Below are 57,671 nucleotides of genomic sequence, written 5' to 3'. Positions count from 1 at the left end.
GTTGGCAAGCAATAATCATTTCAGCGGCAATTACATTGCCAATGGGATGGACCACAGGTAAAGAATACGCAGAACTGGAATGGCCGATTGGTATCGCTATTGCAGTTGTATGGGTAGCCTATGCCATTGTCTTTTTCGGTACAATGATTAAAAGAAACACGTCGCACATTTATGTTGCGAACTGGTTCTTCGGTGCCTTCATTCTAACGGTAGCGGTACTTCACATTGTGAACAACCTTGCTATTCCAGTTTCAATAAGTAAGTCGTATTCGATTTACTCTGGCGCTGTGGATGCAATGATTCAGTGGTGGTACGGTCATAACGCTGTAGGCTTCCTGCTTACTGCGGGCTTCTTGGGTATGATGTATTACTTCGTACCAAAGCAAGCGGGTCGTCCTGTTTACTCGTATCGCTTATCTATCGTACACTTCTGGGCACTAATTTCTCTGTACATCTGGGCTGGTCCTCACCACCTTCATTACACAGCACTACCTGACTGGACTCAGTCGTTAGGTATGGTGATGTCGCTTGTTTTATTCGCACCTTCTTGGGGCGGGATGATCAACGGTATCATGACCTTATCTGGTGCGTGGCATAAACTTCGTTACGATCCGATTTTGCGTTTCCTTGTTGTTTCGTTGTCTTTCTACGGTATGTCTACCTTCGAAGGCCCAATGATGGCAATTAAAACAGTAAACGCCCTATCTCACTACACGGACTGGACCATTGGTCATGTTCACTCTGGTGCTTTAGGTTGGGTTGCGATGGTTTCTATCGGTTCTGTGTATCACCTAATCCCTAAACTGTTCGGCCAAGAGCGTATGTATTCGATCAAACTGATCAACGTTCACTTCTGGTTAGCAACAATTGGTACGGTACTATATATCGTAGCAATGTGGATTTCTGGTGTGATGCAAGGCCTGATGTGGCGTGCAGTAAATACCGACGGTACATTGACTTACAGCTTCGTTGAATCGCTGCAAGCCTCTTATCCGTTCTACTTTGTTCGCTTTGTTGGCGGGTTAATCTTCTTGTCTGGCATGTTCTTGCTTGCGTATAACGCATACAAAACAATTTCAGCACCAAAAGAAAGCCTAAAAGCAATTGAACAACCAGCATAAGGAGTTCGACAGATGAGTAATCGTCACGCAATAGTTGAAAAAAATGTCGGTCTTTTGGCAATCCTTATCATCATCGCTATTAGCTTTGGTGCGCTGGTTGAAATTACGCCGCTTATTTATCAAGAGCAAACTACTGAGCCAGTAGCTAACCTTCGCCCTTATACGGCATTAGAGATGGAAGGTCGTGATATTTACATTCGCGAAGGCTGTAACGTTTGTCACAGCCAAATGATTCGTCCATTCCGTTCTGAAACAGAGCGCTATGGTCACTATTCTGTCGCGGGTGAAAGTGTGTGGGAACACCCATTCTTATGGGGCTCAAAACGTACAGGTCCTGATTTGGCACGTGTTGGTCAACGTTATTCTGACGATTGGCACCGTGTGCACCTTCGTGATCCTCGCGCTGTTGTTCCTGAATCAAATATGCCTGGTTTCCCATGGCTGGAAGAGAATGTACTTGACGGTAAATTAACTTCTAAGAAACTTGCAATCTTTAAAGATAACTTCGGTGTTCCGTACACTGACGAGCAAGTTGCCAGCGCTGGTGATGACGTTAAAGGCAAGACTGAAATGGATGCAGTTATTGCTTACCTTCAGTCTCTTGGTCACGCGATGAAATAAGGAGATATCATGGATATTATAACTGTTCACAGCGTCTGGACTGTTGTGCTGTTCATTAGCTTTATTGGTATTATCCTTTGGGCTTATAGCAAGCGCCGCAAGTCTGAGTTCAGTGAAGCAGCAAACCTTGTGTTTGCTGATGAAGAACAAGATTTGGCCACGCGTGAGAAAGACAGGAGCTAGGAAGCATGAGTACGTTTTGGAGCCTATGGATCTCTATCATCACTATTGGCAGTTTAGTCGGTGTCGGTTGCCTACTTTTTTGGTGTAGCCGCGACAAGATGGGTGTCGAAGAAGGTGAAGATATGGGACACGAATACGATGGTATTCGTGAAATTAACAACCCACTGCCCAAGTGGTGGTCGTACATGTTTTGGGCCACAATTGCCTTTGCTGTACTTTACCTTTTCCTTTACCCAGGGTTAGGTAACTACAAAGGCTTTTTAGGCTGGACAAGTTCTGACCAAACTGTTCGTTCACTTGAAGAGTCAAAGGCATCACTTGCTAATGCTCAGCAGAACAAACAGTTGAATCAGTACGCAAGAGAATTGGATGAAGCCGAGGCTAGATACGGTGAAACATTCAAAACTCTAGCTTACGACACCTCAGGCAATACCCTACTTCCTATTACTGATATCGCCGCTAATTCAGAAGCGATTAAAGTAGGCCAGCGTCTGTTTATTCAGAACTGTTCACAATGTCATGGTTCAGATGCTCGTGGCCAAGCTGGATACCCTAGCTTGACTGACAATGCATGGTTATATGGTGGTGAAGCAGAAACTATCAAAACAACCATCATGGAAGGTCGTCAAGGTGTCATGCCTGCTTGGGGTGATGCACTCGGTGAAGATGGCGTTAAAGAAGTAACAAGTTATGTTCTTGGTCTATCGGGTCGTAAAGTGAATGCAAAAGAAGCAGCAGCGGGTAAAAGTCGTTTTGTTGTATGTGCTGCATGTCACGGTACGGATGGTAAAGGTAACCCTGCGTTTGGTGCACCTGACTTAACGGATAATATCTGGTTGTACGGTGGTTCTCGTCGTGCAGTTGAAGCTACTATTATGCATGGTCGTCATGGTGTAATGCCAGCATGGAAAGATGTGTTAGGTGAAGAGAAAATTCAGCTAATTTCTGCCTATGTTTGGAATCTAAGCGAAAAGACTGATAAGTAATATTACTCGTTAATAATCAGTTACATGTTTACTGATAGATTGTGAAATATTACAGAGACATAATACCTAGCCCCTGTTAACTTCAGGGGCTAATTTCATCTAAATATCAAAGGTTATCATCATGCAAAAAAAACCATGGTATAAGCAGTTTTGGCCTTGGTTTGTCATCGCTCTTCCTGCATCTTCTGTTGTTTATAGTTTAACGGCTGTTTATATATTCTCTCAAAACCAAGTCGACCTTGTTGCTGAAGATTATTACAAAAAAGGCAAAGCAATTAATGTCGATATTTCTCGCCTTCGCGTAGCAGATGCATTAAAGCTTCATGCAACAGTGGCAGTAGAAGAAAATCAAATTGCGGTTAAATTTGATAAAGGAGAGCTCAGAAGTAATCCTAATTTACGTGTTACTTTTACTCACCGTACGCTTGCTAATCAAGACTTTACTCAAATGGTTAGTGCGGATCTTAAAGGTACCTATCACTTTAACTCGCCAGAACCACTACAAGGCCCGTGGTTCATCGAAGTTGAAGCGTTTGATGGTGACTGGATGTTACAAGGTCGTGTAAACTTACCTACTTCCGATCCGATTGCGTTGTACGGGCAGAATAAGGGATGACAAAAGAAATCAGCAGAGATACCGACTGCTATCATTGCGGCGATCCTGTTCCTCAGGATTGCCACTATGAAGTAGATATTTTAGGTAAAGCACGAGACATGTGCTGCCCTGGATGTGAAGCTGTCGCGACAACCATTGTAGAAAGCGGCCTGACTTCTTATTATGAATATCGTACTGCCCCCGCAGAAAAAGCTGACTTAGTACCACAACAACTTAAATCGCTCTTACTTTATGATCATGAAGAAGTACAACAAGAATTTGTGCGTAATCTTGATGATTGTAAAGAAGTTTCACTTTCACTTGATGGCGTATCCTGTGCAGCATGTGCTTGGCTTATTGAAAAACAACTTTCGCGAGAAGCGGGATTAGTTTCAATTCAAGTTAATACGACCACTCACCGCGCCTTATTAAAGTGGGATCCTGAACAAACTAAACTCAGCACCCTACTTTCGGCAATTCATCGCCTTGGCTATAAAGCCGCCCCTTTTGAAGCTGATGCGCAAGAACAGCAATATCACAATACAATGAAACAATACCTGTATCGGTTGGGTATTGCAGGCATAGCCACTATGCAAGTGATGATGATTGCTGTGGCACTATATTTTGAAGTGTTTAGCGATCTAGACACTGAATTTAGAAATTACCTTCGCTGGGTTAGCTTAATTTTTGCTACCCCAGTACTACTGTATTCTGCACTCCCTTTTTACATGAATGCATGGCGAAACCTACGCGCTCGAACGCTTGGGATGGATGTACCCGTTTCAATCGCCCTGCTTTTCGCCTATGTTGCTAGCCTTTACGCGACAGTCGCTGAAAAAGGTGAAGTGTTCTTTGAATCCATTTCAATGTTTACTTTCTTCCTATTACTGGGTCGTTTCCTTGAAATGCGAGCCCGCCGGCATGCAGCAGCTGCCAGTGCAAACTTATTAAAGTTAGTTCCTGCGATGGCGACATTAGAAGATGGTACCCAAGTTGCGGCGAAAACATTAATCGTCGGTGACGTTGTCACTATTTTGCCGGGTGAAAGCTTGCCAGCAGACGGTGATATTATTCAGGGCGAAACCGCGGTTGATGAATCGATGTTAACGGGCGAACCAATGCCAATTGCTCGCTCAGCTGGTGAGCAAGTTTTTGCTGGTACGATTAATGGCGATGGTAATATCACGATTAAAGTCACCAAAGATCGTCAGAATTCATTGATTTCTAATATTGTGCGCCTTCAAGATGAAGCGCAAATGTCTAAACCCAAAGTAGCTGTACTTGCCGATATTGTGGCACGGTATTTTGTCGCAGGAATTTTGATTATTGCTGCGGGTACTTGGCTTTATTGGCATCAACAACAACCAGAAGATGCATTATGGATCACCTTAGCCGTATTAGTTGCAACCTGTCCTTGCGCGTTATCTTTGGCTACACCCACCGCACTCACTTGTTCTACCTCTAGTCTCGGTCGCTTAGGTATATTGCTTCGTAGAGGTCATGTATTAGAAACGCTTTGCAAGGTGAATCAATTAGTCATTGATAAAACAGGCACACTGACTGAAGGTAATATCCGTTTAATCAATACTCAGTTATTTACTCACGTGGCAGAGAACGATGCCTTATCTTATTCCGCAGAATTAGAACGTTTTGCCAATCACCCCATAGCTCGCGCATTTATACCGCATAGAGACCAAGCCTTTGCCTTTGACCACGTCGACAATGTAATTGGTTGTGGCCTTAAAGGTGTTAAAAATGGGCAAGAATGGCGTATCGGCCAGATTAAATTTGTACTAGAGGGTAATACGAACGCCGAATCTTTAGTGAATCAAGCAGATAATAGTTATCAAGTTTGGCTATCGTGTGACACTCAACTTGTCGCAGCATTCAAATTAGATGACCCTATCCGCGAAGACAGTGCTGAGTTAGTTCGACAATTCCAGCGTGCAGGTATTCAAGTCACGATGTTAACTGGCGACAATTCCGTTAACGCGCAGCTTGTTGCCGATAAACTGAATGTCGATAAGTTGGTATCAGGCGTTACACCAGAAGGTAAATTGGATTACTTACGCAGTTTAGATGACAAAGATGTGGCACTAATGATTGGTGATGGTGTGAATGATGCCCCGGTTCTAGCGGGTGCGCACCTTTCTGTTGCGATGGGTGGCGGTACAGACATTGCCAAATCTTCAGCTGATATGGTGTTATTGGGCGACCAATTAACCCGTATCTTACAAGCTCGCCGATTAGCATTGAAAACTAAAAAGATTATTCGCGAAAACCTTGCTTGGTCATTAGGGTATAATCTGATTATATTACCTCTTGCTGTTGCTGGGATGGTTGCGCCGTACATTGCCGTTGTTGGCATGTCTGCAAGTTCGATCATTGTTGTATCAAATTCTTTAAGGTTGTTAAAAGAAAATGGCTAGTCTTTACCTATTAATACCTATTGCCATTATTTTTGTATGCATCGCAGTTGCTATCTTTTTATGGGCAGTAAAGTCAGATCAATTCGAAGATCTTGAACGCCAAGGCTTCGATATTTTGTTTGATGAAACAGAATCTAAGTCAAAAAGTGTACCTTCTGCTGAAGAAATAGAGCCGACTACAAAGACGGTAGAAAATCAGAATACTGGCGATAAATCGTGAATATAGATTTCTATGCTGCTTTTGCTATCGGGCTGATGGGCGCAGGACACTGTATTGGTATGTGTGGTGGTGTAGCCGCCGCACTAACCTTAGGTATGCCGGGTCAAGAACGCAACAATCGTTGGTTTTACTTACTGGCCTATAATATAGGGCGCTTATTTTCTTATTCGATTGCTGGTGCCATTATAGGTGGTGCTTTCGCAGGTATGGCCGCTTACAGTGGTTATTCAAGTGCATTGATTTCATTGCGCTTATTTGCCGCTTTTATGATGATAGGCTTGGCGCTATACCTTGGTCAATGGTGGCAAGGTATCACAAAAATTGAGCGCCTCGGGCAATTTCTTTGGAAATACATATCCCCGACGGCGAAATCTTTTCTACCTTTGAAATCACCATTATCAGCGCTACCCTTTGGGATTCTCTGGGGCTGGTTACCTTGTGGTTTGGTGTATTCGACGCTTAGTTGGGCTGCAGTCTCTGGCAGTGCCATTGGTGGTGCTAGTGTGATGCTTGCTTTCGGTTTAGGCACACTGCCCGCGATGTTATTGATTGGTTCAGTTGCCGAACACGCAAAACAACTTTTAAAAAACCTCTACTTTAAACGCGCGAGTGCCTTGCTGTTATTGGCGTACGGCGTTCATACTGGTTACATCGCAATCAAACAAATGTTGTAGAGTTTTTATTACTCGTAATATTACTTCATAATATGTTAAAATATTGACCTACATCAAATTGGTTAGACAGGCTTATGATTTCAGACAAACTTACAACCAAACGTATTCAGTCAGGGGGATGTGCTATTCACTGTCAGGATTGCAGTATTAGTCAGTTATGTATTCCATTCACACTGAATGAGTCTGAACTTGATCAACTCGATCAAATTATCGAACGGAAAAAACCTATCCAGAAAGGACAAGAGCTTTTTAAAGCTGGCGATGAGCTCAAATCTCTTTTCGCTATCCGCTCTGGTACGATCAAGAGTTACACCATTACAGAACAAGGTGATGAGCAAATTACAGCTTTCCATCTTGCTGGTGATCTTGTTGGTTTCGATGCTATCAATGAAATGATGCACCCTAGCTTTGCACAGTCTCTTGAAACATCAATGGTATGTGAAATCCCATTTGAGATTCTTGATGACTTATCAGGCAGAATGCCAAAGCTACGTCAGCAAATCATGCGTTTGATGAGTCATGAAATCAAAGGTGACCAAGAAATGATTCTACTGCTTTCTAAAAAGAATGCAGAAGAACGCTTAGCGGCTTTCCTTTATAACTTATCACTGCGTTTTTCGCAGCGTGGTTTTTCACCTCGTGAATTTCGTCTAACAATGACACGTGGTGATATTGGTAACTACTTAGGTTTAACGGTTGAGACTATCAGTCGTTTATTGGGTCGCTTCCAAAAATCAGACATGCTAAGTGTTAAAGGTAAGTATATTACAATCCTTGATCACGACGAGCTAGCTCGCCTTGCTGGTGTTAGTAAAAAAAGCACCTAATAAATAACTATTTGTTTTCAGAAAAAGTGATACGACTATTGATGCGTATCACTTTTTTTATATTTATTGTTATATCCTCTCCCTTTAATACCTTCTATACGTTACAGTTAATGTACTAATCTGATTAGACACAGTTTTACCTGCTATCATTCAGAAAGGTATTTTGCCAGCACAGTTGTGTAAGGGGGCAGTTATGAAAAAATACAATAATATTCTTGTTGCTATTGATCCGGCTCAGGATCACCAACCTGCGTTATCGCGTGCCATTCATCTTGCCAACAAGTCTTCCGACGTAAAAATCACCATCTTTCTTGCCATTTATGATTTCTCATACGAAATGACATCTATGCTCTCGTCTGAAGAACGACACGCTATGCGCCGTGGTGTTGTGATGCAAAGAGAAGCATGGCTTAAAGATCTCATTCAGCCACATGCTGAAGACGGATTAGATATAGATATAAAGGTTGTTTGGCATAACCGTCCATATGAGGCAATTGTGGCCGAAGTATTTACAAGCCATATAGACCTGCTAGTTAAAGCAACGCATGCACACGATAAAATTGGTTCAGTTATCTTCACGCCAACAGATTGGCATTTATTACGTAAGTGCCCTTGCCCGGTTCTTATGGTTAAAGAGCATAGTTGGCCTGAAAATGGGAAAATTGTCGCATGTGTTAATTTAGCTGCAGATAGTGAAACACATGAGTCACTTAATAATGCCATTGTAAAAGAAGCGCAATGTCTAGCGGGTATTTTAGGGGCAGAAATCAACCTTGTGAACGCATACCCAGCAACACCCGTTAATATTACCATTGAGCTACCCGAGTTTGACCCCGCTTCTTATACCGATGCAGTGCGTGGGCATCACTTAACGTCAATGAAAGCACTACGACAGCAATATAGTATTTGTGAAGAGCAAACTCATGTTATCGAAGGGCTACCTGAAGACGTTATACCTAAAGTGGCAGAAGATTTAGACGCTGAACTTGTTATTTTAGGGACTACTGGGCGTACTGGTTTATCAGCCGTCTTTATCGGCAATACCGCAGAGCATACAATTGATAGTCTAAATTGTGACTTACTCGCGTTAAAACCCGATGGCTATGTAAGCCCTCTCGCACCTAACATTGATTAGAGTCGATTAAAATTACAATAGATAACGCAGTGATAAAAAAGCCTCTAATAACGAGGCTTTTTTATTATACCAATCAGGTTAAGTAAATCTTCTGGGATTTAATCAGCAAGAATGTGCAGAACCTTGTCTAAATTGGCATCAATAGTTAATTCGTTGCTGGCAAAGGAACAGGCTTTGTTGCATCTTCGGTTGTTTTTTTGTCTTTGTTTGCAACTAACCAGCTCGCCAAAGCAGAAATATAAAGTTGGTTAATTGTTTCTTCACAGTACTTACGACTTAAACCACGTCGACTCCATTCACTGGCTATCGCAAAGTGAGTCTGTGTGGTGCTTCTATCATACAAGTACGTCTCACAAAGTTCTAAATTAGACATTTGTTGCGATACTTTTGTCACGGTGCTACTTCGCATTCCTAGCTGTTGTGATTGCTTAGCTGAACATCCAGATATAGCGACTATCGCTACGCCAGCAATTAAACATTGATGCAATTTATCCATTACCATCCCTTTTACGTAAATATTGTTTACGTATTTATCATTGAGTAGGTCTATATGACCTTACTGCTAACTGCCAATTATGGCGTATACGGTACTTTTAATATCTTAATTCAAAAGCAGTTTTATTGTTAGCTTGGTTTTTGTTCAAATCTAACGCGTTGTTACACTTTATGGTATTAAGCACAAGAACACTTCCCTGAACGAGTAAAAAAGCATTATAATCCCCCGCTAATCCATCAGCTGTTCACTACTTCATTTACGGTAGTACGAGATTTGAGAATGAATCAACAAGATACGCACAAAGAAAACCTTGAATTTAATAAGCTTCAAAAGAAACTTCGACGCAATGTAGGTAATGCGATTACTGAATACAACATGATTGAAGAGTCAGATGTTGTAATGGCTTGTATCAGTGGTGGTAAAGATTCTTTTGCGATGCTTGATATTCTTTTGGGCTTGCAAAAATCAGCACCGATTAACTTTAAAGTGATCGCTGTAAATCTGGATCAGAAACAACCAGGTTTTCCAGAGCATATCTTGCCAAACTATTTTGAATCTCTGGGCATTCCTTATTACATCGTTGATAAAGACACCTACTCTGTCGTTAGAGAGAAAATACCTGAAGGTAAAACGACATGTGGCCTTTGTTCTCGCTTACGTCGCGGAACCTTATATTCTTTCGCAGAGAAGATTGGAGCGACTAAAATTGCGCTTGGTCATCACATGGACGATATGGTTGAGACAATGTTCTTGAACATGTTCTATGGCTCAAGATTGAAATCAATGCCGCCTAAATTACGCTCAGATGATCAAAGAAACGTTGTTATTCGCCCTCTTACTTACTGCCGTGAGAAAGACTTAATCGCTTACGCTGAATACCGCGAATACCCAATCATTCCTTGTAACTTATGTGGTTCACAAGAAAACCTTCAGCGTCAAAACATTAAAGCAATGCTGATTGATTGGGACACACAAACTCCAGGTCGTGTAGAAAGCATTTTTAAATCAACACAAAATATTAGCCCAAGTCAGCTAGCTGATAGAAATATTTTTGATTTTGAAAACCTACCACTAGATAGAAGTGGTAAAAGAGCTGAGTATGAATTTACTGAAGCAGAAGTATCGTCTTCAAATATCAATATTGATGAATCAATGTTCATCGATGTAACTAACATTTAAGACCACTATGGATAACTATGTGGTCAGTAGGCTGAGCAAATAGTTGTCTAAATTAGTATAAGCATGTTAGAAAAAACCCACCTTCTCTTGTACAGTGAAAGTGGGTTCAATTCTAAACCGATAATCGGATTCAGCCAGTTAAGCTAGTAATTACTTAAACAGGTTTGCAAAAAACATTTTAATATAATCAATTAAGCGACTAAAGATACCGCCTTCTTCAACAGTTTCTAAAGCGACTAACGGCACTTCTGCAACATCTTCACCATCAACTTGATAGAAGATTGAGCCAACATTGTCACCAATCGCAATTGGTGCCATTAAATCATGTGTTAATTTAACATTGGCTGTCACTTTCTTTGCATCATTACGTGACAGCGTCACGTAAGTATCGCTATTTACACCAAGACTAATCGTGTCGGTGTTGCCCATCCAAATACGCTCATTCAGCACCTCTTGCCCTTTTTTATGTGGCGAGATTGTACTAAAGAATCGGAATCCATAATTTAGCAGCTGCTTACTTTCGGCTTCACGGCTTTTTGTACTACTAGAGCCCATAACAACTGAAATTAAGCGCATGTTCCCCTGAGTTGCTGAGCTCGCTAAACTATAACCAGCACCGCCAGTGTAGCCCGTTTTCATACCATCAACATTAATACTTTTATCACCAAGTAACCCGTTACGGTTACGCTGTGTAATATTGTTGTAAGTAAAAGAACGTTCACTATATAGAGGGTAAAGATCAGGCAAATCTTTGATCAATGCTTGCCCTAACAAAGCTATATCGTAAGGGGTACTGAACAAATTAGGGTTATCAAGACCATGTGCATTCGCAAATTGGCTGTTATTCATGCCTAAATTTTTAGCCCATGAATTCATTAATCCAACAAATGCATCTTGAGAACCTGCAACATGCTCAGCAATAGCAACACTTGCATCATTACCCGATTGAATAATAAGGCCGCGGTACAAATCCATCATCGAGACTTCAGTACCCACTTCAATAAACATCTTAGATGAATCAGAAAAGTTTCTAGCCCATGCATTTCTACTTATTACAACAATATCATCTTGACTGATGTTACCGCGTTTCATCTCTTGCCCTGCTACATAGCTGGTCATTAGCTTTGTTAAACTGGCAGGGTTTAATTTTACATTTGCATTCTTTTCGACAAGAACTCGACCTGTATTGTAGTCCATCAATACATATCCCTTAGCGCCTAATATAGGTGCGTCAGGAATCACAGTTGGTACGGCTAGAGCAGGTAAAGATAACGAGAGAAAAAAAGTACCTGTTACTGCTGAAATTATTCTTGATGTCTTTTTCATTTTTGTATGAAAATTCCTAATTACGACTACTTTTGGCATTATATCCGACTATCAATTCAATGCGCGCGTACTTTACAAATTCTTACGAAAGTGTAAGTGTTTTGACACATTAGAGCTTATCACGCTTCATTTATCACACTACACAATATGACACTAATTACATATGTTTGCAGTGATTTTCTGAGAAACGTTTTTAGAAAATACGTTCTTAATTTCACAATGCCTTTTTAGCAGAAAAGACCAGTCAGATTCAACACTATTCATTTTTATACTGACAGTTTTGTGTCAATAAATAGTAATGTGCGTTTTATAGGATAATTAACCAGCGTATTACTCTGCAGTAGCTGATAAAATTCGGCAAATTCAACCGTAATAGCAAATAAATTGCCCAACTGCGGTAAAATACCCTGTTTGCTAGTTAAGGCATTCTTTATTCCGGTATTTATCGATATTCTTAGTAGTTAAAGCTACTAAGTCAACGCAAGGATTGATGATGACTTACTATGAAAAGTTAGTAAAACACTCAAAGAAAATTAACCGCTTATCACATCTTGGGGCTATCTGTGGCTGGGATCAGGCTGCAATGATGCCTGAAGGTGGTAACGATGCTCGTTCAGAAGCCATGGCTGAATTAGCCGTTATGTCTCATGAACTCTCCACAGCCTCTCATTTAGCTGATTGGTTCAATCAAGCAGAAGCAGAATCATTAACGGCTGAAGAAACCATCAGCCTGAAAGAGATGAAGCGTGTTTGGCAAATGAGCAATATTCTTCCTGCTGAACTTGTAGAAGAGCAATCGCTTGCAGGTTCTAAATGCGAACATGCTTGGCGAACTCAGCGCCAAACCAATAACTGGCATGATTTCAGTAAAAATTTAGAAACAGTTGTCGAGCTAGCACGAAAAGAAGCCGCTATACGCGCAGAAGCTACGGGCTTGAGTCGTTATGATGCATTGCTCGATATTTATGAACCAGGTATGACAACCGCAGAGCTTGATTCACTGTTTGCTGATGTTAAATCATGGTTACCTTCCCTTATCCAGCAAGTACGTGAAAAACAAAATACAGAAGCGGTTTTAACACCTAAAGGGCCTTTCTTTATTGATGACCAGAAATCCCTTAGTTTAGAAGTCATGAGCAAGCTGGGATTCGATTTTGACCATGGCCGTTTAGATGTCAGTACCCATCCATTCTGTGGTGGTGTGCCAAGCGATGTACGTATTACTACGCGTTACGATGAAGACGATTTCACTTCTGCATTAATGGGCGTTATTCATGAAACGGGCCATGCTCGTTATGAGCAAGGTTTACCTCAGCAACTCGCGGGATTACCCGTTGGCCAAGCGCGTTCTATGGGTATTCACGAATCTCAAAGCCTATTTTTTGAAATGCAGCTTTCTCGTAGCCCAGAATTTATTGCCTTACTTGCTCCTTCTGCACGGGAAGCATTTGAACGCGAGAACGATAAAGCATTAACGAACGAGAACCTTGCTCTATTTAATACGCGTGTTAAACCAGGGTACATTCGAGTAGATGCAGATGAAGTAACCTACCCTGCACACGTTATTCTTCGTTATGAAATCGAACGAGATTTGATCGAAGGCAACATTGAAGTGGTTGATATTCCAAGACTTTGGGATAAGAAGATGAATGAGTATCTTGGGCTTTCAACCAAAGGTAATTATACCGATGGCTGTATGCAAGATATTCATTGGACAGATGGCAGCTTCGGCTATTTCCCTTCTTATACATTAGGTGCAATGTACGCAGCCCAGTTTATGTCTGCTATGCGTACTGAAATGAATATTGAAAACCTTATTCGTGAACGTAACCTAACGCCGATATTTAATTGGTTAGATCGCCATGTTTGGAAGAAAGCGAGTACGCTCTCGACAGATCAGATCCTAATTAATGCAACAGGTGAGCGTCTGAATGCTCAATACTTCAGAACACACCTAATTGATCGCTATCTGAAATAATCTCGCCTTAATCATAATGTGAAGGTTGTTAATCAACCTTCACTTAGTTTTTACACAATTAACTTGCGGATTTAGATCAGGCGACAACTATGCTGACACAGGGGGTTGATGCGCAGACACAACAACCAGTTGGTGCTTATCTCGACGAAAAGACTGGTGACGTTGTTATCGTTGGCGAAAGTAAGTGAACACCAGAAACACGCTAAATGCCGAATAAACCCAACCACCTTATATTATACTAATCATATATTGAAGACATGTACAAAGCACCGCATAAGCTTTTAATTTCGTTTCGCAAAAAAAATCAAATAAGCATTTATGTACATGACCGGCATATTATTATTAATACATATAATATGATGCAGAAATAACTTTTAATCGCCCTAACCATTTCTAATCATTTCTAATAACGTTTGTTTTTACTCAAAATCCCATCAAGCATAGCATACACCCCGTCGAATAAATCGCAGTAAGCGAATGTGTGAAATTCTAATTTTGAAAGAAAGTAGAATAATATTTCTCACTGAAAGTCGCTTGCACCTTGAACCGAAATTTAATATTCAACACTGTCAACGGAATACAAAACCTTGCGATGGATTGCTTGATAGAAAAAGCAGATAGGGTTTAAAAATGAAAAAGACTATTTTAGCAGCAACTCTAGTTTCACTATTCTCTGGCGCGGCTCTGGCTAATACAACTTATGAAATTTCACATGATGGTGACCAAGAAACCACAGCAAAATTTGATTCAGAATTGATTGGAGGCTTACATGGCGGCATTGAGTTTGTCGCCATGGATAACCTTAAATACCACAAAGAAACTACTTTCTCACTGGATTACAAGTTTGACATCACTGATGCTTGGTATATTGAACCTCAGTTCGATTTGACAATTCCATCTCACCATGTTGGTCGTGCTTCTTATTATGGCAATATTGACGGTAGTGCAATGATGCCGGGGGGAGATGAGGTAAATGCTAGCTATAAATCTAGCAACACTGCTAAATTTGGTATCGAAACTGGCTATGACTTCGGTAATGGCTTTTATACTAGTGCTCGTTACCGTTATGAAGTTCGTGACGGCAAATTAAATGCTAAGTTCTTATCTGTAAACGATGGAGTTGACGCCACGCTTTCTTCTAAAGAGAAAGAGAAGCTACATCGCTTTGATCTTACTGCTGGTTATGTAGTTGGCGATATGGTTGATTTATCAGCAAACTATATTATTAAAACGGGTAAGTTAGATATAGATAGCGAAGTGCCAAAACACCAACTCACAAGTTCACTAGATGCAGACTTCAGTCAAGCAGAACTTGAGCTAAAAGCACAATATGCAGGGTTTGATAACTTCAAACCATACTTCGAATACACGGTTAAGAGTGATACTAACTTTGACGGTGGTCTTAACGGTAAGTTGAAGAATGACAACGTTTGGAAAATCGGTGCGCAATTTAGCTTCTAACTAAGTATGTATAAGAGGCAGTCATAGACTGCCTCTTTATTGGTGATTTTATGAAAAAAACTATTGTTCTGACTCTTCTTTCTACTTTCGCTATGTTTGGCTGTGAAGCAATCAACATGACGCGTGCCGCTGGTCTAATGTTGGACTACAACCTTCTTGCAAGTGGTGCTTCTGTATTTAATTCGCAGGACGGTAGTCAATACCTTATCCCACCGGCGCATGATAGCAACAAAGACCTAATGCTTGTATGTTACACCAATAGTGGCCTTTTTAGTGACACTGAAGAACAACCTCTTCGTGATGCTGCAAACGAATGGCTGTCACAAAACAAAGATGGCATGGTAGCTACTGCAAGCAAAAACCGTTCTGGTGTTTGGGAATCTCGAACTTGTTATGAGTTTCAATATGAAAACAAAGAGCTAATGGCACAAATCAGTCGAGCTTCTGGTGCTTACATACACGATTATGAAACGAAGACAGAGAAAGAGCAGCCAATTGGTGCTTATCTAGATGAAGAAACGGGTGATGTTGTAATAGTGGGAGAAACAAACTCAAATTAAGTAATGAAGGAGAACTAAAGTTCTCCTTTTTACTATATCTAATACTGCTCTTTTTCAGTTAACACTCCTTAGTTATTTACTATACAGCCTGAAAGCAGAGTATATTCCAGACAAACTAAATACCGTACTTTAAAAAATATACTGTCCTGCTAATACAACAAGAAGGTTAAGCTTGTCTTTATATATACGTAATCTATTTCAACTAATCACTATTGATCACCCTACTACCTTTAAAAGCCCCGCATATTTATCATTCCCCCCACAATCAATGATAATGCGGTAAATATTAATTTCATCTATATAAATTGGTTGCGTTTCTAATCATAGAAATACTATCCATTGCCCATACATAAACAAAAAATGAGAAAATTATCATGAAGAAATCAATTTTAGCAGTATTACTATTACCATTTTCAGCTATTTCTAATGCTGCTGACACTCCGCCAGACCCAAGTGACTTAACTCAAGTTAACTCTTTTGTTTATGGCACGGTTGATAATGATGGAACACTAAAAGGCATAGCTGGTCTCGCCGGTCAGTATACAGAAGGTAATAGCTTCCTTGGCTTGATTGAGCACTCAAGCGCGACAAAGGCTAACACTATCGGTAAAAAAGACCAGAATACTCGTCTCCGTTACTTTCAAGTATTAGATACTGGTATTGATAGCCTTCCTCAAGCAGGCTTCTCAATCGACTACATGAAAGGCTGGAAGAAAACTAATGGTGTTGGTAGCGATATTGTAGCGCTTGGTACAATAGCTAAAGTCACTACACCTTGGGAAAGCTTTACTATTTTCCCTAATGTTGCTTATGTAACAGGCAAAGCTGAAGCTAATGGCCTTGGTAGCCTTAGTAGCCTTAGTAGCCTTAGTAGCCTTAGTATCAAAGGATATCAAACTAACTTATTTGGTTCCTTATCATTTGGTGAAGCTGGTCAGTATATGGTGTTCCAACCACAATGGATGGATACTAACGTTGGTAGCAAGTTTGAAATGCGGACCGCATATGGTCAACCAGTGAGCTCAGACGCTAAATGGTGGGTTGAAGTTGCGCACTCTTATACTCGTATAACTGGTGATAGCAAACTCAAAGGCCTTGGTACTAGCAATGATAACAAGTTCACATTAGGAGTCTCTTATTATTTCTGAATAGAAGTCAGTCCACAGGGCAAGGATGCCCACTTCTAAATCCCAAATAGTATTTCTAATTACATCTAATAACCCCCCAAATTACTTGAAATAAGTGTTGCTCTACTATTCCCCCATCAAATGAAAACACTTTCTAATATCTCTGATAAAGAAGGTGAAAATTAAAAAATTTACGAAAAAACACATAAATCAAATGGTTATAACATTGAGATTAATATCATGAGAAAATCAGTCATTGTTACATTGCTTGCAGTTTCAGCTTTTGGTGCAAAAGCCGAGCTTATCCAACACACTGACCAAATTGCTGAGGTTAAATTCACGGGTTCATCTTATGAACTTGGTAAACATGTTGGTGCTGTTGCCAAAAACCAAATTCTTGATGCTATCAAACGCTTTGATAGCACATTAGATGTAATGCTTCCTGGTTTAAGCATTTCAAAACTGTCAACTTCATTTAAAGAAAAGAATGTTTATGGCAAATTGCAAAAAGCATCTCCTGACGCGGCAGCCTATATTGAAGGTTTGGCAGAAAGCCTCGACAAAGATCCTGACTTGCTTCTAGCTGTTGGTATGTCAGATGAAGCAATTCTTGAATCTCAACGCAATGGTGGTATGGGCTTTCTTCAGACTGAGAAAGCCGGTCATGATCCAAAAGCTCCTGCTAAATGTACTGTAATGGGGGTAAGTGATGGTAAAGGTAAAGCTTGGGGTCAAGCAAACTTTGACTACATGGGTATTAATTACAAAGGGTTGATTGTGTTAAATCATACTGACATAGATGGTAAAACACGTGTTATTCAAACCTGGGCAGGCCTAATCCCTTATGGTGGTGTTAGCAAAGGGGGCCAAGCAATGCTGATGAACACAATGGCCGATGAAGGCACAGCACGACAAAATGCTAATAGTGATATTTTGTCTGAAACGGCTACCCCATCATACTACTTGAGCTGGGATGCTTATAATGCTGAAAGCTACCGGGATGTGATCGATATGTATAAAGCATACCCTGAATATACAGCGTTCTTCACTTACACTGTAGTAGATGCAAACAGAAAAATAATGAACATCGAAAATAATTATGGTGGTGATGTTTCTTACAGCATTTCTAACAAACAAGCTCATGCTAACCACTCAATTTTCCATTCGAAGGACTTTGTAAACCATGAATTTGCTGCGCACTCTCTTGATCGTCAAAAAGCAGCTGAAAGATTCATTCAATCTGCGACAGTGAATACTACTAAGGCAGAAACCCAATCTTTTGCAGAGACTAAACCATTATGGAAAGGCCGTGGCGAATTGATGGGTACAGTCACATCAACTCGCTTTGAAGTAGACAAAAAGAAAGTTGATATGTATATCAAGACAGATGCTGAACATCCAGAAGTTCATATTAAGAATTATTAATCAATCAGTCTATAGAGGAGAGAATAACCTCTCCTTTTGTTCACTATGAAATTTCATTCAACATTAAAATATTCTATTTCATTTGTATTGATTCTAGTTTTTCTTTGGTATCACACTACTGATGATGGCCGTATTAGCAGCATATCCATCTATTGGTTATGTAAGTGCTTTCTATTTCTTATCACTTGCAACTTCTGCTGGTATGCCTAGTTCTACTGCTTATGCGATTTGGTGTTGTTCTCATTAACTTAGATGGTAATGTATTACACTAATTTGGAAAACACCGAAAGTATAGTTTTCTATAAGTCATTGATATTGTGTAAGTGTTGATGTCAACAATATGCTACAGTTTAAAGCTCAATTCCATATCGGATAAGATGAATTCTCAAGTGAGCACAATTATGGATGAAAAATCGCGTTCCCAACTTGGACTTCTACTAACAGACCAAGACAAACTTCTAGATATATTAGCTCAAAATCCATCAGCTCTTGAAGACTATCCAGAACTTCAAACCCATATCTTAGAGAAGAATAAAAAATCAGTTGAATATCGACGTGCTATAAGAAACAAAGAAATCACAAAAGATGAGTACATTGAAGCTATCTTAGATCGCATAGACTGGATAGGGTTTGAATTGTGCATGACATTGAATCTTGATTTCTTGGTAAACAAAGTAGCTTCGCAAGTTGGTTCAGATATCGAAGCAATCAAATCTCTAGAAATCAAAGAATTTGGTAATGATACTTTATCTAAACTTTTACACCTTATGGGTAATGCAATATATGCGACACAGGACAATAAACCATCATATCCATGGTTAAGTGTAAGAGGCCATGCAAATCCTGCATTTTGGCGTAAAGCACATCTTGCTTATGATGCATTTCAAGATGGATACTCAAGTCATTTCAAACTCAATGAATACTTTAAATTTAAGTATGGTATAGCTGTTCCACAGTCATTTACACGGTTTGTACGTCAAGAAGGTGATCCAAGAGAAATTGAAAGTTGGAGAGAATTTGCAGGATACGTGGATCGGTGTTCTTCCAGGTAGCATTTGAATGGCACTCATTTTAAGGTGCATTTAGAAAATCGTTACTTGAAATAGTAATAGCTGATTCTGACGAAGACTCGAATTTCTTACGATATATAAAAAGAAACAACTTAATTATAATTTTTTATCATACGTCACAATTTCTATCTATTTAGTTTCTATACTTATTTAGCAATATTATTCGATGTTGTTTATGAATGAAGGAATAAGTATGAAGTACAAAGCACAAAATCTAGACTACAAAGGTGAAAATTGCGGCGTACATAACTGGATTTCTGATAAAGGAAATTCATTTTACTGGCACCCTGATTGGCTACACATTGCGGAAGATGAAACAGGCTTGCATGCACAACAACAATTAGACATTCCTTCTGGCGAGAAAGGCACAAAAAAACATGCTGTCACAGCAATTCTTAAACACTTAAATGATTGGATTGTCGATGGTCTTGAAAAAAATCCTGACATTAAAGATGAAGCTGAAAAAGCCGAGAAAGGTTTGAAATAGAACGTCGCTGTTATCGAGTGAGTTATAACATCTACCTACTTGATTATTTCTATAAGCCAGCAATTCCTTGCTGGCTTAATACTTTCTAATCAATCACACCAAGCTAATCTCAAGAACGGCATTTACTGATGCCCCATTCCATTTATATGAAAAGTGCTTTGATTGGCAAACTTTACTGACTAGGTTAGGTTTGAATAACGCATAGCAATCGTAACCTTGGTGCCGTACTGATTGATAAAGAATTCCGTCACCTTTTTTGCCTTTAATATCATTAGCAACAGCTTGCGAGTGGGTATAATTCGTTGGGTGATAAACCTCTGAATCTAAAGAGCCTTGATCAGTTAAATCAGCAAGTTCACCATTAAACCAAGCATCTATACAGCGCATTTGAATATCTTGCGCGGGCTCTTTGGTATACCCCATTAAACGCTCAAGGTGATAAACCGTTTCTTTAATCGCAGTATTGATATCAGGCGCCGCATAATAAACCCCATAATCTGCGGTATTAAACCGAGAACCGTCAGGGTTTATATGGGTAAACGCAGCCATAACATAGCTGCAATGTGGAATACCAACCAAACGATCGCTCACGGGTATTCCACTAAAATCACCGACTTCTTCGGCTAGTCTTGGGTTGGTAATCGCTTCAACAGCAAAGATAGCTTCTAACTGTTCTGGATTTGCCACATCTTCATAAAGATTTATCGGTGGATATTTAGATGGGATCAGTCGAAAACATAATTGTTCTGAAAAAGATTTCATTGGATACTGCATTAAGACTTCCCACCACGCCAAGCATTTAAGCGTGAAGCTACCTGGTAAAGATCAATCACTTTACCTTGCATCATGACATCCATTGCGCTTCGGCCAGCAAAGAACGGATGTGTATTGGGTTTCTGTACCCAGTTATAAACACTTTCTTCCGCGGTAAACATTATGCGTAGGCATTTGTGAATATTTAATATGTAGCTCATACGTTCTAGCAAATCTTTCGATACTTTTGCAGACTCTGGGTGGCTACGGTATTTATTCAAGGTTGAACGGCTGGTTAAACCAAGTACAGCCATCTGCTGAGCTTGTGTACAAGACCATTTATCCAAAATATTGAAAACAACTGGCAGTACTGCATTTCCAGCATTGGGTTGAGCTTGTTGGTGAGTCGCTGGTGTTGTATTCATAGCACCCTCTGCATTTTACCTTTATATGTATATTTATAGACTAAATTCAATCAAATGTCCATTTATGGCCAGTCGTATATTCTTTATTAAACCCGTAACGATTCAGAGCTAAGAAGTAGCTCAATACCATTGAACAACGTAATAAAGGCACTATCTATCAGTACAGCTGAAAATCGCAACAATGGTACTTTTAAGCCGTAGAAACAACGTATTAATTAACAGATTAGTTAGCGTTAGATGGCTAAAAACAGGTATGGTAAAACAACGACGTAATTTAGCTGTTTTTGTTGAGAGCAAACCATGATCCACAAACTACAATCTATCGAGCGGAAATCATTGACTGTTGGTGTTGTTGCAAATCTTGTAATGGCACTATCTGGCTGGGCGACTTTTTACCTATCAGGTTCTGAGGCCTTATTGCTCGACGGTAATTTCTCATTCATTATGTTCTTGTCATCTATCGCAGCACTAAAAGTGGCTGAGATAAAAACGCGACGTTCCCACACCTTCCCTTTTGGTTTATTCATCACTGAAGCCTTATATTCTTTGGTTAAAGGTTTATTGATTGGCGGTGTTCTACTGGCTGCGATCATCGGTAATGTGTCCAAAATCGCCCAGTACATCAATGGCGCAGAATTACCGCCTCTCAAGACTGGTCCTATTCTAATTTATTCCATTGCGATGGTTATCATCTGCTTTGGCTTATCCTTGTTTTATCATTATCAAAACAAGCAGGTCGATAATAAAAGCAGTATGCTCAGTATCGACAAAAGTGCGTCGCTCGTCGATGGATTCATGTCGGCAGGTACTGGTGCCGCTTTGGTTATTATCGGTTACGTGAATGCTGATAGTGGGTGGGGGTTTCTTCTTTATATTGGTGATGCCATCATGGTTTTAATATTGGCGTGCCTCATGATAAAACAACCTATTTCTATCATCAGAAATGCCTTTATCGAAATGGCAGGCGGACAGTTACAAAACCAACAAGATTATCAGCGAATTGAAAGTATCATCAGTGATTCACTCTCTGCACAAACACTTAAGCAAGAAGCCTTGTTCATCAGCAAAACAGGGAGCAGCTATTTGATTGTGATCAGCTTTTCGGCAGAACAACTCACGTCTACAGATAGCGACGCTTTACAGACAGCAAAAAATGGCATTAGTCAGCAGCTTAGTCAGACATATCCGCATATTGATGTTGAGTTTGTTCTAGCATAAAGAGAGTAACTTCTCGTTAGGTACAAAAAAGGCGCCGTAATCATACAGCGCCTTTTTTACAGGTCAATGCTAAAAACACATCAAATTTACTGGTATTTCTCTGATGTTTTCTCAGCTAATTTAACGATAACGCGTACAGCCTGTTCCATGCCTTCAATCGTAATGAATTCATGAATACCATGGAAGTTATAACCGCCAGTGAAAATATTAGGACAAGGTAAGCCCATAAACGATAAGCGAGCTCCGTCTGTACCACCACGAATAGGTTTGATATCAGGCTTTACATCACACGCAATCATTGCTTCTTTCGCTAATTCAATAATATGCTGATGTGGCTCTACCATTTCACGCATGTTGAAATAACTATCGGTAAGAATAAGCTCAACACGCCCTTTCGTTAATGAACTATTTAGCTCATCGACTTTACGTTGCATAAAGGCTTTACGCTGTTCAAGCCCTTCGCTATCAAAATCACGGATAATATAGCCGAGTTCAGTTTTTGCAACAGAAGGTTCCATTGATTTTAAATGGTAGAAGCCTTCATAGTGCTCGGTACATTCTGGTGTTTCTTCTGTTGGCATCATTAACTGGAATTGAGCAGCAATGTTCATCGAGTTAATCATTTTATTTTTTGCCGTGCCAGGGTGAACATTCACACCATGACAAATAACATCAGCCGACGTGGCATTGAAGTTTTCAAACTCTAGCTCACCAACAGGGCCACCATCAATGGTGTACGCCCATTTCGCACCAAACTTTTCAACATTAAACAAGTTTGCACCACGACCAATCTCTTCATCTGGTGTAAAACCGATACAGATATCGCCATGTTTAATATCTGGGTTTGCTTTAAGGTGCGCAATAGCTGTAATAATCTCAGCAATACCTGCTTTATTATCAGCGCCCAGTAATGTTGTACCATCAGTGGTAATAATATTGTGCCCAAGCAGTTTTCTAAGATCCGGATATTGAATCGGCGAAAGCACTTCATCGCCTATACCTAATGCAATATCACCACCTTGATAATTTTCAACAATCTGTGGTTTTACATCTTTACCTGAAGCATCTGGTGCTGTGTCCATATGCGCGATAAGACCAATCGCTGGCACATCATGATCTACATTTGACGGTAAACGTGCCATCAAGTAGCCGTTCTCATCAAGCTCAACATCAACCAATTCTAGCTCGATAAGCTCATTTTTTAATTGTTCTGCAAGTACAATCTGACCACTGGTACTTGGGCAGTGGGTAACTGAGGAGTTAGATTGAGTTTCAAAGCTTACATAACGTAGAAAACGCTCAACTAAATTATCCATAGACCACTCTTAATTAGGTTATTTAAGTACTGTTACGAAAATAGATAAGTACTTACAAAATGTAACAGTGATTATTATGCACAATGAGCACCGCTGGCTTTGAGGTGGGTCATTTTTTCTGGAAAAAAAGAAAATAAATACTGCGCGAGTATACAAAGATGAAAAAAAGAGAGGCATTATATAAAAATGCACTCTCATTAATTTGTAATGAAATTATCAATAATTGCTGATAAATCAACTGTCTTGCGGAATCCACGGTGTCACTTTTATTGGATTTTCTGGAAGCTGAACATTTTCACCTTCAGTTAAATCAGCAAGCTTAAGCACAAGCGTTTGATCGCTTACGGTTAATGTTTTGCCATTACTTAATGTAATAGGGTTTAATGATGGTGTTGCAAAGTGTACAACTACCCCTTTCACTTCAGGCATAAACCATTTCGAGAACATGCCCCCTAAGTCACCCATCATATTATTCATTTGAGGAACAAGATTGGCGAGTTCAGCTTGGCTGATAGCATTATCGTAAGTCTTATTTGCAATAACCTGCATAGAGACATCACAGGTAATACCATCATCAATCACGAAAGTGACATCAGGGTTTGCCGAGCGTAAGTTCTTATCGACAGGAACTGCGAGTTCATTACTACTTGGAATCACCAATTCTTCATAGTGCTCATCTTTACGCATTGAACCTTTTTGAATCTTACAGACTTCACCATTCGCCTGATTAATCAGATACAGTGCAATACGTACGTCGTCATGCCCTTCTTTTACATTTTGCTTTAGTTTGCCGTAAAGCGTGCTATAACGCATTTCAATATTTTGTGCAGCTGCATCTTGAGCATAAACAGATCCTGTTGCAAACAGACCTGCTAATAGCCAATGAGTTAACTTCATTTATCCTTGGCTCCAATATTTATTGTTATGTTTAATCATGGCTTGAATTTCAGTGACGTAAGCGTTACCACGTTCTGAATAACGAATTAGCCCTTCAGCAAGCTTTGTCCCTTCAATCGGCTTTCCTGCGCGACGTTGAGCGGCACGTAATTCACGAAGTTCAGCATAAGCACTATTACGATTCACATTCATAAAGTAAGCATTAACAGAACGATAGGCTGATTCAAATACAGCGACTTCGTGTGTAGAGCCTTCATTTCTTGCTAACGGTACTAGTCCACAGCCTTTACGATAACACCACTGACCGAAATAATTATTCCCTTCAGTGGCAAAGCGTGACGTACCCCAAGCGGATTCATTTGCAGCTTGGCTTAATACTAACTCTTTAGGTAAAACATCAACTCGAAGTAGCATATGAGACAACCAAGTATCAGTTACACCGTCACCAGTGAAGGAAACGCTATACATTTTACTTAAACGTCTAGCATGATCTATTTCTTCACTATCTAATGACTTACCCGCATCAAACTCTGCTTTTATTTTTAATAAGAAATCCCTTTCTTTCGTCACTCGTTTATTTTCTTGCTTAACAGATGGCATTAAATACGCAAAGAAAGCCGCTTTTTTTTCATTCACATCTGTCATTGCAGAAAAATTAGGTTTTGAAAGTGACGCAACATTTACACTTTCATCAGAATTTGGTGTATCACCACACCCCACCATAAGTGCAGACATTAACGCTGCAATAACAACCTTGTTTTTATTCATTATGCGTTAAATACCTTACCGCCTTTTTCTGTGTCATCATTTTGTGGCGTATTTCCGTCGCCTTGCTGGTGGTTATCATTGTCATCATCAGCGTTGTCTTTATTCGGCGTTGGTGCAGAGTCTGTTGTTTCAGTTTCATTGTCTAGGACAGGCGTCGGTTGTTGCTGTTCATTTTCTGATTGAACATGATCAGTCTGAACACTATTTTCTTGTGTATTTTTCTTCGTTTGAGCCGATGTTACCTGCAAGGTAATGCCAAACATATTGCGATATATAATTGCTTTTACATTAAAGAAAAATGGAATCGTCCAAAGAAGACCAATGCCTGCGGTTGCGAAAGAAACAAAAAACATAATCAAAACAACGAGGAAAATAGCCGTCATTGGCATGAATTTTTTGAATGTTGCTTGCAATGAAATTTTAATCGCTTTAATTGGCGTAATGCGTTTTTCACAAACAAGTATAATTGCCATGCTAAAGCCCATAGACAGCAACAAGCCGATGATTGGGAATATCGCATTACCAATACCCTGAAGAGAGGATATCAGTAGCATAGTAATGATAGAAACAAGCGTAAACGGAAAACCTTTGATCAAGTGCCCAGGCTTAGAAGGTAAACCAACAGCATGATTAAGCGCCATTAAACTTACGCCTACATACAATGGTGCACTCAATACATCAGACCAAAAGTTAGCCATGTAGCCAGCTTGAACGATCTCTTGTGTCAGTTCTTTTCCTGTTATCACGGCATCGAAAAATATTGCCGGATTACCGAGCTGAACTTGCAGACCAAGCAGCAATAACGCGATTTGCGCCAAAAACAACCCGATCACAGCAGGTAAAAATGTGAGAATGTTGCGAGCAGTTATCTTCCACGCTTCTTGTAAAACAGCAACAGCCTGCAGTTCTACATCTCCCTTTAACGCTTTTTCAACCGACCCGCCAACATGGAAACTTTTATTCATCGCGTCTTTCATAAACATATCATTCTGTGTGAGGAACGCCCATTGTACGACATCAACACCTTTTTAAAAAACCTAGCCATACTAAAAAGTCGTTACCAAGTGTTGAATTGTTCAATATTTGCCCGGTAATGGCTCGTAATATCATTTTTTATACTGGTTCTTAGTGTTTTCATTACGGTTGATATAGCACTGAAACAGCATTGCTCACAGGTGCACATTCAAAATAGTAAAAAGTCATGTTAAATACGCCTATTTTTCATATTCATAACAACTGTAAATTGTAGCAAATAAGTGACATTTTTTCGATTGAAGGAATTTAAGCACAACGTATTGCACCCACTAGAAAAAACACTGAAAAAAAACGCTTTGAATTGCACGATTTGAGGTCTATTATGCGCCTCCTAAAATTAGCCTTTATATTGGGGTGTAAGCAAAGCCTCAGGATGGAGATAACGTAGAATTGAACGCTTCAACAACATCTAAGAAACCAGTCATTCAGCTTAAAGGGTTAAGCAAGAGCTTCGATGGCAAGCAAATTATTGCTGGTTTGGATCTAAACGTTAATGATGGTGAATTTTTAACCATCTTAGGTCCATCAGGTTGTGGTAAAACCACAGTACTTCGTCTTATTGCTGGTTTTGAAAACTCTGACGCTGGTCAGGTTATTATTGCCAATAATGATGTTACTCAGATTCCAGCTGAACAACGCCATGTCAATACGGTGTTTCAAAGCTATGCACTGTTCCCCCATATGACAGTATTTGAGAATGTTGCGTTTGGTTTACGCATGCAAAAAGTAAACGAGAGTGAAATAGAGCCTCGTGTTATGGATGCATTGCGCATGGTACAGCTTGATAAGTTTGCACCTCGTAAGCCACATCAGTTGTCTGGTGGACAACAACAGCGTGTTGCTATTGCGCGTGCCGTTGTAAACAAACCAAAAGTATTATTATTAGATGAATCACTCTCTGCTCTTGATTACAAATTACGTAAACAAATGCAGCTCGAGCTAAAACAACTGCAAAGAAAATTAGGCATTACGTTTATTTTCGTTACGCACGATCAAGAAGAAGCATTGTCGATGTCTGATCGTATTATTGTTATGCGTGACGGTAATATCGAACAAGACGGCTCTCCGCGTGAAATATATGAAGAACCAACAAACTTATTTGTTGCACGCTTCATTGGTGAAATCAACGTGTTTGATGCGATCGTAAAAGAGCGTTTAGACGAAAAACGTATTATGGCAGAGGTTGAAGGCCGTACTGCACAAGTTCACTGTGATCTTGCTGTCAACGCTGGCGACAAACTGAAAGTACTGCTACGCCCTGAAGATATTCGCCTTGAAGAAATCAACAACGGTGAACAAGCTAAAGGCATTATCGGTTACGTACGTGAACGTACCTATAAAGGGATGACACTCGATTCAGTCATAGAATTAGAATCAGGCATGTCAGTAATGGTAAGTGAGTTCTTCAACGAAGATGATCCAGACGTTGACCACTCACTCAATCAAAAAGTTGCTGTAACTTGGGTAGAAAGCTGGGAAGTGGTATTAGCTGATGAACAAGAAGCTTAATCTACAAAACATCATCATAGCAATTATCGTCAGTTGGCTGGTTTTATTTGTTTTCGTGCCAAACTTGATGATCATCGGAACCAGTTTTCTGACCCGTGATGATGCAAATCTTATTGAAATGACCTTTACGTTTAATAACTACATAAGGTTGTTTGATCCGTTGTATGCAAAAGTTATGTGGCATTCGTTCTACATGGCAATTACAGCAACGATCTTATGTTTACTTATTGGATACCCGTTTGCGTACGCCATTACAAAGATGCCCGAAAAGTGGCGTCCGTTTATGCTGTTTTTGGTTATCGTGCCATTTTGGACTAACTCGTTAATCCGTACTTATGGTTTGAAAATCATGCTTGGTACGCGTGGCATTCTTAATAATACCCTGCTCTATTTAGATATTATTGATAAGCCAATACGTATCATGTACACAGAATATGCCGTCATGATTGGTCTCGTTTATATTCTTTTGCCGTTTATGGTGTTGCCATTATATTCAGCCATCGAAAAACTAGATAATACGTATATTGAAGCTGCCCGTGATTTGGGTGCATCAAAATTTCAAACGTTTATTAAAGTGATTTTCCCATTAACAATGCCAGGTATTATTGCCGGTTGCTTGCTTGTTTTATTACCTGCATTAGGCATGTTCTATGTATCTGACCTATTAGGTGGTGCAAAGAACCTACTAATCGGTAATGTGATTAAGAGCCAAGTATTGAATGCTCGGGATTGGCCATTTGGTTCTGCAACCAGTATTGCATTGACGGCGTCAATGGCAATTATGCTTTATGCCTATTATCGTGCTGGTAAATTGCTGAACCGTAAAGTGGAGCTGGAATAATGGGACGTACCTTTAAATTTGGCTTTATGACGTTGGTGTACGCTTTCTTATATACACCTATTTTGATTTTAATTGTGAACTCATTTAATGCCAGTAAATTTGGGATGAAATGGGGCGGTTTTACAACCAAATGGTACGAACAATTACTCAATAACGATAGCTTAATTCAAGCAGCATGGCACTCAATCACGATAGCGGTATTCTCTGCCACTGCTGCCGCTATTATTGGTAGTTTGACGGCAGTAGCGCTATTTCGTTATCAGTTTCGTGGTAAGAAATTCGTCAATGGTATGTTGTTTGTTGTAATGATGTCGCCTGACATTGTTATGGCTATTTCGCTATTAGCGTTGTTCTTAATTATGGGTGCTCAGTTGGGTTTCTTAACCCTACTTCTTTCGCACATTACATTCTGTCTGCCTTTTGTGGTCGTTACAGTTTATAGCCGTCTTAAAGGCTTTGATGTGAAGATGTTAGAAGCGGCACGCGATCTCGGTGCGAGTGAATGGGTGATTTTAAAGCAAATCATTCTACCATTAGCAAAACCGGCTGTTGCAGCGGGTTGGTTGTTAAGCTTCACCCTATCGCTCGATGACGTTATCGTTAGTTCGTTTGTAACGGGCCCAAGTTATGAAATTCTACCATTGAAGATTTACTCAATGGTTAAAGTTGGCATTTCGCCGGAAGTAAATGCACTGGCGACGATCATGTTGATTGTATCTCTCTTCCTTGTTGTGTGTTCACAACTCTTGGCAAGAGATAAGATCAAATAGAGCTATACTGACAACGAATACATCATTGGCATTAGCCAACTAAACACAAGTGATTAATCTAATTAATCACTTGTTTTTTTATTCCCCAATGGGGCTTTGGAGTTGATAGAAAAATGAAAAAATGGTCTGCTTTATTTACTGGTGCTGCATGTGCAGCCGCTATGTTTACGACTACAGCAAACGCAGCAAATAAGGAATTAGTCTTCATGAACTGGGGGCCGTATATTTCTACGGAACTGCGAGAACAGTTCACGAAAGAAACTGGTATTAAAGTCATTTATTCGACTTACGAATCGAATGAAACAATGTACGCTAAGTTAAAAACACACCCTCAAGGTTACGACTTGGTTGTACCTTCGACATATTTCGTTGCAAAGATGCGTGACGAAGGTATGTTGCAGAAAATTGATAAATCAAAGCTGACCAATTTTGATGAATTAGATGAAAACTATCTAAATAAGCCTTTTGACCCAAACAATGATTACTCTATGCCGCATGTGGTCGCAATGACAGGCTTAGCCGTAAATACCGATATGTATGATCCAGCCGATTTTGATAGCTGGGCTGACTTATGGGACCCAAAATTTAAAGGTCAATTGATGCTAATGGATGACACTCGCGAAGTCTTCCATATCGCATTACGCAAACTGGGCTATTCTGGTAACACGACAGATCCTAAGCAAATTGATGAAGCAAAAGAAGAGCTGAAAAAGCTGATGCCTAATGTATTAGTCTTTAATTCAGATAACCCTGCAGCACCCTACTTAGCAGGTGAAGTTGGCTTAGGTATGCTTTGGAATGGTTCTGCTGCTGCTGCACAGAAAGAAGGTTTACCTATTAAGTTAATTTGGCCAAAAGAAGGCGGTATTTTCTGGGTTGATAGCTTAGCCATTGCTAAAAATGCACAAAATGTTGAAGCGGCTCATAAAATGATCGACTTTTTACTTCGCCCTGAGATTGCTGCGAAAATCTCTGAAGAAACCGGTTATTTAACCGCGGTTAAAGCATCTAACGCCAAATACAAAGACGACCCTACTCTTTTCCCACCGCAAGAAGATTTAGACCGTGGTGAGTGGCAAGATGCGGTTGGCGATATGAACATCCGTTATGAAAATTACTTTCTTGAACTAAAAGCTAGCCAATAATTATTGGTTGACGATTTAAGCAAGGCAATCAGTTTATATAAGTAGGTTTGATTGCCTTTATAATCGCTAACTTAAGACGTTAGCTTTATAGATCTGCTATAATTACCCCTTGTTTTAATTACACTAAAACGGAAATAGTATTTAACGTTAAATCGTTGATATGTTTTTTCTATTTTATTAGGAGAAGCGGTATATACCGCTAGAGAGCACTCTCGAAATTCCTGTTTGTTAGGAGCAACAACATAATGAAAAAATGGTCCTCTTTAATGACCAGCGGCATCTGTGCTGCTGCAATGTTTACTAATGTAGCGATGGCAGCAGATGAAGAACTGTATTTCTACAATTGGTCTGAGTATATTCCGTCGGAAGTGCTAGAACAGTTTACGAAAGAAACTGGCATTAAAGTTATTTATTCGACTTACGAATCAAATGAAACCATGTACGCTAAACTTAAAACCTTTGGCGAAGGTTATGACCTAATCGTACCATCAACGTATTATGTATCTAAGATGCATTCTGAAGGTATGCTACAAAAAATTGATAAAACAAAGTTGCCACATTTTAAAGATCTTGATCCTAATTTCTTGAACAAGCCTTTTGATCCTAATAATGACTTCTCTATTCCATACATTTGGGGCGCAACAGGTATTGGTGTTAACACCGATATGATGGATAAGTCTGAAGTCAGCGGTTGGGCTGATCTTTGGGACCCTAAATGGGAAGGTCAACTAATGATGATGGATGACTCACGTGAGTTCTTCCACATTGCCCTTCGTAAATTAGGCTATTCAGCTAACACTACGAAGCCTGAAGAAATTAAAGCTGCATACGAAGAATTGAAAAAACTGATGCCAAACGTATTAGTATTCAATTCTGACTACCCTGCAAACCCATACATGGCAGGTGAAACGTCACTGGGTATGTTATGGAACGGCTCTGCATACATGGCGCGTCTTGAAGGTGCTCCAATTGATATTGTATGGCCGAAAGAAGGCGCTATTTTCTGGATGGATAGTTTGTCTATTCCAGCAAAAGCGAAAAATACAGAAGCTGCTCATAAGATGATCGACTTCTTACTTCGCCCAGAAAACGCAGCAAAAATTGCCGTTGAAATTGGCTACCCTACACCAGTCGCATCAGCTAAAAAGTTATTGCCTGCTGAATTTGTTAATGATCAAAATATCTTCCCACCACAAGACGTACTTGATGCGGGTGAATGGCAAGATAATGTTGGCACAGCAAACACACTTTATGAAGAATATTACCAAAAGCTAAAAGCAGGTCAATAATTTACTTGCGACAATTGCTTTAAGATATGAAACATAAAATAAAAAGAGGCTCTTATGAGCCTCTTTTTTTATAAGATGAATACAGCAGAATAAATGCTATTTGGCGCTTAATATTTCGTCGATAAATTCCGGCACCACTTTCGATGCTGGTCCATAACGTTTTTCAGCAAATTCGCTTTGAACTTCACTCGGTTCAAGGTTTAACTCAATAGTATGAGCACCATGCATAGCAGCCTCATGAACAAACCCAGCGGCAGGATAGACTGCACCAGATGTACCAATCGAAATAAATAAATCTGCTTTTAGTAAGGCATCGTGTATGCGCTCCATTCCGATAGGCATTTCACCAAACCACACAACGTTAGGTCGTAAAGGTGAAGGAATTTGGCAACAATGGCAGTGGTCATCTAACTTTATATCGCCTTGCCAATGAATACTCTGCCCTGTACCACTGCATTGTGCTTTTAATAATTCACCATGCATGTGGATGACATTCTCGCTACCTGCCATCTCGTGCAAATTATCGATATTTTGAGTGACAATCGTAACCGTGCCATCAAGTTCGGCTTCAAGCTTGGATAAAGCAAGGTGGGCAGCATTGGGGGCTACGGTCCCACTTTCTAGTTGCTGGCGACGTTGGTTATAAAAATTTTGGACTAAATCAGGATCACGGCGATACCCTTCTGGGGTTGCGACATCTTCAATGTGATGGTTTTCCCATAAACCATCTTGATCTCTAAATGTTCGAATCCCAGATTCAGCAGAAATGCCCGCACCAGTTAAAATCACAATATTACGGTAGGGAAAAAGCATACTCACTGTCCTTATTGTAACGATATACTATTTATACCATTGTTTTCATATGGTTTTAACCTACTTCGTATAAGACAATGGTCTAACAAGCCTTTATCAAGCTCACAGTCTTTAATGAATGGTCAATACTCTTACTTTAAAGCTATTTATATTTTTTTATTGGTATTTCAACGATCTCAATTTGTTTGTTATATTTACTATCAATATAAAGTTATAGTGCGTTAGGGTTATATGAATAAAGCATCTATTTCCATTTGTTATACTTTACTCATTCTAACAGAATGGTAAGGCATTATAAATTAAGACATTTTATATTACTAACAGACAATAAAAAGCCGATGGATAATACCATCGGCCTCTCTTTAACGTTACGGCGACTACGCCAAATAACTACGCATTAGTCGTTATACATTATCTTGGTTTGCTTTACCTTTCGATTCTGCATCCAATTTTTCATCATAACCGGGCTGATTTTCAGGTAAATCTTTAACGTCGTCATACCATAAATCGTGGTGTTCTTTCGCCCATGTCTCATCGACTTCACCCGTAATCATGCCATCTAATGCTGCTTCCATACCAAATAAACCAATATAGATATGGAATACAAAACCACAGATTAAGATCAAAGCAGAGAACATATGCACGAGATTAGATAATTCCATATCACGGCGTGTTTGACCGAATATAGGGAAATCTAATACAAACCCACTTACAGCAATAAAAATACCAAACCAAATCAGCAACCAAAAAATGACCTTTTCACCACCATTAGAAAATCCAGCTGATGGGTGCTTACCTTTATGCTTACCCACCATTCCGCCTAATTTCATGAACCATTCTATATCTACTTTGTTAACTATGCTCTTGCGCCACCACTTAATTAAAACGGTAAACAATAAGATAGCAAAGATAGGTCCTATGTAGTTATGGTATTGCTTCGCGGCATAAATAACCCAACCCCATATTTCTGATGGCACAATGGGTTTAATGAAATGCTTACCATAAACCAGCGTTAACCCACTGAATGCCAACGTTAAGAACGTAAACGCCATGCTCCAGTGTAAGGCTCGATCCATACGGCTCCAGCGCTTAATTTTACGACCAGTTTTAGGTTTGCTTAGCTTCAAAGGGCCAATAGTGACGTACGCGAGTGCAACCATTGCAAGGCTACCGAAAATAGCCAATGCACCTAATGGTGACATCCACTTTTCTTTCAAGATGTACCACGTCTGCCCGGGAACACTGATCAACACACCATGCTCTGGTGATTTTGATGTTGTTGTCCCTTCTTGACCATTCTTGACCGCGCGCCAATAGTCAGCACCAGCGAAACCTGCCATTTCACCTTTAATGACAGATTCCCCTAAGCGCTCATTATTTATGTTTTGGCTCGACTCTTCACTGGCTATCGCCGACAAAGCAAACGTCAGCATAAATGCAGTAACCAATAAAGTGAACCAACGTCGGATTCGCTTAGTCATTAAAACTCCTAACTGCTTATACAAAACAGCTGTAAAAAGAAACCAGTTTGTGACTACATGCTGATTTCATTATTTTCATATCATCTTTCTACAATGAATCGCTCGTGTGCGGTTACGCACAAACGAGCGAGCCAAATAAGAAATTAGGCTTTTTGTTCTTTACTTGCATCGTATGCAAGATCATCAACATTTGCCCAACCCGCCTCTTTCGCGCCACGTGCAACCACACGCTCACGGAAGACGTCAGAGATTTTAGCGGCATCACCTGCTAACAAGGCTTTTGTTGAACAAAGCGATGCACACATAGGTAACTTACCTTCGGCAATACGGTTTGCACCGTATTTTTGTTTTTCTTCAATCGAGCCAGGTTCAACACCGGGACCGCCTGCACAGAAAGTACACTTATCCATCTTGCCACGTTCAGCAAAGGCATCCTCTTTAGGAAACTGAGGAGCACCAAAAGGACAAGCAAACAAGCAGTAACCACAACCGATGCAAAGGTCTTTATCGTGACGAACAATACCGTCTTCAGTTTGTTCGAAACAATCAGCAGGACAAACCGCCATACATGGTGCATCGGAACAATGCATACAAGCGACAGAGATTGACGTTTCGCCGGGTTCACCATCATTAAGGGTTACAACGCGTCGACGTTGAATGCCCCACTGTAGAGCATCATCGTTCTCGTTCTTACATGCGGTAACACAACCATTGCACTCGATACAACGCTTAGAGTCACAAAGAAATTTCATACGTGCCATCTGAATGACTCCTTACGCTTTAGATATTTTACATAGGGTTACTTTGGTTTCCTGCATTTGTGTTACAGGGTCATAACCGTATGTTGTTGCAATGTTCGCTGATTCACCCGACACGTACGGTGCAGAGCCTTCAGGGTAATTACCACGAAGATCTTCACCTTCAAAGTAACCACCAAAGTGGAATGGAAGAAATGCCAAGCCCGGTTTCACACGACGAGTAACCATCGCTTTAACGTGAATACGGCCTTTCTCTGCACCTTCAACCCACACCATATCGCCATCACGGAAACCAAGATCGTTCGCATCTTTAGGGTTTACTTCTACAAACATTTCTTGTTGTAGTTCAGCAAGCCAAGGGTTTGAACGGGTTTCATCACCGCCTCCTTCGTACTCAACCAGACGACCAGATGTCAGAATCATTGGGTATTCACCCGATACATCTTTATCTTGAATCGACTTATAGAATGTAGGTAGACGGAACATTGCCTCACTGTCATTCCACGTAGGATAGTCAGCAACCAAATCACGACGTGGTGTGTATAGCGGTTCACGGTGAATAGGCACTGCATCAGGGAAGGTCCATACAACAGCACGTGCTTTTGCATTACCAAAAGGAATACAACCGTGTTTAATCGCAACACGTTGGATACCACCAGAAAGATCTGTTTTCCAGTTTTTACCTTCTGCTTTTGCTTTCTCTGCGTCGGTTAAGTCATCCCACCAACCGAGTTGCTTCAACAACTTATCGGTAAATTCAGGGAAACCACCTTCAAGCTCACAACCTAGTGAATAACTATCAACAGCCAGTAAACTTTCACCTTCGCGCTCTACTCCAAAGCGTGCTCGGAAGTTACCACCGCCTTGCGCGACTGTTTTCGATGTGTCGTAAAGAATATGCGTACCAGGGTGCTTCATTTCTGGTGTACCCCAACATGGCCAAGGAAGACCATAGGTTTCACCATCAGCAACGCCACCTTCACCTTCGAGTGTCGTTTTATGGAAGGTATGCCAGTTTTGTTGGTGCGCCTTAAGGCGCTCAGGGCTTTGACCTGTATAACCAATTGTCCACATACCTTTGTTATATTCACGGGTAATGTCTTCAATCACGGGGATATTGTTTTCAACTTTAATGTTCTTAAAAAGCTGATCCGATAAACCGAGTTTTTGCGATAATCTAAACATGATTTCATGGTCAGGCTTAGATTCAAATAGCGGTTCAATAACCTGATCACGCCACTGAATGGAACGGTTTGTTGCAGTTACAGAGCCCGTTGTTTCAAACTGTGTCGTTGCTGGTAGTAAATACACGTTATCTGTACGGCCGTTCATTACAGCTGCAACACCTGGGTACGGATCGACGATAACCATCATATCCAGTTTACCCATTGCGGTACGCATTTCAGGGCCACGGGTTTGTGAGTTTACTGCATGTCCCCAATAAAACATTGCACGGATATTATCGTTCTGCTCAATGTTGTCTTTGTTTTCAAGCACACCATCGATCCAACGAGAAACAGGAATACCAGCATGGTTCATTGGTTTCTTACCGCGATAATCAGCTTGATCGAAACGGCCTTTTAGCCATTCGTAATCAACATCCCACACGCCTGCCCAGTGCTTCCACGCACCTTCAGAAAGGCCGTAATAACCCGGTAAGTTATCAGACAATACGCCAAAGTCAGTCGCACCTTGAACGTTATCGTGACCACGGAAAATATTAGCACCACCGCCAGATTTACCCATATTGCCTAGAGCAAGCTCAAGAATACAGTAAGCACGTGTGTTGTTATTACCAGTAGTATGTTGTGTACCACCCATACACCACACTACACAGCCAGGGCGATTTTCAGATAACAATTTTGCCGTTTCATAAACATCAGCTTCTGGTACACCAGAAACACGTTCAACTTCTGCTGGTGTCCATTTTGCCACTTCTTTTCGTACGTCTTCCATACCGTAAACACGTTGACGAATAAACTCTTTATCTTCCCAACCGTTTTTAAAGATGTGGTACAACACACCCCAAACGAAAGCAACGTCAGAACCTGGGCGTAAAGAAACAAAGTGATCAGATTTTGCAGCCGTACGTGTACGACGAGGATCGGCAACTACGATCTTACAGCTGTTCTTTTCTTTTGCGATCAAGATGTGCTGCATGGCAACAGGGTGTGCTTCAGCAGGGTTCGAACCGATAAACAGAATCGACTTACAGTTATGCATGTCGTTCAACGAGTTTGTCATCGCACCATAGCCCCACGTGTTTGCAACACCGGCTACTGTAGTAGAGTGACAAATACGTGCTTGGTGATCGACATTGTTAGTGCCCCACATCGATACCATTTTACGGAATAGATACGCTTGCTCGTTGTTATGCTTTGCTGAACCTAACCAATAAACAGAATCGGGGCCTGATTCTTCACGAATCTTAAGCACTTGTTTACTGATTTCGTCTAATGCTTGTTCCCAGCTCAGTTTGATCCACTTGCCGTCAACCAACTTCATTGGGTATTTAATACGCTTAGCACCATGACCGTGCTCACGCAGTGCTGCACCTTTTGCACAGTGACCGCCCGCATTGAATGGGTGATCAAAAGCAGGTTCTTGCCCTGTCCATACCCCTTCCTGTACTTCAGCATAAATGCCACAGCCAACAGAACAGTGTGAACAAATGGTACGTTTAATTTCAATTGGCGATGTAGGGTCGACAATTTTAGCTTCTGCTTTTTTCATCATGCCAGGCGCAAACATGCTGGCACCAGCAACGCCACCAGCAGCAGCGAGCGACGTATTACGAATAAAGGAACGACGAGAAATACCTAATTGGTTTTCGTCCTTGCTTACATTATCGGAACGTTTTGTTAATTTCATTTAAAGCTCCGCTTACAAGGTTTCGTAGTAATCACGAATATGCTGAGTTTCGTGATAGCCAGTAGTTTGGGTTTCTTTTTTGCTATCGTCTTGCTTATCAACCGCGGCATGAGCAGCCGTTGTTGTGCCAGCAGCAACTGCACTTGCAGCCATGCCTAAGCCAATATTTTTCAACAATTGGCGACGGCTTTCATTAGGTTTACTTTGCTCACTCATAAAGCTTGCTCCTTCATCGTATTCTTCGATTCTCATAGGAAATCGATTATTTTTTATAGCTATAATTAATTGCATCAATAAAAAGCGAATGCGTTAATCTTAGTTTGCTTCTACGAATCGCGTTTTTTCTACAGTCAAAAATTGCACTGCTAGTTCACCAACCGCGCTGTAAAACACCGCACTTTTAGCACTTTTCAGATCGGCACAAAAACGTTCAAACCATGTTGCGATATGACGATTGAAGAATCTGGCTTGCAGGGTGTTCTCGCCCTCTTCCACCAGCATCGCCATCACTTCTAACAAGGCCGCCATATGATCTTCAGGCTCTTTGACAGATTCATCACGTTCAAAACCCAGTTGTTTAAGATCGTGACGCAAATGCGCAAGAGGCATTTCCATTAATGAACCCGTTAGATACCAAGAACAAAAAGGCACAATCTCGCCACGACCAATACCAATGAATAAATCTTGGTATTCATCTTCTGTCGCCATCAATGTTGTTTTCTGTGCCGCGAGTTTTAGTAATGGCCAAGCGGCTGCCATGCCTGTTGTTTGCTTTAATGCATTGGGAGCATCAACCTCTAACGCTGCCAACCAATCAATCACATTCTGATCGGGCGCTTTACGCAGTAGATGTGCCAACATGCTATAAATCTCAAGGCGTAGCGTTGTATCTTCTGTTAGCGCGGTCGTTTCTGATGTAGACATATTTTGTGATTCCATAAATTTGCCCTATACCCTTAGCTGACTTTCAGGATCGTCTTCCATGTTTGAAAAAATATCGCGCACACGGCAATCTTCACACATAGCTAAACGACGAATCGCATCCCCTTGAAATTGAGAGTGACTCTGCAATTTCTCCGTCAACATTTTAACCATGGATGCAGGAGCAAATGCTTTACCACAACTTGTACAACAAGCCGCTTCTTCTTCATGAACCACAACAGCGGCTTTACGTGTTTCAGCATTCCAAGTAAAACCAGGTTTTAACGTAAGAACCTTTTCCGGACATGCCTTTTCACATAAGCCACATTGAATACAATCTTCTTCAATAAGTTGTAATCCTGGACGACCACCCACAGCATGAAATGCACGTGTAGGACAAACCGCCACACAACTCATACACAATGTGCAATCATCCGTTTTACATTCAACAGAGCCATAAGGTGCATTGTCAGGCACAGCTGAATATTCAGGCTGCTCTGGGCTATTGGCGTATAGTCGTTCAAGTGCTGCAAACAATTTCTCACGCTTAGTGCCTGATAGTTGCTCTGCAAATGTTTGAGGTTGCGTAAGCGCAATAAGTGGTTTCTCAAATGCCGTAAATGAATCAGCAGTTGCTGGCTCACCTGTAGATAAGTCACCCGTCGATAAATCAAACAGTGTAATTCGATTTTCTTCGTAACCCAGTTCCGTTAAAAAGTTATTGGCAATCGAAAGTTCATCAGCCAAAACACGATCAATCGTTGCTGGAATATAAGCAGTATTAGTTGCAAGCAAAACTTGATGCGCACCATAAACCAATGCACTTAACCAGGTATCAACACCAACAGTTGCTAACTCTTCCAACGCAATAGGCACAACATTTGAAGGAAGTGTCATCAGTGTTTGAGTAATGGTTTCTTCATCACGGTTACCATAAAAAAGGATCGTTGGTTTTTCACCACCTTCTTCTTGATAACGAGCAAGTAAACGATGCACAAAATTTTGCGTTTTTTCAGGGTCAGGCAATGCATATGTAATCGCTTCAGTAGGACAAGCCGTTGCACATGTTCCCACCCCCTGACAAAGATAAGGGTTAATTTCGATTGCGTGACCAAGGCTTGATAAGGCACCAGCAGGACATGCATCAACACAACGATTACAACCATTCACACCACGAGATGAATGCGCACAAAGATCAGGGTCTAATCGAAAGTATTTAGGCTTATCAAACGTACCTAACATAGCAGGCAGTTCTTCAATCACATCTGCTAACTTACCTTTCCCTGCGCCAACAGGGTAATAACCCGGCGCAGGAATTTCAGTCGCTACAATCCCTTCTTCCGTCATGTCTAATACAAGATCAAAACAATCACGACCAATAGCCACTTTCGCAAGATTGGCTGTAGTTTTTGTAATACTGCTTTCTGTAATTGTTCCGTCTACACGACATGTCACTTCAAACGCGCCAAGGTAACCTTTAATGGCAACCTCTTTACTGAAATACAAATTTGCACATTTTTCAGCTTTCGTTGACGTTGACGATTCACCAATCGCCGTCTTTTCTGTCGCAAGCAGCGTTACAGAGTGAAGTGCTGAAAATTGGTTTGCCAGTGTTGTTATCGAATCTTGAGTACCGATGATCAATAAATCACCACGACTCTCATAAGAAACCGTAGGGGGAATTAAATTCGACAATTCTACTGTGCCTGTAATGGCATTCAGTCGAGCTTGCCCATTCGTATCAGAAAATGCTTCTAGTGTACTTTTTAACATTCTTATTCCTGTGTACTCGTCACCGTTAGTCAGTGTCGATTAAAGAACGGGATAAGTTCTTCTGCTTCTATAAGAGCAATAACCGAACCAACTTTTAACGGAATAAAATGACCTATAAGGAACTAAAGTCGGAAAGGGACAGTTTGCACAACCTCAACTGGGACATTTTGTCTCCGCACTTGAATGCAAATGCGTCAATTTGTCCCGATTAATTATAGGGTTATTATTCCCTTAATGTCTCAACTGCCTTTCTTTAAGACTTTTTCGTTATTAATTTTTGTTAGTTTCTACACCGACAAGTAACTCTTCTTCTTTATCAGTCTGAGATAAAGAGGTAGGGATAGACTCACCTTCGGCTAATTCTTCTGTTGTCTCTTGTTCTTCTGCTATCTCTACTTGTGGCAGCTCTTGTGATAATGTGTCATCAGTCGTAATAAGATTTTCAGCTTCATCTTCTAACGCAGTGCTAGCATCTGTAATAAGGTTTGCGTCAGTAAGATCACCACCAGCATTTTCTTTTCCATCATCTAATGCATCTGTTACTTTCTTAATGCTTTCAGATACATTATTCACCCAACCACGCAGTTGCTTTGCTACGTTAGGATCTAGCGTTGGAATATTCGAGAAATCCTCGGTGTGATCATCCATATCACTGATGTAGTTAAATTCATCTGAGTGAAACAGTTTCTGCAAGGCTGCCTTTTTAACTGCTTTATCAACACCTTGCTTTAAGAAAGAGGCAACACCACTATCAAACGTGACATCCGCTGCATCTTCTATCGTTAAAATCTTATCTTCAGTAGCATCAATCAATGATTCAGATGAGTCTGTTACATCAGCTTCAACCGTCTCTGCAGATTCACCGAGTTCAGGTTCTGCATATCTTGATTCAATATATTTTGATTCAAGAGCATCCGATGAATCATCAATACTGGCAACCTGTGGCGCTTCGCTATTCATAGCAGTGTCAGATGCAACAGTGTCTGGCACAGTAGCGTCACTGCTAGTTGGCTCTTCATGCTCTTCCTTGGCAGTCAATTTACGGCTAGACCAACGTTGGAAAAAATTAGTTGCCACTAGAACGTCCTTTCTTGTCTTTACAGCGCTTGCGCTTGAATTCTATTAACTCGCCATGTCGCCCGATGAATGCTTCCATCCACGCCTGTACAGGTAATGGGGTTTTAATGTGTAATACTTGGTAATCACCATCCATATAACTACTGGCAACACTTTGCGCAGCAGTAATTAATAACGGGGATAATTGTTCATTCTCTTCTTCACAAACAATGAATAAGTGCGGGTCTTGAGAACTAAGGTTAAAGCGATAGTCTGTGCGCTCATCACGATAAAGTGTTAGAAGTCGCTCATAACTGCCTTTAGATTCATCAATTTCATGCACCCTGTCTTGATCGTAAAGAACAACATCTTCAATCGTCCAAGATAGTGTCGCCCAACGGCCTACTTGCTTTTCTTCCGACACTAAGCGAAAGGCAATAGGCCAAATAGATTCATCTTTTTGTAGTAGCTTATGTTCATCGAGTTGTTGCACACATGCTCCTTAATTCTTGTTTGTTATGTTCAACAGTGATTCTCTTTCATCGTAACTAAAGCAATATTTAGACCAAGAAAAGCAATATTTAGACCAAGTTGAATAATTATGAGAAATAAGGGAAAGATTACCCCTAAGGAGGAGGTATCATCGAATAACAAATCCGTCTAAATAAACGATCTCGTTAACTTAAAAATAAAAAATCGTTAAGTTGGAATGAACCTTGCTTTATCTCTCGCTCTATCTATATTTCAAGTACTAAGCTCTATATAGCATAGTGTTAATGTGAGATATGGCGAGTTCAGTATTAAGAAAGCATGACGCATCTAAAATACTGAACCCTTAGAATAAAAACACATATAATCTGTTTACAGACATTGATGAACCAGCAGGATTTTCTGATGCCCCAATTGCCAAAAATTATAAAAACAAACTCTTCTGTCAGTCAGACAATGACCGTCGACGTGATGGATGAATACGGCGACATGATGACCAAAGAAATCGCCTGCGAGCACCCGCTTACCGTTTACTTGAATTGGATTGAAGTTGTTACCTTAATGACATTAGGTGAAAGACCGTCTGCGCTAGTGTTGGGTTATTTAAAAAACCAAGGGTTTATTGACGATATTGAAGCCATTGAATCTGTCATTATTGATTGGGATACCAATTCTGCCGCGGTCATTACTAAAGAAAACACTGACGGTTTAGAGAAGAAACTTGGTAAGAAAACCGTTACCTCAGGCTGTGGTCAAGGCACCATGTTCGGTAACGTAATGAAGAAACTAGAAGGTGTTACACTGCCTCAACCAACATTAACCCAGTCAACCTTATACGGTTTACTTGAATCCCTTACTCATCATAATGAAACCTATAAAGCCGCGGGTGCTGTTCATGGATGTGCAGTATGTAAAGACACCAGTATTTTATCTTTTGTTGAAGATGTCGGTCGTCATAACGCCGTAGACACCTTAGCTGGCGAGATGTGGTTAAAAGGCGAAACCGGTGAAGACAAGATTTTTTATACGACAGGTCGTTTAACGTCAGAAATGGTGATCAAAGTGGCGCAAATGGGGATTCCTATTCTACTTTCTCGTTCTGGGGCGACTCAGATGGGCTATGACTTAGCGAAAACATTGGGTATTACCATGATCGCCCGCGCGAAAGGAAATCGCTTTCAAGTATATAACGGCATGGATAATCTGATTTTAGATGTGAAAGGTGATGCGTCAGGCTTCAACTTAGATGATAAAGCCAAAGGTGCACATCGAGGTGATCGTTCTGGAGGTAAGGCGTAATGACCACCCGCTTTCCAGAGTTTATGAATGCTAAACAAGTCGCTGAATATTTAGATCTGAATGAAAAGAAAGTCTACTCCTTGGCAAACGATGCATTGTTACCCGCAACGAAAGTAACGGGTAAATGGCTGTTTCCTAAATCGATGCTCGATAAATGGCTATTAGAATCTTGCCATAACGGTGTGCTAAACGATCGCTTATTAATAGCGGGATCTGACGATCCTTTATTACAGATGGTGGTCGGGAAAATGGCAAACCAATTAGGCAGTACCGCCTTAGTCGGTTATACCTCGACAGGTACTCGACAAGGGTTAGCCATGTTAAGTAAAGGGCATGTAGATATATGCGCAATTCATTGGGGCCATGCAGAAGAAGCGGCTTTGCGTCACCCTGCTCTATTACAACAATATCCGGGTCATAAAAACTGGGTGCTAATACATGCTTTCGAACGCCAACAAGGGTTAGTTGTGAGTCATGACATTGCAGAAGCCGTTAACTCACGTTCGTTAAACCCACAAGAATTGCTCGCCTCACGTTGGCGTTGGGCGTTACGCCAAGAAGGTGCCGGTAGTATGCGTGCCTTAGAAGAATGGTTACATGGTCATGCCTTTAATATCAGTATGCTTACAAAGGCTGATACGTGTAACAGTGAACGTGAACTGGCTTCTTATATTGCACGTGGGCTTGCAGATGTGGGGTGTGCAAGCCAAAGCACAGCTGGTGAATTTGGTTTGGGCTTTATACCTTTATGTAGAGAAGCATTTGAATTAGTAATACCTAAAAACATTTACTTCCGCACCTTACAACAACAGCTACTGCAATCGTTATCTGACATGGAAATACAAGCCAAGGGTGATCAACTAGGCGGTTATAACTTTGCACGCAGCGGCAAGCAAGTATGGAGTGCTAACTAATACCAATCTAGACAAGTATCTGATCATTTACTTATCCAGAACGGTATTACACAACGGATTACGCTTGTAATAGTCAGGATCAGAGTAAGTATTTAATGCTTCGTTTTAAATACTTACTCTGACCACATAACAACAATGATTGCAATTCTTACAAGCAACCAGTTATCCCTCGCCGCAAAAAGCCATCATAAAATAAAACACCGTCATTCACCTCTTAGTAAATGAACGCTTTTACTATGTAGAGCAATCTCTTCTTTGTAAAAAAACACGATATAACATTGTCGCCCCATCATGATTACCAATACAAAAACTAATGCACTAAATGAGCTGATTTTACATCGCTTCACACCCCCAAATGTGAGCAGTTACTCTAAATCTAAAGATTCCATGAAGGAATATTGATCTACTCGATATTTTTGGTTGCTCCTCTTTGAGAATTTACGCCACAAGTAGCATAATGAAAATCCTCATCCGACCAGTTTGGCTGCTGTTATGGATGACTTTACTTATAAAACAAAAAAACGCGTAAGGAGTGGTTATGAATTATTTCATTACCGGCGCAACAGGATTCATCGGATCCCATTTATTGCAACGTATGGCAAAACGTCCTGGAGTATTCTACGTATTGGCGCGTAGCGAATCTTCTGAAAAGAAACTTCAAGATTTAATTGAAAAGCATGCTTTTCCTCAAGATAAGTTTCATACCGTAAGAGGCTCAATTACAGAATCAAATCTGGGGCTTTCTACAGAAAACATCAAACATCTAACAGGTAAGATAACGCACTTTTTCCATCTTGCAGCAGTCTACGATTTAGAAGCAGATAAAAATGATTTAATGCGTGCCAATGTTGAAGGCACAGAAAATGCCCTTCGGCTAGCAGAACGAATTCAAGCAGGCTGTTTCCATCATGTAAGTTCAATTGCCGTAGCAGGTCTATTCCGTGGCTGGTTTAGAGAAGACATGCTAGAGCAAGCAACAGATTTGGAACACCCTTACTTCAAAACCAAACATGAAGCTGAAAAGCTGGTTCAAGAAACAGCAACCATCCCTTGGAGAGCATACCGACCGGGTATCGTTATCGGTGATTCAAAAACCGGTGAAGCTGAACGTGTCGATGGTCCTTATTACTTCTTTAAGATTTTGCAAAAGCTACGTCGTTCATTACCAGAATGGATGCCGATGCTGGGCCTTGAAGGTGGGCGTTTAAATTTAGTGCCTGTCGATTATGTTGTTGATAGCATCGATCACATTGCCCACAAAGATGAATTAGACGGACAAGCTTTCCATATTGTCGATCCCGACCCTTACCGCGCAGGTGAGGTTATCAATATTTTTGCTGAAGCCGGTCACGCGCCACGTATGGCAATGCGTTTAGATATGCGACTATTCCGCATGATACCAACGCATTTATGGAAAGAGTTAAGCCAATTGCCAGTACTTCGCCGTTTCATGGATGCGTTAAGCCAAGAAATGCAGGTACCGAAAGAAGCATTATGTTTGTTTAATTATCCTACCCAATTCGATTGCCACAACACATTAAAAGCGTTAGAAGACAGCACAATCAATTGCCCTCGCTTAACAGATTATGCGCCAAAGATTTGGGATTACTGGGAGCGTAACCTTGATCCATCACTTCATGTCGATCGCACCTTAAAAGGCTGTGTAGAAAATAAAGTGGTTGTACTAACAGGTGCCTCTTCAGGTATTGGTTACACCACTGCATTGAAACTGGCAGACACCAACGCCACGTTAGTCTTGATTGCCCGTGATTTAGAACGCCTACAGCAAACTCGAAATGATGTTGAAAGCCGAGGTGGACGCGCATTCATCTACCAAGCCGATCTCAGTAAAGAAGAAGAAAGTAACAAGGTGATGGATGAAATTAAACGCCATCACGGCAACATCGATATTTTGATCAACAACGCGGGTCGTTCAATTCGTCGCTCTGTTATGCACTCGACAGACCGCTTGCACGATTATGAACGCACCATGCAAATTAACTACTTTGGCGCGCTACGTTTAATTCTAGGTAGCCTGCCTGGCATGGTGGAGCAGCAATCAGGGCATATCATCAACTTGTCTTCCGTTGCTGTATTAACGAACCAACCTCGCTTTTCTGCCTATGCAGCCTCTAAATCGGCGTTAGATTCATTTACACGTACAGCAAGTGCTGAATTATGTGGGCAAGGCGTTAACTTCACGACCATTAATATGCCGTTAGTAGAAACTCCGATGATTGCCGATCATTACCGTAAAGCAAAAGGTGGCATTCCACTGCTATCGTCAGATGAAGCCGCCGATTTAATCATCAAAGCAATTATTGAAAAGCCGAAACGTATCGCAAACCGTATCGGTCTTTTTGCCGCGTTAGTTCACGGCGTTTACCCTAAATTAGGTGAACTGGTAATGAATACCGGTTTTAACATGGCCCCCGAAACAGATGGGAAAAAACACGACAGCGATCCTAAACAAAATAGTGCTGACGTAATGGCGTTATCCAATCTCATCCGTGAAATACATATGTAAGGACACATTATGCAAGTCTCAGCGATTCATGATTACCAAGAAGATCTCGATACTATTTTACGTTTCTTCAGCGAAGAAGAACTGATTATCGAAAAGTATCAAAAACTCGGTGCGCGTAATGTACGTATCGTCAAAATTGAAGAAACAGAAGATGGCTTCCTTGTGGAGACACAACGAGAAGTACCGGCGAATGTGCCAGGAATGCTAAAAAGCCTGCTAGGTAATTACAACACAATAAAGCAATCTGAAACTTGGCACTGGTTAGAAGGTGATCAACTAAAGTGTGAGATGCAAGTTGAGCTTATCGGTGTGCCTGCGGCGATTACCGGTCAAATGCTATTTAGTGAGCCAGCAGCAAAGCTAAAAAGTGGGCCTACAACGCGTAATAATGTGGAGATGACCATTAGTTCATCTGTGCCATTCATTGGTAGCACATTGGTCTCGTTCATTTGTGACGATATAAAGCAGCAAATGCAAACTGAGTATGAATTTTTGCTTGAGGCGCTACCTGTATTACTAACTGAGTAGCACGCAAACTTATACCAATCTAGATAATATTTAGGTTGGTTTAGGCAACTAAACAAACAACGTTGTGTTTATAAACCCTTTCGTTGTTACCAGCAGTAACCTTGGTAACAACGAAACGCTAGCCAACAACCAAAAACGTCAGACAAGGAAGAAAAATGAAGACTCGAGATCGGATTCTATCAGTCAGTCTTGACCTTTTTAATCGTAATGGTATCTCGCAAGTGAGTACCTTGATCATTGCTACTGAAATGGGGATTAGCCCTGGTAACTTGTATTACCATTTTCGCGGTAAAGACGAAATCATTGCGACCTTGATCAGTGAATTGCAAAATTCAGTATCAACCATAAGTAATGAATACCCCAAGCAAGTTCAAGATTTTGATGATTACTGGCCGTTCATGCATACCGTGATGGCACTCTTTACCCATTATCGTTTCATGTTCAGAAATTTAGATAACTTGAACGGTCAAAACCCACAGATAAAACGTAAAATTCGATCGTTAATTTTAAAATTACGGCAACTCAGTAGCGATATGCTTGCGCATTTAGTGAGCTTAGGAAAGCTGCAATGCGATAATAACAGCCTACCGCTATTATCAGATAACTTACTTTTAGTCAGTTTGAATTGGTTAAACTACCAAACGCTATTAGATGATAAATACAGTGAAACGGAACTCATTCGTGCCGGCGTTTTACGTTTAATTTCAATGGTAGAACCATACTTAACTGAATCTGCAAGATCACCGTTCTATACGCATCAAGATTTATTAGACGAACTGGTTAACTAATCTATTCAGCGCCGTAACGATATAGGCCATGTTACGGCGTAACCGATTTTTATTTATCCGGCTTTATATCACCACCATTACTTCGTTAATATTTTGACTTGATAACCGCCTTGTTTTTGACGATACAACCTTGATATAAATAAATTTAACAAAACAATAAGACACTCGTTTCACATAAAATCATTCGAGATATGATCGAGTTATCATAAACAATGATAAATGTATAATTTATATGGTTAATATTAATAAATATAATGACTTTGTAGAAGAATAATTATTAAATATCTACCCTAAGTATATAAAGATATTCAAAGTAGTCATCTGGTACAGTTCTTACACGTAATGGATAACCGTGTACGAACCTTTTCAACTAGAGATAATCGATATTCATATGACAAATCGGAATATAAAAGACGCTAAATTCACTACTTATCGAAAATTACAGACTAAACATTACTAACTTAAAGAAAATTAATACTATTCTCATATTTCTAAGGTTCGTTATATCATGTTAAAAAAAGCCATTATTCTTATATCTGTGGGTGTTTCGTTTTGTACTCAAGCGACCCCATTGCTAACAAAAGCCGAGCAAGAGCAAGTCAGCTCTGTAAGAGAACAGTTTAATGATACTGCTGAATTACAAAAATTAACGAAAGTTAATAGCAGTATATTCACGTTAACCAACCAGACGAGTCAGTTAAAAGCCTCGATTGTTAACGAAAGAAAAGCCTACCAAGAGTACCAACAAAAACTAAGCAAAGAGATGCTCTCTGGCACAGAAGAAAATACAAATTACTACTTTGAGTCAATGAAAAAGACATCAAATAAGATTAAAACAAGCAATGATACAATTCACAAAAACACAACACTTGTAGCTCAATATAATACAGAGCTTGAGAAGCTAAACCACTCCATTCGCCAATCTAAAAACGTGTATAGCGATAAACTTACCGCCATCAAAAATAGTGTTGTTACTCGTATAAAAACAGAATTTTCAAAGCCCCTTCCTATTAAAATTGATGGCAAGCTTCAATGTTCCCCTTATGAATCTATTCGCGCCTGTTTTGAAAGCAAACAAACGACAAGTAAGCTTGTGAATGACGCTATTGAATCACGCTTTGGTCAGATTGATATTACAAGCAGTACCAATCAATTTACGGTCAATTCAGCCCGTATGGACTTTGAAGGGAATGTTGATTACAACGTCAGCTTTAACTTGTTTGTTCAATATAATGAACAAATCAATGCTCAAATCATGAAAGAAGTCGGCATTAACTCATTTGATATCATGCTTGTAAGCAATAAAGATGCAGTGTTCTACATTGATGGATTACCAGTAGGAAACGGCAACAATGTCTCGGTAAAAGTATCGAAAGGTAAATACTCGATACTGGCTAAATTTGATGATAAGCAAGAATCATCAATTCAAAACATCACTAGCCCAGTTAGCTTAACGTATAACTTTTCAAGCTAAACCTATACCCCCTCTTTAAAGACTGACGTCACTAGCATCACCAGCCAGCTCAATGAGCTGGCTTTTTTAAACCTTAATCAAAAACGTCGGCTAATTGAGCGATAGTAGGTTCTATATCAGTTAGTGCAATATTCCCGAACCCCATCACTACACTGTGCCATTCTCTATTTTCTGTACCATCGGCATCATTATTACCTCCGTCGCTTTCATAGAAGGCTAGCGGACGTAGAATGATACCTATCGATTGGGTTCACCGTTATATGTAACCCTGCTGCTTGGCTGATTCGACAAACAGAAACACGCTTATAACGCAGACAATGCTTCTTTATTAACACGTGTTAATTTACTCACGACCAGATTATAAGATTTGTCGGCTAAGTCTTGCAGCATACTTTCTGATAACTCACCCGTTAAAGCAATTGTTATCCAATGCTGCTTACTCATATGATACCCAGGAATGATAGAGTCAAACTCATGAACTAAAAAATCACCATCAGCAGGAAGGCACTTTAGCGTGATACTGGGTATGCCATTATGGATAGCAGTGAGTGCAAACATTTTCCCCATCACTTTAAATACGTATGCTTCAGGACCGAAAGGATAGCAACCTTGAGCCCCTTTCAAGCTAAGTAGGTATTTTTCCAATTGTTCCGTTTTCATATGGCCTCCTCACCAACACTCGTCAGGCATACTTTCTCATTATAATCCACACACTGCATATTGATTCATCTAATTGCATTGCGTTTCATTAAAACCTGCGCCTGACTGCTTAATTATCCAGCACATTTGCACTTTTTTACATAAACTTGACTTGCACGTATTGGGCATTAAAGGGAACAATGCACTCTTTCCTTTTTTATCCATTTCGACTATTTCATCCTCAAGGAGCAATTGTGGGCAGAGCATTATTATTCATTTTTTCCCTGGTAAGCGTAAGTATCGCCACTTCCGCACATGCCACGACTGCCAAATTAGATCCCAATAACATTCAAACAGCGTCAGTCAGTACTTATGTGACCGATTTAAAATCTGGCAAAACCTTATATAAAAAGAACCAGAACGTGGTAATGCCATTGGCCTCTATTACTAAGCTTATGACAGCAATGGTTACGCTAGATGCAAAACTACCTTTAGATGAGAAAATAACCTTCAAGCCTATTGATAAAAAACGGATGTATAACGGTTACACACGTATTCGTATGGAATCACGATTAAGCCGTGGCGAAACTATACACATTGCACTTATGTCATCTGAAAACTTGGCTGCGGCAGCACTGGCAGGGAACTACCCTAGTGGCTACGACGCATTTATTAAAGCCATGAATGCGAAAGCCAAAGCTTTAGGTATGACCAACACAACGTTTGTGGATAGTTCAGGTCTCGATTCTAAAAACGTATCGACAGCTTCAGACATAAATAAGATGGCAAAAGCCGCGTATAAATACGCGAAGATCCGTGAATACAGTACAACGCCCGTTCACACCGTTTACTTTTCTAAGCCAAAGTATAAATTGGGTTACACCAATACGAATGTTTTGGCTCGTGGTAAAAAATGGGATGTAGAAATGACCAAAACAGGTTATTTAGACATTGCTGGTCATTGTTTAACAATGATCACAAAAATTGATGGTAAAGAAATTTTAATGGTAATGCTTGATGCGCAAGGCAAGCTCACCCCTATTGGCGATGCAGGTCGCATTAAAAAATGGCTACAAACCGGTAATAGCGGCAAAATTTCTGATTCAGCAAAAAACTACCAACAAGTAAAACTGGCTGATTTGAAAGGCTAATTCTTTTTTTATCAAAGTTACAAAAACGTATAATCGTTACAAAAACGGGTCGTTAAATCGGTTTATAATCCGACTTAACGACCCGTTTGCTATTCAAAGCGCTTTTTATTCAGGCATACAAACGTACTAACCACGTTTGTAATTCAAGACTTTTTCTATATCTAATGCCTCTGAGTACTGGCAAAAATCATGTTGCTCTTGATCGGCGCCATATACCGACATGCGATCGGCAAGTTCATTGCCCTCAACACCAATGTGCGCTTTTACGTGTGATACCACTACGCGATTTTTGATTGCGTCGTAAAGTGCATGAGCTTGCTGAATCAATTCAAGGTTTTTGATATCCCCTGCGACTTTTCGCTTCCAGCCTTTTGTTTTCCAGCTATATGCCCACAACGTTAAACAATTAATCGCATACTGAGAATCCGCTAATACTTGAACGCGAAGACCTTTCTCAATTTCCTGCTTGGCAATAAGCAACGATTGATGCAGTGCATTTAGCTCTGCCGTGTTATTAGTGCCCATTGGGTTATATAAACCATACCAAAGCTCAGCTAACGCACCATCACGATACACTGCAACACCAGAGCCTGATTTACCCGGGTTAGGATCGCACGCGCCATCACAATAGATATTAACTTCAAAATTAGCCGTTTTAGGCGCAAGAGATTCAGACGGCTTAGGCGCAGTCTTTTTAACTGATGATCTTGGGGTACTTACACGCCCAGATGCAAATGCGGCTTCAGCTTCTTGCTCTGTAGGAAATGACTTATAACGTGCTTGCGGAAATTTATCGACGAGCTTTTTCGTATATGGCCAACTTGTGAAAACACCGGTTTCTCGACCAGCCCAAACAACGTAAAATTTCTTCGCCATACTTTTTCCCATATTGTCTTATTGCCACACTTCTTAGGCGACAATTTATATAGCGGTATAGTTACTTAATTCGACGTAATTCACAACGTTAACAAATGCTATTTGGCATCTTCCGGTATCAACTGCTTAGGATTGATTCAAAATGCTACACGCCTAGCAGCGGTAAGTGTTTAATTTGATGATAACGTAACGACAATGAAATGCAGTGTGCTAATTCACGGGTTGCAATGTCATCGTCAACGGTAAAAACAATGCCTTTATCATCATCAAAACGGAAAGTATCGTCATATAATTCTTTAAATGTATCGACCAATTTAGTTTTACATTGAAAATACATTGCATATTGATTGGGCGTCTGTGATTTCCAATCAATACGAATCGGGCTACCACCATCAACAACAAAGCTGGGTTCGTTAGCATTGATTGTTTCTTGAACTTGCGCTGGCAAATCAATTTTCTTTGATACATCAATCACTAATTGACGCAGTGATAATAACTTGTCTCGAATCCCCTCAGGGTAGGATTGGTATTTTTCATCAACCATTAACACGTTTGCATTATTCATTTGGTTACCTTTCTTAATTCTTTCGTGCCCTTTGGGCTAGCTATAGCATTAATCTACATCTAAATGACGCTAAAACTGCACAGACCAGAATACTTATCTTATCGTTATTTCGTGACAGTATGGTGTTGATCACATCTTTATCAGGGCAAGATCACGGATCTGTTAAGGAGGGATTTTAGGAAGGTAGCCTTCGGTTAAAAAGGCTATCAGAAAGAAAGGTGTTAGCTGGCTTTTTTCGTTACTGGCTTAGCTTCTTTATATTTATCTATAATATATTCAGACATAAGCTTAATGGCTTCACGTGCTTCGGTTAGCTGATAAAATAATGGATATACATGAGGTACCCCTTTAACGATGTTGATCGTTACATCTCCCCCTGCTTCACTCATTTTATTGGCGGTACGTTTAGCATCATCCATTAGGACCTCTTCCGTACCAGCGGTGATAAAAGTAGGTGGCAATCCATGTAAATCGGCATAAAAAGGAGAGACATCAGGCTCACAAGGGTTTTGCAATCCGATGTAGTTATTTCTCATCAACAATAAGCTGCTTAAATCGAAAAAAGGATCATCTTTACTTTTTGTAAACGCAGACTCTCCCGTTACAGCCATATCTGTAACCGGTGACATAAGCACGAGAGCTGCAGGCATTGGCTGCTTTGCTTCACGCAAGCGAATAGCCGTTGTTAATGCAAGATTTCCACCAGCAGAATCGCCAGCAATTACAATTTGATGCGGTAAATACCCTTGACGTAATAACTCATTATAAACAGCGTAACATTCATCAGCCGCTATCGGGTATGGGGATTCTGGTGCCAAGCTGTAATTAACCATTAAACCACGTGATTTGGTTGCATTGGATAATCTGGCCAAGAAAGCATTATGGGTATTGGGGCTATGGAAACAAAAACCGCCACCATGAAAATACAAAATGATTTTATTACCACTGCTTTTAGGCATATCGACCCAATCACAGCTGATGCTAGCAAATTTGGTAGGGGTAACTTCCATTCCTTTAGGCATGCTAATGAGTGCGCCGTAGCTATCAATATTCCTAATAAGTTCACGCATTTCTAATGTGGAGTGACAACTCGCAAGGCGCTGGCGCATGACGCGTGATAAAACTTTGTTGAATGCTCTGGTACGCCAACTGTACATAACTCCCCCCTTAAATTTTACATTCTTTATTAGTACTTTAGGCTATGAATCTTATAAATAAAAGTTCATCAATAACCTATCGGCTTAATGCATGGCAGTAAACGTTAAGTGACATACGTCGTAATAATATAGATTATTACTGTCCTTTTGCCCTGTCCTAATACATAGAATTGTCACAACCAGCTCGCCATTGTTGGCATGACAACAATATTTAAAACAAAAACTCACAAACAAAAAGAGGTGCGCGTGCATGGCACACGCGCAACCTTAAAAAGCATATAACTAACGTTGTTAGAAAAATCTCTTATAACTCAGTCTATATATGCTATCAGGGTTACATTATTGTCTGGCTTGGCTGGCTTATAAACCCGTAACCCTGTGTAAATTATAGTTATTCTACTTCTGCTAGCTTTTCAACTGCTGATGTTAGTTTGTCGATTTTGTCGTCCATACGATCTAGCTTTTCACGATCAACACCACTTAAGCGATAGAATAAATCATTCATACCTGCTTCAACTTCGTCAGTCGCTTTTTCTGCATTTTTACCAATGCACTCTTTCGCTTGAACTTCAACTTCTTTGCCGCGTTCAACAAGTTCATCAAATGCAGTATTCGTTTTATCGTTAATTTGTTGAGCTTCTTCAAGTGTGCGGCTATATAGACCTAAACCTGCAAGCCAAATATTGCGAGCAACACCTTCGCCACTTTCTACGACATTTTTTGCCGCTTTTGCTACTGTTTTATCAATCATAATAATCTCCTGCGTATAAACGCTGATCTGTATAAGATAATCTCGCTAAGTCTTCTTTTAAGCTCACCATTTTATGCATAAGCTCATCGGTATATAGCGCGTATTAATTCACTTCCACTGGCTTTGTAACAACAGATTGATTGCCAGCAGTAGTTCCTGCTTCTGGTTTTTCATTCATTGACTCAGTTTTTGCCAGTTCAGTTTTTACTACGGCAGACTTAGCGTCAGTTTTTGGTTTATCCGCAATAGAATCAGCAACAACAGCTTTAGCTACTACGGTTTCCTGCTTTACTTCAGAATTTGCCACTACTGCTTTTCCTGAAAGTGTTTCTTTTTTTTCTTCAGCAATCGCTACTGCTTTACGACGCGCAACGCCTGGTTTTTTTCCACGTGTTGCGGGTGCTTTAGCTGCTTTATTTGCTGGCTCTTTCGCTACAGTTTTTTTTACTGCAGGTTTGCCTTCTTGTTGACGAACTAATAGCGCTTCAATATTGGCTGTTAGTTGATCAATTTTGTCATCAACACGATCTAAACGTTCATTATCAATACCGATGAAACCTTGCACCATTTGATGCATACGTTCTTCAATAGCGACTGATGTTTGGCTACGTGCTGTATGTACACGTTCTTTTGTATTCGATTCAACTGAACGACCACGCTCAATTAACTCATCAAAAAGGCTTTTTCCTTTACCTGACAGTTGATTAACTTCATCGGCACTTTTCGCATAAGCACCTAATCCTGCTAACCAAATGTTGTAGACCATGGCATCACGTACAAGCTTTTTCTCTTTGCTTGATTCATCTGCAGTCTGTTTAAAGATGCTCATTGTTGCGTCCTCCGGGATTACTGTTAATTCGACTGTCAGTCAGTGGGTATTGCCTGACTGCTTGTAACTAGAATAGGAATTTCAATTAGAATGTTCTTACTAAAACAGCAATTTATCGTGGGCGAGATCAAATATTTGAAGAATAAAGAAAAATAATAAGCTAAAGAGGTAACCGAGTTATTTTAATTAAATAATAACTCGGTAAGTAAAAGGGAAGGTAGCTTGGGTATACACAAAAAGAGATTATTGCGTAATCAGTAGCTGATCAAGACGTTTAGAAATACTGTTTTCAATACTTGAAGCAAAAAGGCTAGCAGCAAAGCCTAATTTCAATTGAATGGTAATTTTTCCATGCTGAGAATGAAGAAAACCACGGGCTGACATATGATCAATAATCAAACGGTCATCTTGCCAAGACCATTCTATTCCGTACTTATTAGCAAGCTCATCAGCGATTTGTTCTGACATGACAGCAACGTCATCAATATGTAGGTCATGTTCTCGTTCGATTAAAATAGTCACTTTCTTTCCATTTTTTAGTGCAAATACTCTGTTACGTCTTTTTAACATAACGTGATATCAAGTCAATGTCTGTGCTACAGATCGAATAGTCCAAATTTGACTTACTACAGTGAAAAAGAATAGACCAAAATATTACTAAACCACAAAAAAACACACTAACAGCGAAAAAGTCATACTAACGGCGAAAAACTAGTCGCAATACCTTAGAAAGCACAATCGCCCCCCCTACGGTCAGACGAGCCCCCGCAATCGCCCGTCGATAAGGTCGCTTTTCTGCGGGCGCGATTATACCGCCAACGAGCAAGCCAACCCCCGCTAATTTAATTAGCCTATTTTCAGTTCCCGTAATAAGAAGCCCAGCAAATAATAGTACAAATAATCGTTGAAATTGAGTGCACTCAACAGGCAAGCCATGCGATTGACGAACAAATTGTTCGCAATTACGATTGAATAAATTATAGGGAGTACCTAAATATTGTTGAGCATAGAAATATGCTTTCTCTGGTTCATCACTGGTAATTGAACTAACCAAAATGGCTCTACCTTCTGAAAACTCATATAACGTATCAAACTGTACTTGCCTACGTTTTTTTGAATTGTGTATTACCCCACCTCTCCCATCAGCCATGCCATAGTGCCAATATGATAAGCAACGAACTTTAAGAATGGTTCCTACCGGATAACGAGTTATCTCCATACCATTTCCTATTAATAGTACTATCAATTATATGTATAGATAATAGCTGGTTTTTTCAAAGTGATAATCGAATCGTACTTCTTACGTATCAGTTATGTCCCCCATCATTAACAATAAATATTGTCTCATTGCCAAGATTTTAATCATTGACATCTTCATTAATAAACAACGCAAATAATTCATGCTATATTTTTATCAATGACATATTTATGCTTGTTGATAATAATTAAATATCATTAACAAGGTGTATCACATTGATTAGTCGTAGATGGTATTAATATGCAGTGGCTTCTAATATTGTTTTTTACTCTTATTATCTCTGGTTGCCAAGGGCTACAAAGTGTCGATACAGCGAATAGTAACCACTCAGAAAGTGAAGATTTAATTGTTATAAACACAAGTGAACTTGGCCGAAAGTGCCCTATATCTCATCAGCAACAAGAAGGTTTTTTTATTGCTACTGGTAAGAGAAACAGCCAGCCTACATATGAACATATAGACCTTAAGCATTTAAATAGTCAGACATTTAATAGTACAACAATTCCCCCTCATTCCGCACCCGATTTGTGGAACGTAATGGGAGAGTCTTTTTCACTGCCTGTACCTAATAACAAACGTATTCGATATTACCGAAATTGGTTTGTCGATAACCCCTTACACATTAAAACGGTGTCTAAACGTGCTGAACCTTTTCTATACCTGATGTATGAAGAAGTACAGAAACGTGGTTTACCGACAGAAATAGTGCTGCTTCCTTTTATTGAAAGCTCTTTTGATCAGTTTGCCCATTCAAACAAGGGTAAGCGTCTGGGCAACGACACCTAGCTATGCTTAATATTCCATGGCAGCAACGCGTCAATATTATTCGGTTTTTCAGCAATCTGCTGCAAGCAGGTTGCGATATAATCATGAACAAGAAGATTATT

Annotated in this window: 57 protein-coding genes (1 of these 57 running past the window's edge); 32 read left to right on the top strand and 25 right to left on the bottom strand. The window is 40.2% G+C overall.

Features of this window, described 5'->3' with window-relative positions; genetic code table 11:
- The 10 genes from ccoN to uspE form a co-directional block, all read left to right on the top strand.
- A protein-coding gene (ccoN, locus tag C9J12_RS24160; protein ID WP_011218542.1) for a cytochrome-c oxidase, cbb3-type subunit I crosses the window boundary here: on the top strand, positions 1–1,121 show its 3' portion. 307 nt of this gene lie to the left of the window's left edge; 1,121 of the gene's 1,428 nt are visible here — the last part of the coding sequence; its start codon lies off the left edge, out of view; it ends in the stop codon at positions 1,119–1,121.
- 12 nt (positions 1,122–1,133) lie between these two features.
- Entirely contained in the window at positions 1,134–1,742 is a 609-nt protein-coding gene (gene ccoO / locus C9J12_RS24155) for a cytochrome-c oxidase, cbb3-type subunit II (protein ID WP_107245036.1), read from the top strand.
- A 9-nt stretch (positions 1,743–1,751) separates the two neighbouring features.
- Positions 1,752–1,925 carry a cbb3-type cytochrome oxidase subunit 3 gene (locus C9J12_RS24150; protein ID WP_006231870.1) on the top strand — a complete coding sequence of 58 codons (174 nt, stop codon included), beginning with the start codon at positions 1,752–1,754 and terminating at the stop codon, positions 1,923–1,925.
- A 5-nt stretch (positions 1,926–1,930) separates the two neighbouring features.
- The gene (gene ccoP, locus C9J12_RS24145; protein ID WP_107245035.1) at positions 1,931–2,911 is read left to right on the top strand and encodes a cytochrome-c oxidase, cbb3-type subunit III; all 981 of its coding nucleotides are present in this window, start codon (positions 1,931–1,933) and stop codon (positions 2,909–2,911) included.
- A 121-nt stretch (positions 2,912–3,032) separates the two neighbouring features.
- Complete coding sequence (locus C9J12_RS24140; protein WP_011218545.1) at positions 3,033–3,527, top strand: FixH family protein; 495 nt, start codon at positions 3,033–3,035, stop codon at positions 3,525–3,527.
- Positions 3,524–5,935, top strand: coding sequence for a heavy metal translocating P-type ATPase (locus C9J12_RS24135; RefSeq protein WP_107245034.1), 2,412 nt, complete (start codon positions 3,524–3,526; stop codon positions 5,933–5,935). The genes C9J12_RS24140 and C9J12_RS24135 overlap by 4 nt, the downstream gene beginning before the upstream one ends.
- Positions 5,928–6,155, top strand: a complete 228-nt coding sequence (gene ccoS, locus C9J12_RS24130) for a cbb3-type cytochrome oxidase assembly protein CcoS (protein ID WP_107245033.1) — start codon at positions 5,928–5,930, stop codon at positions 6,153–6,155. The genes C9J12_RS24135 and ccoS overlap by 8 nt, the downstream gene beginning before the upstream one ends.
- Positions 6,152–6,829, top strand: coding sequence for a sulfite exporter TauE/SafE family protein (locus C9J12_RS24125; RefSeq protein ID WP_107245032.1), 678 nt, complete (start codon positions 6,152–6,154; stop codon positions 6,827–6,829). Before ccoS ends, C9J12_RS24125 begins: the two co-directional genes overlap by 4 nt.
- Before the next feature lie 74 nt (positions 6,830–6,903).
- On the top strand, positions 6,904–7,656 hold the full coding sequence (locus C9J12_RS24120; protein WP_107245031.1) for an FNR family transcription factor: 753 nt from the start codon (positions 6,904–6,906) through the stop codon (positions 7,654–7,656).
- A gap of 193 nt (positions 7,657–7,849) precedes the next feature.
- A complete protein-coding gene (gene uspE / locus C9J12_RS24115) occupies positions 7,850–8,791 on the top strand; it encodes a universal stress protein UspE (protein ID WP_107245030.1) in 942 nt (313 codons plus the stop codon).
- 145 nt (positions 8,792–8,936) lie between these two features.
- Here the strand turns inward: uspE and C9J12_RS24110 are convergent, their stop codons facing one another.
- Entirely contained in the window at positions 8,937–9,287 is a 351-nt protein-coding gene (locus tag C9J12_RS24110; protein WP_107245029.1) for a hypothetical protein, read from the bottom strand.
- A 279-nt stretch (positions 9,288–9,566) separates the two neighbouring features.
- Between C9J12_RS24110 and ttcA the strand changes: the two genes are divergently transcribed.
- On the top strand, positions 9,567–10,466 hold the full coding sequence (gene ttcA / locus C9J12_RS24105) for a tRNA 2-thiocytidine(32) synthetase TtcA (RefSeq protein WP_107245028.1): 900 nt from the start codon (positions 9,567–9,569) through the stop codon (positions 10,464–10,466).
- Between the two features lie 150 nt (positions 10,467–10,616).
- On the opposite strand, the gene C9J12_RS24100 is transcribed toward ttcA, so the two are convergent.
- Positions 10,617–11,792 (bottom strand): D-alanyl-D-alanine carboxypeptidase family protein, encoded by a 1,176-nt coding sequence (locus tag C9J12_RS24100; RefSeq protein WP_107245027.1) that lies wholly within the window; start codon positions 11,790–11,792, stop codon positions 10,617–10,619.
- Between the two features lie 493 nt (positions 11,793–12,285).
- On the opposite strand from C9J12_RS24100, the gene C9J12_RS24095 reads away from it, so the two are divergent.
- The 7 genes from C9J12_RS24095 (at position 12,286) to C9J12_RS24060 (ending at position 19,900) form a co-directional block, all read left to right on the top strand.
- A complete protein-coding gene (locus tag C9J12_RS24095; protein WP_107245026.1) occupies positions 12,286–13,770 on the top strand; it encodes a carboxypeptidase M32 in 1,485 nt (494 codons plus the stop codon).
- A gap of 630 nt (positions 13,771–14,400) precedes the next feature.
- Positions 14,401–15,231 carry a hypothetical protein gene (locus C9J12_RS24090; protein ID WP_107245025.1) on the top strand — a complete coding sequence of 277 codons (831 nt, stop codon included), beginning with the start codon at positions 14,401–14,403 and terminating at the stop codon, positions 15,229–15,231.
- Positions 15,232–15,281: 50 nt separating this feature from the next.
- On the top strand, positions 15,282–15,791 hold the full coding sequence (locus C9J12_RS24085; RefSeq protein ID WP_107245024.1) for a hypothetical protein: 510 nt from the start codon (positions 15,282–15,284) through the stop codon (positions 15,789–15,791).
- A gap of 374 nt (positions 15,792–16,165) precedes the next feature.
- Positions 16,166–16,939, top strand: a complete 774-nt coding sequence (locus C9J12_RS24080) for a hypothetical protein (RefSeq protein WP_107245023.1) — start codon at positions 16,166–16,168, stop codon at positions 16,937–16,939.
- Positions 16,940–17,158: 219 nt separating this feature from the next.
- A complete protein-coding gene (locus tag C9J12_RS24075; RefSeq protein ID WP_107245022.1) occupies positions 17,159–18,343 on the top strand; it encodes a C45 family autoproteolytic acyltransferase/hydolase in 1,185 nt (394 codons plus the stop codon).
- Positions 18,344–18,744: 401 nt separating this feature from the next.
- Positions 18,745–19,395: a hypothetical protein gene (locus C9J12_RS24065; RefSeq protein WP_107245021.1), complete on the top strand. Its 651-nt coding sequence runs from the start codon at positions 18,745–18,747 to the stop codon at positions 19,393–19,395.
- 211 nt (positions 19,396–19,606) lie between these two features.
- A complete protein-coding gene (locus C9J12_RS24060) occupies positions 19,607–19,900 on the top strand; it encodes a hypothetical protein (RefSeq protein ID WP_107245020.1) in 294 nt (97 codons plus the stop codon).
- 93 nt (positions 19,901–19,993) lie between these two features.
- Here the strand turns inward: C9J12_RS24060 and C9J12_RS24055 are convergent, their stop codons facing one another.
- Positions 19,994–20,662: an RES family NAD+ phosphorylase gene (locus tag C9J12_RS24055; RefSeq protein WP_011218555.1), complete on the bottom strand. Its 669-nt coding sequence runs from the start codon at positions 20,660–20,662 to the stop codon at positions 19,994–19,996.
- Positions 20,663–20,673: 11 nt separating this feature from the next.
- Entirely contained in the window at positions 20,674–21,078 is a 405-nt protein-coding gene (locus C9J12_RS24050; RefSeq protein WP_107245018.1) for an MbcA/ParS/Xre antitoxin family protein, read from the bottom strand.
- Between the two features lie 300 nt (positions 21,079–21,378).
- On the opposite strand from C9J12_RS24050, the gene C9J12_RS24045 reads away from it, so the two are divergent.
- A complete protein-coding gene (locus C9J12_RS24045) occupies positions 21,379–22,296 on the top strand; it encodes a cation transporter (protein ID WP_107245017.1) in 918 nt (305 codons plus the stop codon).
- Positions 22,297–22,382: 86 nt separating this feature from the next.
- Here the strand turns inward: C9J12_RS24045 and pepT are convergent, their stop codons facing one another.
- From pepT to C9J12_RS24025, 4 genes are all read right to left on the bottom strand, one after another.
- Positions 22,383–23,612 carry a peptidase T gene (gene pepT / locus C9J12_RS24040; RefSeq protein ID WP_107245016.1) on the bottom strand — a complete coding sequence of 410 codons (1,230 nt, stop codon included), beginning with the start codon at positions 23,610–23,612 and terminating at the stop codon, positions 22,383–22,385.
- Positions 23,613–23,846: 234 nt separating this feature from the next.
- Positions 23,847–24,509, bottom strand: a complete 663-nt coding sequence (locus tag C9J12_RS24035; protein WP_107245015.1) for a DUF2987 domain-containing protein — start codon at positions 24,507–24,509, stop codon at positions 23,847–23,849.
- Positions 24,510–25,277 (bottom strand): glucosaminidase domain-containing protein, encoded by a 768-nt coding sequence (locus C9J12_RS24030; protein ID WP_107245014.1) that lies wholly within the window; start codon positions 25,275–25,277, stop codon positions 24,510–24,512.
- Complete coding sequence (locus C9J12_RS24025) at positions 25,277–26,254, bottom strand: DUF2189 domain-containing protein (RefSeq protein ID WP_227876443.1); 978 nt, start codon at positions 26,252–26,254, stop codon at positions 25,277–25,279. Before C9J12_RS24025 ends, C9J12_RS24030 begins: the two co-directional genes overlap by 1 nt.
- Positions 26,255–26,702: 448 nt before the next feature.
- On the opposite strand from C9J12_RS24025, the gene potA reads away from it, so the two are divergent.
- The 5 genes from potA (at position 26,703) to C9J12_RS24000 (ending at position 31,866) form a co-directional block, all read left to right on the top strand.
- The gene (potA, locus tag C9J12_RS24020) at positions 26,703–27,821 is read left to right on the top strand and encodes a spermidine/putrescine ABC transporter ATP-binding protein PotA (protein WP_107245012.1); all 1,119 of its coding nucleotides are present in this window, start codon (positions 26,703–26,705) and stop codon (positions 27,819–27,821) included.
- Positions 27,805–28,662 carry a spermidine/putrescine ABC transporter permease PotB gene (gene potB, locus C9J12_RS24015; protein ID WP_011218563.1) on the top strand — a complete coding sequence of 286 codons (858 nt, stop codon included), beginning with the start codon at positions 27,805–27,807 and terminating at the stop codon, positions 28,660–28,662. The genes potA and potB overlap by 17 nt, the downstream gene beginning before the upstream one ends.
- Complete coding sequence (gene potC / locus C9J12_RS24010) at positions 28,662–29,432, top strand: spermidine/putrescine ABC transporter permease PotC (protein ID WP_011218564.1); 771 nt, start codon at positions 28,662–28,664, stop codon at positions 29,430–29,432. The genes potB and potC overlap by 1 nt, the downstream gene beginning before the upstream one ends.
- Before the next feature lie 113 nt (positions 29,433–29,545).
- Positions 29,546–30,577: an extracellular solute-binding protein gene (locus C9J12_RS24005; RefSeq protein WP_107245011.1), complete on the top strand. Its 1,032-nt coding sequence runs from the start codon at positions 29,546–29,548 to the stop codon at positions 30,575–30,577.
- A 245-nt stretch (positions 30,578–30,822) separates the two neighbouring features.
- Positions 30,823–31,866, top strand: coding sequence for an extracellular solute-binding protein (locus C9J12_RS24000; RefSeq protein WP_107245010.1), 1,044 nt, complete (start codon positions 30,823–30,825; stop codon positions 31,864–31,866).
- A gap of 96 nt (positions 31,867–31,962) precedes the next feature.
- Here C9J12_RS24000 and cobB read toward each other — a convergent pair whose 3' ends face one another.
- The 9 genes from cobB to C9J12_RS23955 all read right to left on the bottom strand — a co-directional run bounded on the left by cobB (position 31,963) and on the right by C9J12_RS23955 (position 42,032).
- On the bottom strand, positions 31,963–32,679 hold the full coding sequence (gene cobB, locus C9J12_RS23995; protein ID WP_107245009.1) for a Sir2 family NAD+-dependent deacetylase: 717 nt from the start codon (positions 32,677–32,679) through the stop codon (positions 31,963–31,965).
- Positions 32,680–33,083: 404 nt separating this feature from the next.
- On the bottom strand, positions 33,084–34,160 hold the full coding sequence (locus C9J12_RS23990; RefSeq protein WP_107245008.1) for a formate dehydrogenase subunit gamma: 1,077 nt from the start codon (positions 34,158–34,160) through the stop codon (positions 33,084–33,086).
- Positions 34,161–34,303: 143 nt separating this feature from the next.
- Complete coding sequence (fdh3B, locus tag C9J12_RS23985) at positions 34,304–34,921, bottom strand: formate dehydrogenase FDH3 subunit beta (protein ID WP_107245007.1); 618 nt, start codon at positions 34,919–34,921, stop codon at positions 34,304–34,306.
- Between the two features lie 12 nt (positions 34,922–34,933).
- Positions 34,934–37,789, bottom strand: a complete 2,856-nt coding sequence (locus C9J12_RS23980) for a formate dehydrogenase subunit alpha (protein ID WP_107245006.1) — start codon at positions 37,787–37,789, stop codon at positions 34,934–34,936.
- A 12-nt stretch (positions 37,790–37,801) separates the two neighbouring features.
- Positions 37,802–38,005: a formate dehydrogenase subunit or accessory protein gene (locus C9J12_RS23975; RefSeq protein ID WP_041394279.1), complete on the bottom strand. Its 204-nt coding sequence runs from the start codon at positions 38,003–38,005 to the stop codon at positions 37,802–37,804.
- Between the two features lie 99 nt (positions 38,006–38,104).
- Positions 38,105–38,728 (bottom strand): TorD/DmsD family molecular chaperone, encoded by a 624-nt coding sequence (locus tag C9J12_RS23970; protein WP_107245005.1) that lies wholly within the window; start codon positions 38,726–38,728, stop codon positions 38,105–38,107.
- Positions 38,729–38,737: 9 nt separating this feature from the next.
- A complete protein-coding gene (locus tag C9J12_RS23965; protein ID WP_107245004.1) occupies positions 38,738–40,483 on the bottom strand; it encodes a 4Fe-4S dicluster domain-containing protein in 1,746 nt (581 codons plus the stop codon).
- A 270-nt stretch (positions 40,484–40,753) separates the two neighbouring features.
- The gene (locus C9J12_RS23960) at positions 40,754–41,560 is read right to left on the bottom strand and encodes a DUF3306 domain-containing protein (protein WP_107245003.1); all 807 of its coding nucleotides are present in this window, start codon (positions 41,558–41,560) and stop codon (positions 40,754–40,756) included.
- Positions 41,550–42,032 carry a DUF3305 domain-containing protein gene (locus C9J12_RS23955; protein WP_107245002.1) on the bottom strand — a complete coding sequence of 161 codons (483 nt, stop codon included), beginning with the start codon at positions 42,030–42,032 and terminating at the stop codon, positions 41,550–41,552. Before C9J12_RS23955 ends, C9J12_RS23960 begins: the two co-directional genes overlap by 11 nt.
- Positions 42,033–42,433: 401 nt before the next feature.
- Between C9J12_RS23955 and fdhD the strand changes: the two genes are divergently transcribed.
- The 6 genes from fdhD to C9J12_RS23925 all read left to right on the top strand — a co-directional run bounded on the left by fdhD (position 42,434) and on the right by C9J12_RS23925 (position 49,558).
- Positions 42,434–43,327 (top strand): formate dehydrogenase accessory sulfurtransferase FdhD, encoded by an 894-nt coding sequence (fdhD, locus tag C9J12_RS23950; protein WP_107245001.1) that lies wholly within the window; start codon positions 42,434–42,436, stop codon positions 43,325–43,327.
- Positions 43,327–44,241, top strand: a complete 915-nt coding sequence (locus C9J12_RS23945) for a helix-turn-helix transcriptional regulator (RefSeq protein WP_107245000.1) — start codon at positions 43,327–43,329, stop codon at positions 44,239–44,241. Before fdhD ends, C9J12_RS23945 begins: the two co-directional genes overlap by 1 nt.
- Before the next feature lie 538 nt (positions 44,242–44,779).
- Positions 44,780–46,768, top strand: a complete 1,989-nt coding sequence (locus C9J12_RS23940) for an SDR family oxidoreductase (RefSeq protein WP_107244999.1) — start codon at positions 44,780–44,782, stop codon at positions 46,766–46,768.
- Between the two features lie 9 nt (positions 46,769–46,777).
- Positions 46,778–47,296 carry a DUF2505 domain-containing protein gene (locus tag C9J12_RS23935; protein WP_107244998.1) on the top strand — a complete coding sequence of 173 codons (519 nt, stop codon included), beginning with the start codon at positions 46,778–46,780 and terminating at the stop codon, positions 47,294–47,296.
- Positions 47,297–47,451: 155 nt separating this feature from the next.
- Positions 47,452–48,084: a TetR/AcrR family transcriptional regulator gene (locus tag C9J12_RS23930; protein WP_011218582.1), complete on the top strand. Its 633-nt coding sequence runs from the start codon at positions 47,452–47,454 to the stop codon at positions 48,082–48,084.
- A gap of 508 nt (positions 48,085–48,592) precedes the next feature.
- Positions 48,593–49,558, top strand: coding sequence for a hypothetical protein (locus C9J12_RS23925; RefSeq protein ID WP_107244997.1), 966 nt, complete (start codon positions 48,593–48,595; stop codon positions 49,556–49,558).
- Positions 49,559–49,861: 303 nt separating this feature from the next.
- Here the strand turns inward: C9J12_RS23925 and C9J12_RS23920 are convergent, their stop codons facing one another.
- Complete coding sequence (locus C9J12_RS23920) at positions 49,862–50,218, bottom strand: MmcQ/YjbR family DNA-binding protein (protein ID WP_107244996.1); 357 nt, start codon at positions 50,216–50,218, stop codon at positions 49,862–49,864.
- A gap of 233 nt (positions 50,219–50,451) precedes the next feature.
- Between C9J12_RS23920 and pbpG the strand changes: the two genes are divergently transcribed.
- A complete protein-coding gene (pbpG, locus tag C9J12_RS23915; RefSeq protein WP_107244995.1) occupies positions 50,452–51,348 on the top strand; it encodes a D-alanyl-D-alanine endopeptidase in 897 nt (298 codons plus the stop codon).
- A gap of 126 nt (positions 51,349–51,474) precedes the next feature.
- Here pbpG and C9J12_RS23910 read toward each other — a convergent pair whose 3' ends face one another.
- From C9J12_RS23910 to C9J12_RS23880, 7 genes are all read right to left on the bottom strand, one after another.
- Positions 51,475–52,224, bottom strand: a complete 750-nt coding sequence (locus tag C9J12_RS23910) for a ribonuclease H family protein (RefSeq protein WP_107244994.1) — start codon at positions 52,222–52,224, stop codon at positions 51,475–51,477.
- A 145-nt stretch (positions 52,225–52,369) separates the two neighbouring features.
- Positions 52,370–52,789 carry a DUF1801 domain-containing protein gene (locus tag C9J12_RS23905; RefSeq protein ID WP_107244993.1) on the bottom strand — a complete coding sequence of 140 codons (420 nt, stop codon included), beginning with the start codon at positions 52,787–52,789 and terminating at the stop codon, positions 52,370–52,372.
- A gap of 221 nt (positions 52,790–53,010) precedes the next feature.
- Positions 53,011–53,946, bottom strand: a complete 936-nt coding sequence (locus tag C9J12_RS23900) for an alpha/beta hydrolase (protein WP_107244992.1) — start codon at positions 53,944–53,946, stop codon at positions 53,011–53,013.
- A gap of 391 nt (positions 53,947–54,337) precedes the next feature.
- Positions 54,338–54,697: a phasin family protein gene (locus tag C9J12_RS23895; protein WP_006231818.1), complete on the bottom strand. Its 360-nt coding sequence runs from the start codon at positions 54,695–54,697 to the stop codon at positions 54,338–54,340.
- Between the two features lie 103 nt (positions 54,698–54,800).
- On the bottom strand, positions 54,801–55,526 hold the full coding sequence (locus C9J12_RS23890; protein ID WP_107244991.1) for a phasin-related domain-containing protein: 726 nt from the start codon (positions 55,524–55,526) through the stop codon (positions 54,801–54,803).
- Positions 55,527–55,769: 243 nt separating this feature from the next.
- The gene (locus tag C9J12_RS23885; RefSeq protein ID WP_006231816.1) at positions 55,770–56,048 is read right to left on the bottom strand and encodes a polyhydroxyalkanoic acid system family protein; all 279 of its coding nucleotides are present in this window, start codon (positions 56,046–56,048) and stop codon (positions 55,770–55,772) included.
- Between the two features lie 175 nt (positions 56,049–56,223).
- A complete protein-coding gene (locus C9J12_RS23880; RefSeq protein ID WP_107244990.1) occupies positions 56,224–56,745 on the bottom strand; it encodes a lecithin retinol acyltransferase family protein in 522 nt (173 codons plus the stop codon).
- A 279-nt stretch (positions 56,746–57,024) separates the two neighbouring features.
- Between C9J12_RS23880 and C9J12_RS23875 the strand changes: the two genes are divergently transcribed.
- On the top strand, positions 57,025–57,570 hold the full coding sequence (locus C9J12_RS23875) for a hypothetical protein (RefSeq protein WP_227876442.1): 546 nt from the start codon (positions 57,025–57,027) through the stop codon (positions 57,568–57,570).
- The last annotated feature ends 101 nt before the right edge of the window (positions 57,571–57,671 follow it).

Source organism: Photobacterium frigidiphilum, assembly GCF_003025615.1.
In the GTDB taxonomy this organism is placed as follows: Bacteria; Pseudomonadota; Gammaproteobacteria; order Enterobacterales; family Vibrionaceae; genus Photobacterium; species Photobacterium frigidiphilum.
The sequence above is the reverse complement of the archived record's forward strand: the minus strand, read 5'-3'. Positions and strand labels throughout refer to the sequence as shown.

Excerpts from the sequence above, each read along its gene's own strand:
- ccoO (WP_107245036.1), top strand. The coding sequence starts at position 1,134 with ATGAGTAATCGTCACGCAATAGTTGAAAAAAATGTCGGTCTTTTGGCA.
- C9J12_RS24150 (WP_006231870.1), top strand. The coding sequence starts at position 1,752 with ATGGATATTATAACTGTTCACAGCGTCTGGACTGTTGTGCTGTTCATT.
- ccoP (WP_107245035.1), top strand. The coding sequence starts at position 1,931 with ATGAGTACGTTTTGGAGCCTATGGATCTCTATCATCACTATTGGCAGT.
- C9J12_RS24140 (WP_011218545.1), top strand. The coding sequence starts at position 3,033 with ATGCAAAAAAAACCATGGTATAAGCAGTTTTGGCCTTGGTTTGTCATC.
- C9J12_RS24135 (WP_107245034.1), top strand. The coding sequence starts at position 3,524 with ATGACAAAAGAAATCAGCAGAGATACCGACTGCTATCATTGCGGCGAT.
- ccoS (WP_107245033.1), top strand. The coding sequence starts at position 5,928 with ATGGCTAGTCTTTACCTATTAATACCTATTGCCATTATTTTTGTATGC.
- C9J12_RS24120 (WP_107245031.1), top strand. The coding sequence starts at position 6,904 with ATGATTTCAGACAAACTTACAACCAAACGTATTCAGTCAGGGGGATGT.
- uspE (WP_107245030.1), top strand. The coding sequence starts at position 7,850 with ATGAAAAAATACAATAATATTCTTGTTGCTATTGATCCGGCTCAGGAT.
- C9J12_RS24110 (WP_107245029.1), bottom strand. The coding sequence starts at position 9,287 with ATGGATAAATTGCATCAATGTTTAATTGCTGGCGTAGCGATAGTCGCT.
- ttcA (WP_107245028.1), top strand. The coding sequence starts at position 9,567 with ATGAATCAACAAGATACGCACAAAGAAAACCTTGAATTTAATAAGCTT.
- C9J12_RS24100 (WP_107245027.1), bottom strand. The coding sequence starts at position 11,792 with ATGAAAAAGACATCAAGAATAATTTCAGCAGTAACAGGTACTTTTTTT.
- C9J12_RS24095 (WP_107245026.1), top strand. The coding sequence starts at position 12,286 with ATGACTTACTATGAAAAGTTAGTAAAACACTCAAAGAAAATTAACCGC.
- C9J12_RS24090 (WP_107245025.1), top strand. The coding sequence starts at position 14,401 with ATGAAAAAGACTATTTTAGCAGCAACTCTAGTTTCACTATTCTCTGGC.
- C9J12_RS24085 (WP_107245024.1), top strand. The coding sequence starts at position 15,282 with ATGAAAAAAACTATTGTTCTGACTCTTCTTTCTACTTTCGCTATGTTT.
- C9J12_RS24080 (WP_107245023.1), top strand. The coding sequence starts at position 16,166 with ATGAAGAAATCAATTTTAGCAGTATTACTATTACCATTTTCAGCTATT.
- C9J12_RS24075 (WP_107245022.1), top strand. The coding sequence starts at position 17,159 with ATGAGAAAATCAGTCATTGTTACATTGCTTGCAGTTTCAGCTTTTGGT.
- C9J12_RS24065 (WP_107245021.1), top strand. The coding sequence starts at position 18,745 with ATGGATGAAAAATCGCGTTCCCAACTTGGACTTCTACTAACAGACCAA.
- C9J12_RS24060 (WP_107245020.1), top strand. The coding sequence starts at position 19,607 with ATGAAGTACAAAGCACAAAATCTAGACTACAAAGGTGAAAATTGCGGC.
- C9J12_RS24055 (WP_011218555.1), bottom strand. The coding sequence starts at position 20,662 with ATGAAATCTTTTTCAGAACAATTATGTTTTCGACTGATCCCATCTAAA.
- C9J12_RS24050 (WP_107245018.1), bottom strand. The coding sequence starts at position 21,078 with ATGAATACAACACCAGCGACTCACCAACAAGCTCAACCCAATGCTGGA.
- C9J12_RS24045 (WP_107245017.1), top strand. The coding sequence starts at position 21,379 with ATGATCCACAAACTACAATCTATCGAGCGGAAATCATTGACTGTTGGT.
- pepT (WP_107245016.1), bottom strand. The coding sequence starts at position 23,612 with ATGGATAATTTAGTTGAGCGTTTTCTACGTTATGTAAGCTTTGAAACT.
- C9J12_RS24035 (WP_107245015.1), bottom strand. The coding sequence starts at position 24,509 with ATGAAGTTAACTCATTGGCTATTAGCAGGTCTGTTTGCAACAGGATCT.
- C9J12_RS24030 (WP_107245014.1), bottom strand. The coding sequence starts at position 25,277 with ATGAATAAAAACAAGGTTGTTATTGCAGCGTTAATGTCTGCACTTATG.
- C9J12_RS24025 (WP_227876443.1), bottom strand. The coding sequence starts at position 26,254 with ATGAAAGACGCGATGAATAAAAGTTTCCATGTTGGCGGGTCGGTTGAA.
- potB (WP_011218563.1), top strand. The coding sequence starts at position 27,805 with ATGAACAAGAAGCTTAATCTACAAAACATCATCATAGCAATTATCGTC.
- potC (WP_011218564.1), top strand. The coding sequence starts at position 28,662 with ATGGGACGTACCTTTAAATTTGGCTTTATGACGTTGGTGTACGCTTTC.
- C9J12_RS24005 (WP_107245011.1), top strand. The coding sequence starts at position 29,546 with ATGAAAAAATGGTCTGCTTTATTTACTGGTGCTGCATGTGCAGCCGCT.
- C9J12_RS24000 (WP_107245010.1), top strand. The coding sequence starts at position 30,823 with ATGAAAAAATGGTCCTCTTTAATGACCAGCGGCATCTGTGCTGCTGCA.
- cobB (WP_107245009.1), bottom strand. The coding sequence starts at position 32,679 with ATGCTTTTTCCCTACCGTAATATTGTGATTTTAACTGGTGCGGGCATT.
- C9J12_RS23990 (WP_107245008.1), bottom strand. The coding sequence starts at position 34,160 with ATGACTAAGCGAATCCGACGTTGGTTCACTTTATTGGTTACTGCATTT.
- fdh3B (WP_107245007.1), bottom strand. The coding sequence starts at position 34,921 with ATGGCACGTATGAAATTTCTTTGTGACTCTAAGCGTTGTATCGAGTGC.
- C9J12_RS23980 (WP_107245006.1), bottom strand. The coding sequence starts at position 37,789 with ATGAAATTAACAAAACGTTCCGATAATGTAAGCAAGGACGAAAACCAA.
- C9J12_RS23975 (WP_041394279.1), bottom strand. The coding sequence starts at position 38,005 with ATGAGTGAGCAAAGTAAACCTAATGAAAGCCGTCGCCAATTGTTGAAA.
- C9J12_RS23970 (WP_107245005.1), bottom strand. The coding sequence starts at position 38,728 with ATGGAATCACAAAATATGTCTACATCAGAAACGACCGCGCTAACAGAA.
- C9J12_RS23965 (WP_107245004.1), bottom strand. The coding sequence starts at position 40,483 with ATGTTAAAAAGTACACTAGAAGCATTTTCTGATACGAATGGGCAAGCT.
- fdhD (WP_107245001.1), top strand. The coding sequence starts at position 42,434 with ATGCCCCAATTGCCAAAAATTATAAAAACAAACTCTTCTGTCAGTCAG.
- C9J12_RS23945 (WP_107245000.1), top strand. The coding sequence starts at position 43,327 with ATGACCACCCGCTTTCCAGAGTTTATGAATGCTAAACAAGTCGCTGAA.
- C9J12_RS23940 (WP_107244999.1), top strand. The coding sequence starts at position 44,780 with ATGAATTATTTCATTACCGGCGCAACAGGATTCATCGGATCCCATTTA.
- C9J12_RS23935 (WP_107244998.1), top strand. The coding sequence starts at position 46,778 with ATGCAAGTCTCAGCGATTCATGATTACCAAGAAGATCTCGATACTATT.
- C9J12_RS23930 (WP_011218582.1), top strand. The coding sequence starts at position 47,452 with ATGAAGACTCGAGATCGGATTCTATCAGTCAGTCTTGACCTTTTTAAT.
- C9J12_RS23925 (WP_107244997.1), top strand. The coding sequence starts at position 48,593 with ATGTTAAAAAAAGCCATTATTCTTATATCTGTGGGTGTTTCGTTTTGT.
- C9J12_RS23920 (WP_107244996.1), bottom strand. The coding sequence starts at position 50,218 with ATGAAAACGGAACAATTGGAAAAATACCTACTTAGCTTGAAAGGGGCT.
- C9J12_RS23910 (WP_107244994.1), bottom strand. The coding sequence starts at position 52,224 with ATGGCGAAGAAATTTTACGTTGTTTGGGCTGGTCGAGAAACCGGTGTT.
- C9J12_RS23905 (WP_107244993.1), bottom strand. The coding sequence starts at position 52,789 with ATGAATAATGCAAACGTGTTAATGGTTGATGAAAAATACCAATCCTAC.
- C9J12_RS23900 (WP_107244992.1), bottom strand. The coding sequence starts at position 53,946 with ATGTACAGTTGGCGTACCAGAGCATTCAACAAAGTTTTATCACGCGTC.
- C9J12_RS23895 (WP_006231818.1), bottom strand. The coding sequence starts at position 54,697 with ATGATTGATAAAACAGTAGCAAAAGCGGCAAAAAATGTCGTAGAAAGT.
- C9J12_RS23890 (WP_107244991.1), bottom strand. The coding sequence starts at position 55,526 with ATGAGCATCTTTAAACAGACTGCAGATGAATCAAGCAAAGAGAAAAAG.
- C9J12_RS23880 (WP_107244990.1), bottom strand. The coding sequence starts at position 56,745 with ATGGAGATAACTCGTTATCCGGTAGGAACCATTCTTAAAGTTCGTTGC.
- C9J12_RS23875 (WP_227876442.1), top strand. The coding sequence starts at position 57,025 with ATGCAGTGGCTTCTAATATTGTTTTTTACTCTTATTATCTCTGGTTGC.